The organism is Sulfuricurvum sp. (genome assembly GCF_028688295.1).
GTDB lineage: Bacteria > Campylobacterota > Campylobacteria > Campylobacterales > Sulfurimonadaceae > Sulfuricurvum.
The window spans coordinates 54566-110444 of record NZ_JAQTYM010000001.1; the positions used below are offsets into that span (position 1 = coordinate 54566).

General features: G+C 41.5%; 63 protein-coding genes and 1 tRNA gene (2 of these 64 cut by a window edge). 42 read left to right on the forward strand and 22 right to left on the reverse strand.

Annotation, left to right across the window (positions count from 1 at the left end):
- From PHR02_RS00325 to PHR02_RS00340, 4 genes are all read left to right on the forward strand, one after another.
- Nucleotides 1–140, forward strand: partial view of a methyl-accepting chemotaxis protein gene (locus tag PHR02_RS00325; RefSeq protein ID WP_299987320.1) — the 3' portion only. Its footprint begins 1183 nt before the window's first position; 140 of the gene's 1323 nt are visible here — the last part of the coding sequence; the start codon falls outside the window, past its left edge; its stop codon occupies nucleotides 138–140.
- Nucleotides 140–505, forward strand: coding sequence for a response regulator (locus PHR02_RS00330; protein ID WP_299987323.1), 366 nt, complete (start codon nucleotides 140–142; stop codon nucleotides 503–505). The genes PHR02_RS00325 and PHR02_RS00330 overlap by 1 nt, the downstream gene beginning before the upstream one ends.
- A gap of 125 nt (nucleotides 506–630) precedes the next feature.
- On the forward strand, nucleotides 631–1074 hold the full coding sequence (locus PHR02_RS00335; RefSeq protein WP_299987326.1) for a DUF4395 domain-containing protein: 444 nt from the start codon (nucleotides 631–633) through the stop codon (nucleotides 1072–1074).
- Entirely contained in the window at nucleotides 1074–1478 is a 405-nt protein-coding gene (locus PHR02_RS00340; protein WP_299987329.1) for an Rrf2 family transcriptional regulator, read from the forward strand. Before PHR02_RS00335 ends, PHR02_RS00340 begins: the two co-directional genes overlap by 1 nt.
- 5 nt (nucleotides 1479–1483) lie before the next feature.
- Here PHR02_RS00340 and PHR02_RS00345 read toward each other — a convergent pair whose 3' ends face one another.
- The 3 genes from PHR02_RS00345 to recO all read right to left on the reverse strand — a co-directional run bounded on the left by PHR02_RS00345 (nucleotide 1484) and on the right by recO (nucleotide 3916).
- A complete protein-coding gene (locus PHR02_RS00345) occupies nucleotides 1484–2938 on the reverse strand; it encodes a helicase HerA-like domain-containing protein (protein ID WP_299987332.1) in 1455 nt (484 codons plus the stop codon).
- A 9-nt stretch (nucleotides 2939–2947) separates the two neighbouring features.
- Nucleotides 2948–3202, reverse strand: a complete 255-nt coding sequence (locus PHR02_RS00350) for a hypothetical protein (RefSeq protein ID WP_299987335.1) — start codon at nucleotides 3200–3202, stop codon at nucleotides 2948–2950.
- Between the two features lie 96 nt (nucleotides 3203–3298).
- Nucleotides 3299–3916, reverse strand: a complete 618-nt coding sequence (gene recO / locus PHR02_RS00355; RefSeq protein ID WP_299987338.1) for a recombination protein RecO — start codon at nucleotides 3914–3916, stop codon at nucleotides 3299–3301.
- Nucleotides 3917–4099: 183 nt separating this feature from the next.
- Between recO and gltB the strand changes: the two genes are divergently transcribed.
- The 8 genes from gltB to dusB all read left to right on the forward strand — a co-directional run bounded on the left by gltB (nucleotide 4100) and on the right by dusB (nucleotide 14593).
- Nucleotides 4100–8533 (forward strand): glutamate synthase large subunit, encoded by a 4434-nt coding sequence (gene gltB / locus PHR02_RS00360; RefSeq protein WP_299987341.1) that lies wholly within the window; start codon nucleotides 4100–4102, stop codon nucleotides 8531–8533.
- Nucleotides 8534–8537: 4 nt separating this feature from the next.
- The gene (locus PHR02_RS00365) at nucleotides 8538–9920 is read left to right on the forward strand and encodes a glutamate synthase subunit beta (RefSeq protein WP_299987344.1); all 1383 of its coding nucleotides are present in this window, start codon (nucleotides 8538–8540) and stop codon (nucleotides 9918–9920) included.
- A gap of 382 nt (nucleotides 9921–10302) precedes the next feature.
- On the forward strand, nucleotides 10303–11145 hold the full coding sequence (gene accD / locus PHR02_RS00370; protein WP_299987347.1) for an acetyl-CoA carboxylase, carboxyltransferase subunit beta: 843 nt from the start codon (nucleotides 10303–10305) through the stop codon (nucleotides 11143–11145).
- 2 nt (nucleotides 11146–11147) lie between these two features.
- Complete coding sequence (locus tag PHR02_RS00375) at nucleotides 11148–11705, forward strand: thiamine phosphate synthase (protein WP_299987348.1); 558 nt, start codon at nucleotides 11148–11150, stop codon at nucleotides 11703–11705.
- A complete protein-coding gene (locus PHR02_RS00380; protein ID WP_299987349.1) occupies nucleotides 11702–12160 on the forward strand; it encodes a 23S rRNA (pseudouridine(1915)-N(3))-methyltransferase RlmH in 459 nt (152 codons plus the stop codon). The genes PHR02_RS00375 and PHR02_RS00380 overlap by 4 nt, the downstream gene beginning before the upstream one ends.
- A 9-nt stretch (nucleotides 12161–12169) precedes the next feature.
- On the forward strand, nucleotides 12170–12523 hold the full coding sequence (dksA, locus tag PHR02_RS00385) for an RNA polymerase-binding protein DksA (protein WP_299987351.1): 354 nt from the start codon (nucleotides 12170–12172) through the stop codon (nucleotides 12521–12523).
- Between the two features lie 12 nt (nucleotides 12524–12535).
- Nucleotides 12536–13558 (forward strand): hypothetical protein, encoded by a 1023-nt coding sequence (locus tag PHR02_RS00390; RefSeq protein WP_299987353.1) that lies wholly within the window; start codon nucleotides 12536–12538, stop codon nucleotides 13556–13558.
- A gap of 45 nt (nucleotides 13559–13603) precedes the next feature.
- Entirely contained in the window at nucleotides 13604–14593 is a 990-nt protein-coding gene (dusB, locus tag PHR02_RS00395) for a tRNA dihydrouridine synthase DusB (protein ID WP_299987355.1), read from the forward strand.
- Nucleotides 14594–14650: 57 nt separating this feature from the next.
- Here the strand turns inward: dusB and PHR02_RS00400 are convergent, their stop codons facing one another.
- Entirely contained in the window at nucleotides 14651–15070 is a 420-nt protein-coding gene (locus tag PHR02_RS00400; RefSeq protein ID WP_299987357.1) for a hypothetical protein, read from the reverse strand.
- A 67-nt stretch (nucleotides 15071–15137) separates the two neighbouring features.
- Between PHR02_RS00400 and nifN the strand changes: the two genes are divergently transcribed.
- The 9 genes from nifN (at nucleotide 15138) to rpoN (ending at nucleotide 21194) form a co-directional block, all read left to right on the forward strand.
- Nucleotides 15138–16436: a nitrogenase iron-molybdenum cofactor biosynthesis protein NifN gene (gene nifN / locus PHR02_RS00405; RefSeq protein WP_299987359.1), complete on the forward strand. Its 1299-nt coding sequence runs from the start codon at nucleotides 15138–15140 to the stop codon at nucleotides 16434–16436.
- Entirely contained in the window at nucleotides 16426–16878 is a 453-nt protein-coding gene (gene nifX, locus PHR02_RS00410; protein ID WP_299987360.1) for a nitrogen fixation protein NifX, read from the forward strand. Before nifN ends, nifX begins: the two co-directional genes overlap by 11 nt.
- Before the next feature lie 82 nt (nucleotides 16879–16960).
- Entirely contained in the window at nucleotides 16961–17395 is a 435-nt protein-coding gene (locus PHR02_RS00415; protein WP_299987361.1) for a NifX-associated nitrogen fixation protein, read from the forward strand.
- An 11-nt stretch (nucleotides 17396–17406) separates the two neighbouring features.
- On the forward strand, nucleotides 17407–17922 hold the full coding sequence (locus PHR02_RS00420) for a flavodoxin (RefSeq protein ID WP_299987363.1): 516 nt from the start codon (nucleotides 17407–17409) through the stop codon (nucleotides 17920–17922).
- 147 nt (nucleotides 17923–18069) lie between these two features.
- Nucleotides 18070–18444 (forward strand): nitrogenase-stabilizing/protective protein NifW, encoded by a 375-nt coding sequence (locus tag PHR02_RS00425; RefSeq protein ID WP_299987365.1) that lies wholly within the window; start codon nucleotides 18070–18072, stop codon nucleotides 18442–18444.
- Nucleotides 18401–18907, forward strand: a complete 507-nt coding sequence (locus PHR02_RS00430; protein WP_299987367.1) for a nitrogen fixation protein NifZ — start codon at nucleotides 18401–18403, stop codon at nucleotides 18905–18907. The genes PHR02_RS00425 and PHR02_RS00430 overlap by 44 nt, the downstream gene beginning before the upstream one ends.
- Nucleotides 18908–18986: 79 nt before the next feature.
- Entirely contained in the window at nucleotides 18987–19370 is a 384-nt protein-coding gene (locus PHR02_RS00435; RefSeq protein WP_299987368.1) for a 2Fe-2S iron-sulfur cluster binding domain-containing protein, read from the forward strand.
- Between the two features lie 76 nt (nucleotides 19371–19446).
- Nucleotides 19447–19737, forward strand: coding sequence for a 2Fe-2S iron-sulfur cluster binding domain-containing protein (locus PHR02_RS00440; RefSeq protein ID WP_299987370.1), 291 nt, complete (start codon nucleotides 19447–19449; stop codon nucleotides 19735–19737).
- 191 nt (nucleotides 19738–19928) lie between these two features.
- Entirely contained in the window at nucleotides 19929–21194 is a 1266-nt protein-coding gene (gene rpoN, locus PHR02_RS00445) for an RNA polymerase factor sigma-54 (protein ID WP_299987372.1), read from the forward strand.
- A 1-nt stretch (nucleotide 21195) separates the two neighbouring features.
- Here rpoN and PHR02_RS00450 read toward each other — a convergent pair whose 3' ends face one another.
- From PHR02_RS00450 to PHR02_RS00475, 6 genes are all read right to left on the reverse strand, one after another.
- Nucleotides 21196–21510: a type II toxin-antitoxin system RelE/ParE family toxin gene (locus tag PHR02_RS00450; RefSeq protein ID WP_299987374.1), complete on the reverse strand. Its 315-nt coding sequence runs from the start codon at nucleotides 21508–21510 to the stop codon at nucleotides 21196–21198.
- Nucleotides 21500–21733 carry a hypothetical protein gene (locus tag PHR02_RS00455; protein ID WP_299987376.1) on the reverse strand — a complete coding sequence of 78 codons (234 nt, stop codon included), beginning with the start codon at nucleotides 21731–21733 and terminating at the stop codon, nucleotides 21500–21502. Before PHR02_RS00455 ends, PHR02_RS00450 begins: the two co-directional genes overlap by 11 nt.
- A gap of 176 nt (nucleotides 21734–21909) precedes the next feature.
- Complete coding sequence (locus PHR02_RS00460; RefSeq protein ID WP_299987378.1) at nucleotides 21910–22347, reverse strand: hypothetical protein; 438 nt, start codon at nucleotides 22345–22347, stop codon at nucleotides 21910–21912.
- On the reverse strand, nucleotides 22344–23000 hold the full coding sequence (locus tag PHR02_RS00465) for a serine protease (protein ID WP_299987380.1): 657 nt from the start codon (nucleotides 22998–23000) through the stop codon (nucleotides 22344–22346). The genes PHR02_RS00460 and PHR02_RS00465 overlap by 4 nt, the downstream gene beginning before the upstream one ends.
- Before the next feature lie 56 nt (nucleotides 23001–23056).
- Complete coding sequence (locus tag PHR02_RS00470; protein WP_299987382.1) at nucleotides 23057–23983, reverse strand: 5'-nucleotidase; 927 nt, start codon at nucleotides 23981–23983, stop codon at nucleotides 23057–23059.
- Nucleotides 23984–24076: 93 nt separating this feature from the next.
- Nucleotides 24077–24472, reverse strand: a complete 396-nt coding sequence (locus PHR02_RS00475; RefSeq protein ID WP_299987384.1) for a P-II family nitrogen regulator — start codon at nucleotides 24470–24472, stop codon at nucleotides 24077–24079.
- A gap of 207 nt (nucleotides 24473–24679) precedes the next feature.
- On the opposite strand from PHR02_RS00475, the gene PHR02_RS00480 reads away from it, so the two are divergent.
- From PHR02_RS00480 to nifT, 4 genes are read left to right on the forward strand one after another with little or no spacing between them, the layout of a single operon-like run.
- Nucleotides 24680–25657, forward strand: coding sequence for an iron-sulfur cluster assembly scaffold protein (locus PHR02_RS00480; RefSeq protein ID WP_299987386.1), 978 nt, complete (start codon nucleotides 24680–24682; stop codon nucleotides 25655–25657).
- Nucleotides 25657–26778, forward strand: coding sequence for an aldo/keto reductase (locus tag PHR02_RS00485; RefSeq protein ID WP_299987387.1), 1122 nt, complete (start codon nucleotides 25657–25659; stop codon nucleotides 26776–26778). The genes PHR02_RS00480 and PHR02_RS00485 overlap by 1 nt, the downstream gene beginning before the upstream one ends.
- Nucleotides 26768–28426 carry an FAD-dependent oxidoreductase gene (locus tag PHR02_RS00490; RefSeq protein WP_299987389.1) on the forward strand — a complete coding sequence of 553 codons (1659 nt, stop codon included), beginning with the start codon at nucleotides 26768–26770 and terminating at the stop codon, nucleotides 28424–28426. The genes PHR02_RS00485 and PHR02_RS00490 overlap by 11 nt, the downstream gene beginning before the upstream one ends.
- Before the next feature lie 45 nt (nucleotides 28427–28471).
- Entirely contained in the window at nucleotides 28472–28684 is a 213-nt protein-coding gene (gene nifT / locus PHR02_RS00495; protein ID WP_299987392.1) for a putative nitrogen fixation protein NifT, read from the forward strand.
- 8 nt (nucleotides 28685–28692) lie between these two features.
- Here nifT and nifA read toward each other — a convergent pair whose 3' ends face one another.
- Nucleotides 28693–30321 (reverse strand): nif-specific transcriptional activator NifA, encoded by a 1629-nt coding sequence (gene nifA, locus PHR02_RS00500; RefSeq protein ID WP_299987394.1) that lies wholly within the window; start codon nucleotides 30319–30321, stop codon nucleotides 28693–28695.
- A gap of 142 nt (nucleotides 30322–30463) precedes the next feature.
- On the opposite strand from nifA, the gene PHR02_RS00505 reads away from it, so the two are divergent.
- The 13 genes from PHR02_RS00505 to PHR02_RS00565 all read left to right on the forward strand — a co-directional run bounded on the left by PHR02_RS00505 (nucleotide 30464) and on the right by PHR02_RS00565 (nucleotide 39318).
- Complete coding sequence (locus PHR02_RS00505; RefSeq protein ID WP_299987397.1) at nucleotides 30464–31012, forward strand: redoxin family protein; 549 nt, start codon at nucleotides 30464–30466, stop codon at nucleotides 31010–31012.
- Between the two features lie 22 nt (nucleotides 31013–31034).
- Nucleotides 31035–31469 carry an ankyrin repeat domain-containing protein gene (locus PHR02_RS00510; RefSeq protein ID WP_299987400.1) on the forward strand — a complete coding sequence of 145 codons (435 nt, stop codon included), beginning with the start codon at nucleotides 31035–31037 and terminating at the stop codon, nucleotides 31467–31469.
- Complete coding sequence (locus PHR02_RS00515) at nucleotides 31462–32688, forward strand: hypothetical protein (RefSeq protein ID WP_299987403.1); 1227 nt, start codon at nucleotides 31462–31464, stop codon at nucleotides 32686–32688. Before PHR02_RS00510 ends, PHR02_RS00515 begins: the two co-directional genes overlap by 8 nt.
- Nucleotides 32660–33757, forward strand: a complete 1098-nt coding sequence (ald, locus tag PHR02_RS00520; protein ID WP_299987406.1) for an alanine dehydrogenase — start codon at nucleotides 32660–32662, stop codon at nucleotides 33755–33757. The genes PHR02_RS00515 and ald overlap by 29 nt, the downstream gene beginning before the upstream one ends.
- Nucleotides 33754–34071 carry a hypothetical protein gene (locus tag PHR02_RS00525; RefSeq protein ID WP_299987409.1) on the forward strand — a complete coding sequence of 106 codons (318 nt, stop codon included), beginning with the start codon at nucleotides 33754–33756 and terminating at the stop codon, nucleotides 34069–34071. Before ald ends, PHR02_RS00525 begins: the two co-directional genes overlap by 4 nt.
- Before the next feature lie 47 nt (nucleotides 34072–34118).
- On the forward strand, nucleotides 34119–34367 hold the full coding sequence (locus PHR02_RS00530) for an AbrB/MazE/SpoVT family DNA-binding domain-containing protein (RefSeq protein WP_299987412.1): 249 nt from the start codon (nucleotides 34119–34121) through the stop codon (nucleotides 34365–34367).
- Nucleotides 34361–34696, forward strand: coding sequence for a type II toxin-antitoxin system PemK/MazF family toxin (locus PHR02_RS00535; RefSeq protein ID WP_299987415.1), 336 nt, complete (start codon nucleotides 34361–34363; stop codon nucleotides 34694–34696). Before PHR02_RS00530 ends, PHR02_RS00535 begins: the two co-directional genes overlap by 7 nt.
- A 113-nt stretch (nucleotides 34697–34809) precedes the next feature.
- Nucleotides 34810–35151, forward strand: a complete 342-nt coding sequence (locus tag PHR02_RS00540) for a cupin (protein ID WP_299987418.1) — start codon at nucleotides 34810–34812, stop codon at nucleotides 35149–35151.
- Between the two features lie 7 nt (nucleotides 35152–35158).
- Nucleotides 35159–35776: a type III pantothenate kinase gene (locus PHR02_RS00545; RefSeq protein WP_299987420.1), complete on the forward strand. Its 618-nt coding sequence runs from the start codon at nucleotides 35159–35161 to the stop codon at nucleotides 35774–35776.
- On the forward strand, nucleotides 35770–36390 hold the full coding sequence (gene hisG, locus PHR02_RS00550) for an ATP phosphoribosyltransferase (protein ID WP_299987422.1): 621 nt from the start codon (nucleotides 35770–35772) through the stop codon (nucleotides 36388–36390). The genes PHR02_RS00545 and hisG overlap by 7 nt, the downstream gene beginning before the upstream one ends.
- Before the next feature lie 68 nt (nucleotides 36391–36458).
- Nucleotides 36459–36974, forward strand: a complete 516-nt coding sequence (locus PHR02_RS00555) for a glycine zipper 2TM domain-containing protein (RefSeq protein ID WP_299987425.1) — start codon at nucleotides 36459–36461, stop codon at nucleotides 36972–36974.
- 107 nt (nucleotides 36975–37081) lie between these two features.
- A complete protein-coding gene (gene gap / locus PHR02_RS00560) occupies nucleotides 37082–38077 on the forward strand; it encodes a type I glyceraldehyde-3-phosphate dehydrogenase (protein WP_299987428.1) in 996 nt (331 codons plus the stop codon).
- On the forward strand, nucleotides 38077–39318 hold the full coding sequence (locus PHR02_RS00565) for a glucose-6-phosphate isomerase (RefSeq protein WP_299987434.1): 1242 nt from the start codon (nucleotides 38077–38079) through the stop codon (nucleotides 39316–39318). The genes gap and PHR02_RS00565 overlap by 1 nt, the downstream gene beginning before the upstream one ends.
- Nucleotides 39319–39333: 15 nt before the next feature.
- Here the strand turns inward: PHR02_RS00565 and PHR02_RS00570 are convergent, their stop codons facing one another.
- The 6 genes from PHR02_RS00570 to flgL all read right to left on the reverse strand — a co-directional run bounded on the left by PHR02_RS00570 (nucleotide 39334) and on the right by flgL (nucleotide 49865).
- Entirely contained in the window at nucleotides 39334–40785 is a 1452-nt protein-coding gene (locus tag PHR02_RS00570) for a methyl-accepting chemotaxis protein (protein WP_299987437.1), read from the reverse strand.
- Nucleotides 40760–41248, reverse strand: a complete 489-nt coding sequence (locus PHR02_RS00575; protein ID WP_299987440.1) for a PAS domain-containing protein — start codon at nucleotides 41246–41248, stop codon at nucleotides 40760–40762. The genes PHR02_RS00570 and PHR02_RS00575 overlap by 26 nt, the downstream gene beginning before the upstream one ends.
- A gap of 43 nt (nucleotides 41249–41291) precedes the next feature.
- On the reverse strand, nucleotides 41292–42644 hold the full coding sequence (gene dbpA, locus PHR02_RS00580) for an ATP-dependent RNA helicase DbpA (RefSeq protein WP_299987443.1): 1353 nt from the start codon (nucleotides 42642–42644) through the stop codon (nucleotides 41292–41294).
- Nucleotides 42645–42724: 80 nt separating this feature from the next.
- Complete coding sequence (gene acnB, locus PHR02_RS00585; RefSeq protein WP_299987447.1) at nucleotides 42725–45334, reverse strand: bifunctional aconitate hydratase 2/2-methylisocitrate dehydratase; 2610 nt, start codon at nucleotides 45332–45334, stop codon at nucleotides 42725–42727.
- Nucleotides 45335–45562: 228 nt separating this feature from the next.
- Entirely contained in the window at nucleotides 45563–47806 is a 2244-nt protein-coding gene (locus tag PHR02_RS00590; RefSeq protein WP_299987613.1) for a DNA translocase FtsK, read from the reverse strand.
- Between the two features lie 79 nt (nucleotides 47807–47885).
- Nucleotides 47886–49865, reverse strand: a complete 1980-nt coding sequence (gene flgL / locus PHR02_RS00595) for a flagellar hook-associated protein FlgL (protein ID WP_299987450.1) — start codon at nucleotides 49863–49865, stop codon at nucleotides 47886–47888.
- 148 nt (nucleotides 49866–50013) lie between these two features.
- On the opposite strand from flgL, the gene PHR02_RS00600 reads away from it, so the two are divergent.
- The 3 genes from PHR02_RS00600 to PHR02_RS00610 all read left to right on the forward strand — a co-directional run bounded on the left by PHR02_RS00600 (nucleotide 50014) and on the right by PHR02_RS00610 (nucleotide 51883).
- Nucleotides 50014–50097, forward strand: a tRNA-Leu gene (locus PHR02_RS00600).
- 260 nt (nucleotides 50098–50357) lie between these two features.
- Complete coding sequence (locus tag PHR02_RS00605; protein WP_299987453.1) at nucleotides 50358–50996, forward strand: hypothetical protein; 639 nt, start codon at nucleotides 50358–50360, stop codon at nucleotides 50994–50996.
- Nucleotides 50993–51883: a nucleotidyl transferase AbiEii/AbiGii toxin family protein gene (locus PHR02_RS00610; protein WP_299987456.1), complete on the forward strand. Its 891-nt coding sequence runs from the start codon at nucleotides 50993–50995 to the stop codon at nucleotides 51881–51883. Before PHR02_RS00605 ends, PHR02_RS00610 begins: the two co-directional genes overlap by 4 nt.
- A 92-nt stretch (nucleotides 51884–51975) precedes the next feature.
- Here the strand turns inward: PHR02_RS00610 and PHR02_RS00615 are convergent, their stop codons facing one another.
- The 5 genes from PHR02_RS00615 to PHR02_RS00635 form a co-directional block, all read right to left on the reverse strand.
- Entirely contained in the window at nucleotides 51976–53274 is a 1299-nt protein-coding gene (locus PHR02_RS00615) for a HipA domain-containing protein (RefSeq protein WP_299987459.1), read from the reverse strand.
- Nucleotides 53271–53528, reverse strand: a complete 258-nt coding sequence (locus PHR02_RS00620; protein WP_299987462.1) for a helix-turn-helix transcriptional regulator — start codon at nucleotides 53526–53528, stop codon at nucleotides 53271–53273. Before PHR02_RS00620 ends, PHR02_RS00615 begins: the two co-directional genes overlap by 4 nt.
- A gap of 213 nt (nucleotides 53529–53741) precedes the next feature.
- Entirely contained in the window at nucleotides 53742–54578 is an 837-nt protein-coding gene (locus tag PHR02_RS00625) for a M90 family metallopeptidase (protein ID WP_299987465.1), read from the reverse strand.
- Nucleotides 54579–54733: 155 nt separating this feature from the next.
- Nucleotides 54734–55150: an NUDIX hydrolase gene (locus PHR02_RS00630; RefSeq protein ID WP_299987468.1), complete on the reverse strand. Its 417-nt coding sequence runs from the start codon at nucleotides 55148–55150 to the stop codon at nucleotides 54734–54736.
- Between the two features lie 193 nt (nucleotides 55151–55343).
- Nucleotides 55344–55670, reverse strand: a complete 327-nt coding sequence (locus PHR02_RS00635; RefSeq protein ID WP_299987471.1) for a hypothetical protein — start codon at nucleotides 55668–55670, stop codon at nucleotides 55344–55346.
- 113 nt (nucleotides 55671–55783) lie between these two features.
- On the opposite strand from PHR02_RS00635, the gene PHR02_RS00640 reads away from it, so the two are divergent.
- Nucleotides 55784–55879 carry the 5' portion of a hypothetical protein gene (locus PHR02_RS00640; RefSeq protein WP_299987474.1) on the forward strand. It continues 219 nt past the right edge of the window, so the window shows 96 of its 315 coding nt (coding positions 1–96); the start codon lies at nucleotides 55784–55786; its stop codon lies beyond the right edge, outside the window.

A 55879-nucleotide genomic window follows, 5' to 3' on the forward strand; every position in this document is an offset into this window, starting at 1 on the left:
GTACTCAAATTGAGCAACGTATTCGAACGATTGAAGAGGCAAGTAAAACGGTATTTGAAGTACTAGATTTACTGGTCAGTGAAAAAAATGACAATATGATGGGCACAGCTATTAAAGACTTATTCAAAGGAGAGAAATAATGCATTTAATGATTGTTGATGATGAGATCCAAATCGGGACAATGTTGGAGAAAGTACTAACGCGATCAGGAGATATCAAAGTAACTTATTTTGATAATCCAATCAATGCTCTTTCTCGCTTTAGAAAAGGTGAATACGATGGTGTTTTACTCGATATTATGATGCCTCAAAAAGATGGTCTGAGTGTTCTAGAAGAGATCAAAAGTAAAGATCCCGAATGTATTGTTATAATGATGACAGCGTATTCTACACTGGATAAAGTGCTCCAAAGTCATAAAATCGGTGCCGATCATTATGTTCTAAAACCGTTTGATTCACTTGCAAATGTTGAGAAAAAAGTACGCGAATTGGTTAAAAAGCGATAAGAAGAGTAGGAGGTTTTATGACCTCCTATTTTTTTGGCTAAAATTCAATACCTTAGTAATACAGTATGGATAGTTGACAATAAGAAAATCCTATATTAAAATGGTGAAAAATTTAGGAGAAAACGATGGCTCAACAATGCCCTTTAATTTTTCGTCAAGTAGATGCAACGGTTACAAGAATCAATACTTTATTTGTAATACTAGGCATAATCACATTTTTAGTTACACAATCTATGATGATCTTGATGATCTTGATTGTTGATTTTATGCTTCGACTAACAGGGAAAAAATATTTAAGTCCTGTCAATATCAGTTCATTGTGGATACAGAAAAAATTTGCATTAGCGGTAAAAATGGAAGATGCCGGTGCTAAACGTTTAGCTGCTATTTTCGGAATAGGATTTACCATTGCACTTTTGATATTTTCTTTAATCGGAGCTGATACCGTTGTAGCGGTTATAGCAGGAATATTTCTTTTTTGTGCGGCTTTGGAACTTTTGTTTGGATATTGTATTGCGTGTAAAATCTATTATATTGCTAAAAATCTTTATCCGAAAGGATTTGAGTAATGGCAGCACTCTCATCAAAAGCGATTTATGGACTTGCGGCAATGCATGTCCTATCTCATGCACCACATGCACGAGCAATGCAAGTACGTGAGATTGCAGCGATGACACAGATCTCACATGGTTATCTTGAACAGCTTCTCTCTATTTTACGCCGCAATAATCTAGTTAGCAGTTTTCGTGGAGCTTCAGGAGGGTATAAACTCTCACGACACAGTCACGAGATCGAAGTAATAGAGATTATTGAAGCATTGGAAGGGCCGTTTTATAAGATCGATGGGAATACAGGATCGAGTTTGATATTAGAGTATTTTTGGGGCGACATCGAAGAGAAGATGAGAGCTATTTTTGGGATGAAACTCTCCGAATTGGATCAGGCATATCAACCTCATTATTATGAGATTTGATATGTTTATTTTTTAAAAATACTCCCTAAAATTCCTCGAATAATTGCACGTCCTAGTTGAGAACCGATAGCGCGTGCGGCTGATTTCGCTAGTGCTTCTGTAGCACTTTCACGGCCTCTTCCCGCACTTTTCTCCTCTTTTCCTTGTGCTTTTAACTCTTCTTCCTCAGCTTTTTGAGATGCTTGTTCTTGAAGTCTTTGGGTAAGTTTTTCATACGCCGATTCGGCATCTACACTCGTATCGTACGTATTGCCAACGATAGAGTTAGCCATCAGCTCTTTTCGACGCGCTGGAGTGATCGGCCCGATGTGTGATAATGGTGGAACGATAAGGGCACGTTGAGTGATCTGCGGGGTCCCTTTTTCATCTAAGAAGGAGACGAGGGCCTCACCGACTCCGAGTTCCATTAATGCAGTTTTTTCATCCAAGTTTTCATTATCGCGCATCGTCTCAGCCGCTGCGCGGAGTGCTTGTTGGTCTTTTGGCGTGAAAGCACGCAATGCGTGGGCGATTCGATTCCCTAACTGGGCCGCTATTTTTTCAGGAATATCGTTAGGATGTTGGGTGATAAAATAGATCCCCACCCCTTTTGAGCGGATGAGACGAACCACTTGTTCGATCTTATCGATGAGAACATCCGGAGCATCATTGAATAATAAATGGGCTTCATCGAAAAAGAAAAGAAGTTTAGGTTTTTTATTATCACCCGCTTCGGGGAGGAGCTCAAAAAGTTCTGAGAGGATCCAGAGCAACAGTGAAGCATAAAGTTTTGGAGTATTCATAAGCTTCGTTGCATCGAGGAGGTTGACAACCCCTTTGTCATTCACCGTTTGGATGAGATCGTGGATATTGAGCATCGGTTCGCCAAAGAGCCTATCAGCTCCTTGAGATTCTAAAGAGAGGAGGGCACGTTGTATTGCACCGATAGAAGCAGTGGAAACATTACCGTAATTTAAACTCAACTCTTTAGCGCGTTCACCTACATTTTGAACCATAGCACGAAGATCTTTTAGATCCAGGAGTGCTAATCCTTCATCATCAGCAACTTTAAATACAAGATTTAAAACCCCGCTTTGGGTTTCATTCAGTGTCATTAAGCGTGAGAGAAGCAAGGGACCCATATCACTAATTGTCGTACGGATCGGATGGCCATTTTCTCCCCAGACATCCCAAAAAGTGACGGGACACTCGGTGTAGACTTCTTCCAACCCTAAAAGTTTGAATCTTTCACTTACTCTTTCATTATTACCGCCGACATTTGCGATACCGCTAAGATCCCCTTTGATATCACTGACGACACAGGGGACGCCGATGGCTGAGAAACTCTCTATCACTTTTTGGAGAGTAATCGTTTTCCCTGTTCCTGTGGCTCCGGTGATAAGGCCATGACGGTTAGCCATAGAGGGCAATAAACTGAGAAACTGATCGTCTGACTTGGCAATAAAATCAAAATTAGACATGCCGTTCCTTTATTTTTTTGTCTTACGCTGTGCTTCGATCAATCGACGGTTTTGATTCATCATGGACTCTATTTCTGTTGCATTTTTACCGGTATAGACATGTTCAATTTGTAAAGCACTTCGAGCTTTCACTTCTCTATAAAACTCTTCGAGCGTAGAACCTTTGGCTTTTGGTTTATAAGAGCCGAAAGAGGAAATTCTTTTGCTACTGGGTTCTTGAATGTACTTTGCTAAAATTGCTTCACTCGCTTTATTAATTCGCATAATGGACTCATTTGTATTGATTTTTAACTGATGTTATCTACTTTTTCAATGTTAAGCGGGTAAACTCACTCATGAAAATATAAGCAAAAGATGTACCTAAAACCCTTCGAGAAGAACATACCATAACCTTTCCACTTCTTTATCGTCTAAGAAGAGGGTAGAAGCGTGATTGTAAAGCCATTCGAGACCTTTTGAATTGATAGAGAGGGTATGCGAACACTCTTGGTGAGCAGGGATAAATGCTCGTATCAATGCAATATTATCATCGATAGGGAGATCACAAAAAAAGCAGTTGAGCTCTCGATGGAGCCTTCCCTCATGATCGAGAAGACGAACATAGGCTTCGATAGCAACGCGCTTTGGATTTTGATCTCTCCAACGTAATGCCGAATCGTTCAAAAGTAAAAAATAAAAATCTCCAATGGATTCAGAGTCTTTGAGATGGGGATGAAATAAGACGATAAACTGCTGCCAAAGGCGAAGCCGTTCGTATTGACCCATCCACGAAAATCCTAAATGAACGACATCCTTGAGTCTTGGAATTGACGATTTCAGCGAACTGTCTGTTTCAAAATCGATTTTAAAGCCCATATTGATAGGACTGTGCCGAGCACCGTAAAAGCGATAAACGGTCTGTAAGCTTTCCTCCGATATGATAGTAACGATCATATCTTCTTCGCGTACTCGTGAGAGTTTGATAATAAATCCCTGCATACTTTCGGCTCTATTCTACACATTTTCTATAATTGATCAAAAATTATCCATTATTTTAACCTTTTTTAACCTTGTAGACGTTAAAATAAGAAAATTTCATCTCCTCTTTAAACTACTTATGTTTAAAAAGAGATTAAAAAATAACAATTTGCCGAAATTTTCTGGTGAAAGGTGACGATTAGAGTGGAATACCAAGACCTATTACGATCATTTAAAGATAACTGCGGATTTGGTTTGATAGCAAACATCAAAAACCGTCCTTCGCATGAAAATTTGGAAAACGCGATTACTGCGCTTGAGAGAATGATGCACCGTGGAGCGGTTGCGGCTGATGGTAAAACCGGAGATGGAAGCGGATTGCTTTTATCTCTTCCGCATGAGTTTATGCGTGCCACTGCGGCTGAGCTTGGAGTAGAACTTCCAAAACACTATGCGGTTGCGGTTGTTTTTACCCGTAACGCTTCGAATTTAGAACATTTTGAAAAAATTTGTCACGAGAATGACCTCAAAGTTGTATTAGATCGTGTTGTTCCGGTCGATACTAATGCTCTCGGTGAGCAGGCACTTGCCAGTTTGCCGGAAATCCATCATATTTTTATTACCCCTAATTCATTAATGGCATCTCAGCGTTTTGATGCGTTGCTTTATCTTAGCCGTAAAGAGATCGAGCACGCTCTCGTAGAAGATGAGGATTTTTACATCGCCTCTATGTCTGCTCGTGTTGTTTCGTATAAAGGTTTGATTATGCCGACGCATATCAAAGAATTTTATACCGATTTACAAGCCGAAAATTTTAAAATCTCTTTTGCCCTTTTCCACCAACGTTTCTCAACCAATACTCTTCCTAAATGGCGTTTGGCTCAACCGTTCCGCGCCGTTGCTCACAACGGTGAGATTAACTCGGTCGAAGCAAACCGTTTTAATGTTGCAGTTAAATCTGAATCGATCAAAAGTGAAGTATTTACCGACGAAGAGATTGCACGCTTACTCCCGATTCTCCAACCGGGTGGATCGGACAGTGCAAGTGCCGATAACTTTTTCGAGTTTTTGATCATCAACGGTATGGATTTTTTCAAAGCAGTGCGTGCGGTTATCCCTGCACCGTGGCAAAATGCACCTCATATGGATCCTGAATTACGTGCTTTTTACGAATACCACTCTACCGTATTTGAAGCATGGGATGGACCGGCGGCTTTCTCCGTAACGGACGGTCGCTACATCGGATGTGTACTCGATCGTAACGGTCTTCGCCCTTCTAAATACATCATTACTCATGATGATACCCTCTTAATTGCGAGTGAATACGGGGTTATCGATATCCCAGAAGAGCAAATCAAAGAACGTGGACGTTTGCAGTCAGGTCAAATGATCGGTTTGGATTTGAAATTCGGTAAAGTGCTCAAAGACAATAAAATCAATAAGTATCTAAAAAGCTCCAACCCTTATATGAAGTGGTTGAATGACCACATGATCTATCTTCAAGAGCATGTAGAACAACAATATATTACCCGTTGTGAGTATGAAGCTAGTAATTTGGTAGAACGCCAACGCTATTTTAATATTACTCAAGAGGTAGTAGAACAAGTGATTGAGCCGATGATGCGCGATGGAAAAGAAGCGGTCGGATCTATGGGCGATGATACTCCTCTAGCGGCATTTAGTAATGTACAACGCCACTTTAGCGATTATTTCAAACAACGTTTTGCCCAAGTTACTAATCCTCCAATCGACCCGATCCGCGAAAAAGTGGTGATGAGTTTGAACACAGGATTTGGCGAAACCCATAATATTTTGGATGAGATCCCCTCCCATGCGAACCGACTCAAAGCGATTTCTCCGATTATTATTCGTGAAAAGCTAGAAGTACTTAAATCATTCGGGGATAAAAAATCACCGCGTTATCAGTCATTTTATAGCAATCAGGAGTTTTCAACTGCCTATAACGGCGGATTGAAACAGGCTCTTGAAACATTGGTTGAACAAGTGATTAAAGCCGTACGTGAAGAGGGTATTCGTATTGTTATTCTTGATGACAGCGGATTTGATAAAGATCACAAAGTGATCCCTATGGCAATGGCCGTTGGACGTATCAGCCGTGCGTTATTGGATGCAAAAATCCGTCATTTAGCTTCGATTGTAGCATGTACTTCAGAGGTTGTCGATTCTCACGGTGCAGCGACGTTGATCGCGTACGGAGCGAGTGCGGTTTATCCGGCCCTTTTGTTCGCTACCGTAGCTGCTCGTGCTGAACGCAGTGTTACTGACGTTAATTGCTCAGAAGCTTTTAAAGCGGTTCATCATGCATTGAATGCGGGACTATTAAAAATTATGTCAAAAATGGGGATTGCAACGATCGCGTCATACCGCAACTCGGGGCTTTTTGACGTTATCGGCTTGAGCAAAGAGATTGTTCATGAATGTTTTGGAGAATCGCATGTGATGATACCGGGACTTACTTATGACGACATTGACGAGCGTTTGGATCGTAACCATAAAGATGCGTTTGAAGTGGGCGGCTTTAATCGAATTTTCCCACTAAAAATCGGTGGATATTATAAATTCTACAACGGACAAGAACATCATGATTTTAACCCTGATGTAATTCATGCTATTCATAAAGTCTCTAAAACCGGTAAACGGGAAGATTTTGACAAATTGAGTGCATTAGTCAATAGTCGCGGGCAAAAATTTATCCGTGATTTCTTTGAGTTTAAATCAGACCGTTCTCCTATTGATATCTCTGAAGTAGAATCTAAAGAAAAAATCTTTAAACGTTTTGCGTCGGCAGCAATGTCATTGGGATCTATCTCACCGGAAGCGCATGAGTGTATTGCGGTGGCGATGAATACTATCGGTGCACAAAGTAATTCAGGTGAGGGTGGAGAAGATGCGGCACGCTTCGGCACGCTTAAAAATTCTAAAATCAAACAGGTAGCATCAGGACGTTTCGGAGTAACTCCGGCGTACCTCCGCTCAGCTGAAGAGATTCAGATCAAAGTAGCCCAAGGGGCGAAACCGGGTGAGGGTGGACAGCTTCCGGGTCATAAAGTGAGCGGGCTTATCGCACGTCTTCGCTATACGATGCCGGGTGTAACACTCATCTCACCTCCGCCACACCATGATATCTACTCGATCGAGGATTTGGCACAGCTTATTTTCGATATGAAACAGGTCAATCCAAACGCGAAAGTAGCCGTTAAACTCGTCTCTTCTGCGGGTGTAGGGACGATTGCTGCGGGTGTTGCGAAAGCATACGCCGATAAAATTATCATCTCCGGTGGGGATGGCGGTACCGGTGCGGCTCCGCTCACGTCGATCAAATTTGCAGGGAATCCGTGGGAACTTGGGCTCTCTGAAGCGCATAATGCTCTTAAAGTGAACAATCTTCGCGGTCTTGTTCATGTCCAAACTGATGGTGGACTTAAAACGGGTCAAGATATCGTAAAAGCAGCATTGTTAGGTGCTGAGAGTTATGCATTCGGTACGGGTGCCTTGACGATTATCGGATGTAAAATGCTCCGTATTTGTCATGTAAATAAATGTTCAGTCGGGGTTGCAACGCAAAATGAGAAGCTTCGAAGAGACTATTTTACGGGTACCGTTGATCAATTAATCAATTATTTTACCTACTTAGCCGAAGATGTACGTCGTATCATGGCGCAACTTGGGTATAAAACGATGGAAGAGTTAGTTGGACGCAGCGATATGCTTCGTGTTATCGATACCGAATTTGCGAAAAAATTCGATTTCAGCTCTGTTTTGCACCGTGAAGAGGGGGTAAACACTTGTCAATCTCCAAGCAACGAGCCGTTTGATCTGAACGAATTTGAGCAAGAGGTTTTGGCTGAAGCGATGGATGCGATTAAAAATCCTGAACGTCCGATCAAAATTCTCCGTGATATTTGTAATCTGAATCGTAGTTTTGGTGCCCGTATTAGTGGTGAAATTGCTCAATATTATGGAGACTCAGGTCTTAAAGAGAATACCATTAAAATCAATCTTAAAGGGATTGCCGGTCAAGCTCTCGGAGCCTTTTTGATAAACGGTGTCTCAATTCGTTTAGAGGGTGTCGCAAACGATTACATCGGTAAAGGGATGCATGGCGGTAAAATCGTTATTCGCTCACGTAACCAAGGTGAAGCATTTGCTGCAGGGGGAAATACCTGTTTGTACGGTGCAACGGGAGGTAAACTCTTTATTTCCGGTTCGGTTGGCGAGCGTTTTGCCGTCCGTAACTCTGGTGCTATGGCGGTTGTTGAAGGTACAGGCGATAATGCGTGTGAATACATGACGGGCGGTGTAGTTGTTATCCTCGGTAAAACCGGTATAAACTTTGGTGCGGGTATGACCGGTGGATTTGCATTCGTATACGATCAAGATCATAGTTTTGTTGAAAATGTAAACCGTGAGTTGATTGATGCACTACGAATCGATACCGATGATGGAGACGAAGCACGACATTACCTTAAACGTCTTCTCAAAGAGTATGTTGCTGAAACTGAGAGTGAAATGGCGCAAGAGCTCCTTAAAAATTTCCGTGTTGAAATCCGAAATTTCTGGCTTGTTCGCCCGAAAAACCTAACTAAATTGCCACTCAATCCGGATAAAGGGGACTAGAAGTATGAGAGAATTTTTAACGATTGAGCGTCTCGACCCCACGAAACGTCTTGTATTGCAACGCCTAAAAGATTTTAGTGAAATTTACGAACCGGTAAGTGCGGGTGATGCCTCCTCACAAAGTGATCGATGTATCCAGTGCGGTGATCCGTTTTGTTTAAATAAATGCCCACTTCATAACTATATTCCTCAATGGCTCAAAGCGGTTGCGGAAAAGGATTTGAAATTTGCCTTTAATCTCTCGAATGAGCCATCACCGTTTCCTGAAGTAATGGGTCGCGTATGTCCTCATGATCGTCTTTGTGAAGGGGATTGTACCCTTAATGACGGACACGGAGCCATCACGATCGGGAGTGTTGAAACGTTTATTAATGAAGAGGGATTTCGTCAAGGATTAAAGCCATATTTTCCAGGAATTACGACGGATAAAAAAGTAGCGATTATCGGTTCAGGACCTGCTGGGCTCTCTGCTGCAACCTATTTGCTTCGCTCGGGGATTGCGGTAACGATGTATGAGCGTTCCGATCGTGCGGGTGGATTGCTCACCTACGGTATTCCGAACTTTAAACTTGATAAAAAAATCGTTGAACGTCGTGTTAATTTACTTCTTGAAGCAGGTTTAGAATTGATTCTTAACTGCGAAGTAGGGAAAGATATCGAATTTGATGCTATTGCTGATAAACATGATGCTGTATTTATCGGTATCGGTGCAACGAAAAGCAAAGGTGCTAAGATCTCCGGTGAAAATGCTTCCAACGTTTATCCCGCCATGGAGTATTTAACCGCGATTCAACGTAAAAACTTTGCTTCTACATACGACAAAAAATTTGATTTCAAAGATCTTGAAGTTGTCGTTATCGGAGGTGGCGATACCGCGATGGACTGTGTACGTACCGCTAAACGTGAAGGGGCTAAAAATGTAACTTGTCTCTACCGACGTGACGCACATAATATGCCTGGTTCTGTAAAAGAGTACAAAAATGCGATCGAAGAGGGGATAGAATTTGTTTTTCATGCTTCTCCAAAAGAGGTCATATTAGGTGAAAATGGGAAAGCGGTCGGAATCCATATGGCTAAAACTGTCCTTGGCGCTAAAGATGAATCCGGTCGTCAAAAAATGGAAGAGGTTAAGGGGGGTGATTTTAACGTTAATGCTGATGTTATTATTATGGCCCTTGGTTTTGATCCGTGTGTACCTCCATTCCTTGCTGAAAATGGTATTGAGGTAAATGGTTGGGGCGGTATTATCATTAATGATAAAAACGAAACGACTACATCGGGAATTTATGCAGGAGGGGACTGTTATCGCGGTGCTGATTTGGTGGTGACTGCAGCGTATGATGGCCGTGAAGCAGCCCGTTCTATTGTTAAATCACTTCTTCGTTAATGAACGACTTTATCCTAGCTTTTATCTCGTGACAAGCACAGATAGAAGCTAGGATTGAAGAGGGAAACTCTTCTTTATTTAACACCCATTATATCTGCTAAAGTCGGTCTTTTTGAAAAAGGACCCGAGTCCCCTGAAGTAATTAAAAAATTGATGGAAAAAATTTGGAATTCTCCGTTCCCGGCGCATTAGCACTCTAGCTAGCGTATGCCCCTTATGTGAAATATATGCTATTTTTAGGTACAATGCGACCTTACAATATCCAAGCCGGATTATTCTTGAGTAAACACCTTCATGTGTTTAGTGATGATAGATATATCCTCATGTGTTCGGATAAAGAGCTTTTTGAGCAGATACGTTTGATTGTAGAAAAGGAGTATTTTTGAGTCTATTTAACCTGTTCGGGGACTCCGAAAAGAAAAAACAACCCACCAAAAGCGAGGCTCCATCTCACTGGGTAAAATGCCCTTCGTGCCAGTCACTAATGTATTATAAAGAGATTGAAAAACAAAACCATGTATGTCCTAAATGTGGGTTTCACCTCCGTATCGGGGTAAAAGAGCGTCTTGCACTGATCACAGATGAGGGGAGCTTTGTCGAATTTGATGCAAATCTTCGTCCGGTTGATCCGATCAACTTTGTTGATAAAAAAAGCTATGCCGCACGTGTCGAAGAGGGATTTGCTAAAAACGGTACTTACTCATCGGTGGTAAGCGGTGAATGTACGATTAATGAGGTTCCTGCACAACTGGTTGTTTTCGATTTTAACTTTATGGGTGGATCACTCGGTTCGGTTGAGGGTGAAAAAATCGTCCGTGCGGTGAATCGTGCATTAGAGAAACGTCAAGGTCTTATTATCGTCAGTGCCAGCGGTGGAGCACGTATGCAAGAGAGTACTTTTTCTCTGATGCAGATGTCGAAAACATCGGCTGCTTTGGCGAAATTGGCGGATGCAAAGCTTCCTTATATTTCACTCCTTACTGACCCTACTATGGGAGGTGTTAGTGCCTCTTTCGCAACACTCGGAGATATTATTATCGCTGAGCCAGGTGCTTTGGTCGGTTTTGCAGGTCAACGTGTTATCAAACAAACGATTGGAAGTGACCTCCCTGAAGGGTTCCAACGAGCCGAATTTCTCCTCGAAAAAGGTTCTATCGATATGATCGTAGAACGCAGTGAACTCAAAGAGACATTGAGCGACATGCTCAAACTTCTTCTTCCGTAACGATGCATCTTTACGCCTTATGTGATGCAGATATGCTCCGAGAGCGGGGCATTGATCTCCTCTCCTTTGCTGAGCGTGCAAAAGCTTTAGGTGCTGAAATTCTCCAGTACCGTAATAAACATGCCGACATCGCTACCGTAAAAACCGATTTGATAGCATTGCGTAGAGTTTGGGAAAGTTTTTTAGTGATTAACGATCATTATGAGCTTTCCACTTTTTGTGACGGTGTTCATATCGGGCAAGAAGATTTGGTTGCGATCGACACTGATCCGATACGTGCCATCAAAATTTTAAAAATGGCAATCGGTGAGGATAAAATCATTGGTCTTTCCACCCATAATAGTGATGAGATTGAGATTGCAAATGATCTTGATCTTAATTACATCGGATTAGGGGCCTATCGTAGTACATCGACCAAATCAGATGCCAAAGTACTAGGGGATAAACTTGATGAGATCGCGGCACGCTCTAAACACCCGGTAGCCGCCATCGGGGGTGTTAGGCTCGATGATAGTTTTAATCACGTTACCTACAAAGTAATCGGGAGTGGACTGTTATGAACATTTCGATCATAACCATTGCGAAAAAAGAGCGCTCCTTGTACGATCCACTCTACCAAGAACAGATGAAAATGATTTCACGTTTTGCCAAAGTGGAAGACATCGAACTTTTCCCTAAAGAGGTTGTAAAAGCACACACAATTTCTCCTGAAGCATCTCAAATAGCATATTCGAAATTATTATCACCTATGCTGGGTAAAAATTACTCGATTGCGTTGCATCCTGAGGGGAAAAAATTGGACAGTTTTGCATTTAGTAAGCTTATAAGTGATAAAATTTCGTTGCAATTTTTTATCGGCGGAGCTTACGGCTTTGAAAAAAGCTTTGTAGAACAATGTGATGTGGCAATCAGTCTCTCTGAAATGACGATGAGCCACAAAATCGCTAAAGCGGTACTGCTAGAGCAGATATACCGTGCCTATTCACTGTTAGCAAACCATCCGTACCACAAATGAGGAGCATTGATGAGAGACCATGAGTTGCAGTATTTCGAGGAGATATTGCTGACGCGTAAAGCCCAGATTATCAAAAATCTTACCGGCGTCGAAAGTGAAATGAATCAGTTGCGTGAGATGGAACTCAACGACGAAGGTGACTATGCGTCTGCCAGCAATGACAACATGGTTGAAAATGCTATTGGTTCTCAACAAATGCATGAGCTTGAAGAGATTGAAGCCGCTTTGTATAAAATCAAGTCTAAACAATACGGTGTTTGTGAAATGTGTGAAGATGATATCGGTTTTCAGCGTTTAAAAGTAAAACCACACGCTAAGTATTGTATTGTGTGCCGTCCGATCGTAGAAAAAAATAAACACTAACAGGGAGAAAAAATGCAACTGAAACGGTATAGCATTGCATCCTTTATCTTGATGATTTTGGTCGCTGCTGCGGTCTATTCAATCGATAACGGATCATTATCATTTGATTTGTTGGGGATGCATTTTCCGAATCTTCCGGTTGCATTTTGGGTCGTTGTCCCTTTAATCATCATGTACCTTGCCAGTTTGCTCCATATGGGTGTTTATGCATTGGTGGGTAATTATAAGCTACGTCGTTTGAGCAAAGATCATGAAAAGATGGTCGACGCGCTTCGTGACTCATTACTCGGAGTCAATGATCGTAACTATGTGTACAAAAGTGATGCTTACAAACTGATGGGAAAATTGATTGATAATGCTTTGATCCTCCCTTATGAAACACTTCGTATCGTTGGTAATGAGAAAATCGATGAAGCCCTCGAATTAATGCGTGATGTGAAAGAGAAGAAAAAAGTTGATATCAAAAAGTTCCATTTGCCTTCAACAACATCAATAGCGATTCAAAATAATTTGAACCGATTTGAACGCGGTGAAATGGATGCTGATAGTATTCTTTCACGACCTGATAGCTATGGTGAAATTGTCTGTGCAAAAGCGTATGAATCGTATGTTAAAACCGCTTCAGTCGGTTCGGTAATTAAGTTCAAACATCTCTTTACAAAATCTTCTTTGATTGATTTCGTTCAACGCATTAATGCGAGTGAAAACGGGATTCAAATCAGTAATGAAGAGTTGGCTACTATTTTCAGTTCACTGAAACTAAGTGGCAATGACTGGATCGATCTCTCTGAAGCGATGTCTAAAAACATGGTTCCAGAGCAACGTATTCGCTTGTTTGAAATGTTAAGTGAACACAATGATGATGCTATGGAAGGGTATTTGTATACACTGTATGATTTACAAATGATTGATACAGCAAACGAAATTCTGAACACTACATCGAGTAATGATTATTTGATTTTTAAAGCGTATCGTGATCTTAAACGTGCTAACAAGCACTACGATATCGCGATTTTTTTACGCAGAAATTGCTAAAAAAGGGGCGAAACAGCGCTCCTTCTTTCCTCAAGGTTAATACAGATGACTCCCAAACTTGACTTTTCTAATCCCCTCTATGCCCTTGCCCCGTTGGCCGGATACACCGATTTACCGTTTCGTAACGTTGTTAAAAAATTTGGTGCCGACTTAACGGTAAGTGAAATGCTTAGTTCTAATGCTCTCGCACACGGTTCTGTAAAAACCCTTAAAATGTTAGAACGGAGTCCGAATGAAGATCCGTATTCGGTTCAAATTGCCGGTTCTGAAGAAGAGATTGTACGCCGCGCGGTTGAAATTCTAAACACTGTTGAGGATATTGATATCATTGATCTTAACTGTGGATGTCCGGTTCCTAAAATCGTTTCACACGGCTCAGGAAGCTCCTTGCTAGCAGATTTACCCCGTATGGCACAGATCATCGAAACGATTAAAAAAACCTCCAATAAATCAACACTGAGTGTCAAAATTCGTCTGGGATTTGAATCGAAAAATCATATTGAGATTGCTAAATTGGTGCAAGAGTGCGGTGCTGATTTTCTGGCCGTTCACGGACGTACTCGTGCTGGGAAATTTAAAGCTCCGGTTGACTACGATGCCATTGCTGAGATTAAAGCCGCTGTTAGTATCCCCGTCATTGCGAATGGGGATATTGACTCTTTTGAAAAAGCGCAATGGGTGTTAGAACATACCAAAGCTGATGGAGTGATGATCGGTCGCGGGGCGGTCGGCGCACCCTGGATTTTTCATCAGCTAAAAACCGGAAGTGCGACCGTTGATCCGATGATCAAACACGCGATCATTATGGAACATTTGGACGGTATGGTGCGCTTTTACGGTCCTCGGGGTGTTGTAACGTTTCGTAAACACGTCCATACCTATTCAAAAGGGTACGAAGGGGCATCTGCATTGCGTGATCTCGTAAACCGTATTGACGATCCTGCACATTTTCGTGCTGTAGTTGATGAGTTTTTTCTCACTCATCGGCAGATTGCCGAAGGGTTTAAAGCCTCTGATATGAAATGCGAGTGTTGAATCTGATTTAATATAAGCTACGATAGGGATATTTAACCCCTATCAGAAGTATATGATTCAAAAATAATCGATCGTGCTGTTATCGTAAGCTTCGATCTCAAAGCAGTTATCTCGATAAGGGCGTTTTCCCTGCATCCACGCGACAAGAGTTGCAAGAGCATAAAGAGGGAGAAAAAAGAGACCATATCTCTCATACTGTTTTACATGTACACGCTCATGTTCTCGTGTACGCTCTAAAATTTCTAAACTTTGCCCCAACACCACATGACCGAGTGTCAAAGCTAAAGCATCTGATTTTAATGGAATACAGCGCTTGAGTAACAGTGAGATAAATGCTCCATGAACCTCCAGCACGCCAGAAACAATACGCTCTTCTCCTCCGCTTATTTTATTTATCAGAGTGATAATAAGACCGATAAATGTATTGGGAAAAGCCCAACAGTAGAAAAAAATTCTTAGAATAGTATTTTTCCTCATTATTTTTTAAACGATTATAGCTTTCTCGCACACTTCTTGCAATAGCAATGGCAATTAAGGAGTTGTCATGGAATTTTCCCTCACTCATAAAGAACATAAACCGCTTCAAGTCAACCCGATCAAACACTCCCAGCCCATGGGGGCAACCCTCGCGTATTTAGGGGTAAAAGATTGTATGCCTCTCATGCACTCCGCGCAAGGGTGTGCTTCGTATACGAAAGTCTTTTTTACCCGCCATTTCAACGAGCCTATCGCGATTAACAACACCTCCGTTAGCGATATTACTGCTGTACTCGATGGCGGAGATTACTCGATTTTAATGGCGATAGAAAACATCCAAAACAAAGAGAAAAACCTCAAACCCAGCATGATCGGTCTGCATACGACAGGTTTGACAGAGACAAAAGGGGATGATGTTCGCGGTGTGGGGATGCATATTGAGATTCCTTATGTGTTTGTAAACACTCCCGATTATGAGGGAGGGATGGAGAGTGGATGGTCACTCACCGTCACCGCGATGATCGAACAGCTCACTGAGGCAGCTACCGAGGTGAAAACCAATAAACTCGTCTTTTTACCTCATTTGAGTATGCAGCCGATCGAGGTGGAGAAAATCAAATGTTTATGTGAGGATTTCGGGTTTGAGACCTATGCTCTCCCTGATCTCTCTACCTCTTTGGATGGATATTGGGAAGCGGGGCAGGGGAAACTCGCTAATGGGGGGATAACGGTAGATCAGATTCGTGATTTAGCCACTTCTAGTGTCGTCATCAGTATTGGAACTTCGATGAAAAAATCGGCTCTTGCACTTCAGAAAAAGAACCCTCTTGTCGAGCATCTCCATTTTGATCATTTGATGGGATTGGATGGATGTGACAATTTTGTCGCAGCGCTTATGAAAATACGACACACCGATCCTAAACCTCTGATGAAGCGATGGCGGTCACGTTTGCAAGATGCAATGCTCGATGCTCATTTCCTGATCGGGAGCTCTCATTTTGTCGTTACGGGTGAGCCGGATATGCTAGTGGGGATTTGTGCATTGCTTCGAAGCGTAGGAGGAACCATTGATGCGGCGGTATCTACGACGTTTAGTGACTCTCTCCATCTGATCGAAGCAGAGAAAGTATTTGTAGGAGATTTAGAAGATGCGCGGCAGTTTTTCGAGGGTGCAGATATGGTTATCAGCAATTTTCATGCAGAACGAATCTTGCACTCTTATCACAATACGGCACTCGTGATCCGAGGTTTCCCTAATTATGAAGAGTTAGGTAACCAGCTCAAGAACGATCAGTTGTATGAGGGAAGCACTTATTTTTTATTTGAGATTGCAAATTCGTTGAGAAAGGTTAAACATGAACACTAAAATCACAGTAGAGGGGAATGGGACAATGAATAGCGCATTACGTGTTGCATTTGCAACTAAAGATATGGAAGAGGTGAATGCTCATTTCGGCGGAGCCAAAGAATTTGTAGTCTACAACGTTTCCAAAGATGGCTACGAAGTTTCTGAAGTGATTAAAACGGATACTGCTGAACTTGAAGATGATGACAAGACTGATTTTCGTGTTCGCGCACTTAAAGGGGTTAACATCATGTATTGTGAGAGCATCGGCGGAACGGCTGCTGCAAAAGTGATCCGTTCAGGGATTCATCCTATGAAAGTGAATGAACCGACCTTGATCGAAGACTTACTTAAAAGTTTGGTGGCGATGATCAACGGTAATCCACCACCGTGGGTTAAAAACATCATACAAATGAAAACTGAACATGATGTTCGACAGGATCGATGGGCTGAGGGCGAGTAGGTAAAAGTACAGTAACACGGTTGAGCTACTGTATGGAGTGAACATAGTGTTTAAAAGATATTAAAATGAAAGCAGAAAAACAATGAATGAATTTGGAACAGAACTAATACGTCAAATCCGAGCACTTGATCAGTTTGGGAATTGGTCACGAATCAGTGATGATGAGTTGTTAATTAAAAAGTACGTTAAAACCAAAGAAGATTTAAAAACAATCCCTTTGATAGCAGACATTGATGAGATGTTAACTAATGATATCAAAATGATCTATAAAGCGCTTGCTTTGGCTTTTGAGCGTAAAACCGGCGTAGTGTGCAACGTTATTATGGAAATGAGTCATGAGGGTTTCGGTCGTTGTGCGGTTATCGCGGATCGTATCTGTATCGTCGACAAATATTTTAAAGACGCGCACCGTTTTGGTTTTCGTACACTCGAAGCGTTATTTGAAGACGGTGATAAACACTTAGCCAATGCTATTGCTGTTTATGAACAATATCAACCATGTAAAAATCAAGGATAAGGGGTCTAAATATGTCAAAAGTCGGTATTTTTTTCGGTAGCAGCAGCGGTGTCACACGAGGTGCGGCAGAACTTCTGAGTGATGAGTTCAAAGGTGCTGAACTTATCGATATGGAAGAAGATTTTGATGGGATTGAACAGTTTGAAGATTTCGACGTATTAATTCTCGGTTCTTCAACATGGGGACAAGGTGATCCTCAACGTGATTGGGTTGACCCATTGTACGATTTGAGTAATGACCGTCCTGATTTGGATGGCAAAAAAGTAGCCTTTTTCGGTGCCGGTGATCAAAAAACACACGGTGAGCATTTTTTAAGTGCTTTGGGGAAAATGCATGATCTTTTTACCTCTTTAGGGGCGAGCGCATACGGATTTACCTCAACAGAGGGGTATGAGTATAAGTTTTCTCTTGCTGAGCGTGAGGGTAAATTTTGCGGTTTAGGGATCGATGATGTTAATCAAGAAGATTTGACAGAAGATCGTGTTAAAGAGTGGGCAAGTCAGCTAAAAAGTGAAATGGGGCTGTAGAGTCAAAATTGCATATGGATAACAGAATTATTCTTTCGCAATTTATGCGAAAAGCTTTAGGGGATTGCAAAGGACAAAATTGTCCTTGCCAACTAAATGGGCTTTGCTCATTAGGTTGCATCATATTTTAGATACAGGGAGCATACGATGGGAACATTAGCCGAATTTAAAACCATAACCGATACTGAAGATTTCTTTGAATTTTTTGATTTGGAATACGATGAACGTCTTGTGAATTCAAAGCGATTTCATATCATGAAAAAATTTGGTGAACTCGTCGAAAAAGCTACAGGTCATGACATGGGGAGTGAAACAAAACTTCTTGAATATTATCGTTTTGCTCTATTGACCGTTTATAAAAATTTTGAAAACGGCTACAGCCCATCAGCCGCCGATGTGTGGGCAATGTTTGATAATCCAAGTGCTTGCGGGACGTGTTCAACGTCAGGAAGCTGTAGTGATGTAGAGGAGGTCAGTAATGGAAACCACGCCTGTACCAGCACAGCCACACTCTCTTTCTAATTTTCTAGAAGAGAGAGCAGATTCTGCCCAAGCTGGGTTGGAGTCGTGTGAGCGTGATAGCGAAACCATGCCTATCAATAATGAGGCACGTAAAACCAATCTTTATAAAATGTCGACCAAGGATGAGATTCTTTCTGTTTTTAGAGTCGGTCAACGCGTTCGACTCGTAAAAGCGATTCGTAATGATGGAACCTATCCTCATGCACGCGTCGGAGATGTACTTGTTGACGCTGGTTCGGAAGGGTATGTACGAAAAATAGGTGATTTTTTGCAGACCATTCGAGTGTATGAAGTAAACTTTATCGAAGAGGGGATGACGTTTGGCTGTCGTGAAGCGGAGCTTGAAAATGCACTCGAAGAAGATGGATACGATGAAGTTGCTGAAGAGTTAAAATGGCTCAAAGAACATCGAGCCGCGCGTGCTGCAATGCAAGCGGCGCAATCTCAAGAAGAGGGAGAGTAATCAACACTTTTTGGGATTAGTATATGCCTTATTAGATACTTGATATAAGTCTCTTTTAGGAAAATTGGAGGAGGTTAAGATGGTAAGTGTCATTTTTTGTGGATTTGGTGAAAAACAAGACAAACGTGTTTTCGCTAAGACCGGTGATGTTTTATTACGTGTAGCTCAGAGTAACGGCATCTCTATTCCGTCAGATTGTAAAGACGGTATGTGTGCTAGCTGTGCAGTTCGCGTAGAAGAGATATCTCATGATGAAGCAATAGCTTCAACAACGGAAGATTATTCATCTAAAGGACAAGCTGTTTACATGGATGATAAAGAGCTTGAAACATTGATGCAAATGGGTGCCATCTCTAAAAAAGAGGCAGAAATTGCTCAACAGTATAACCGTCCGACTCCGGTACGTTTAGCCTGTCAATGTGCGATCAAAAACACCTCTATTTTAGTTAAACCATTTAACTAAAGCGGCTGCCTTCGGGCTAACCTCTAGACGAATACCGTTCGTTTAGTGCAAAATCATAATCATTAAAGGAGTTGGGATGACAACACGCGTAGAAATTATGAATGACTTTTTGGCGATCAACGTCCAACCGGGCAAAACGATCCAAGATATCGTAGAAGCTTCAGGAAGTGCACTTCCATTCGGATGTCGTGATGGTGAATGCGGCACATGTGTCGTAATGATTGAATCAGGTATGGAATACATGAGTGAAATCAACGAAAAAGAAAAAGCGGTACTTAAAACACTTAATGAGAGTAACCCTAAAGCTCGTCTTGCTTGTCAAATGAAAGTCGTCGCACCAAACGGATTGGTACGCATTAAATACTAATCCCACGTCGTCATTCCCAACTAGATTGGGAATCCAGATACTTTTAACTATGGATCCCCGATCAAGTCGGGGATGACAACATTCTGCCTATTTTTTAATCACCTAATTGCCTAAAATAATCCTATAATTTTCATAAGAACAAAATATGCATTTGATCTTATAAAAAGTGTATATTTTTTAGGTGGCTTATTATGCAAACAACATTATCTTACAAGCAAAAGCAACTCCCGCGTCTCTCGATGCAGACGTGGTTACCGCTACTACAATGCTCCCTGAATGATCTCGAAAAACATCTGCAAGTTATTACAAACGAAAACCCTTGTCTAGAGGTAAAATCGGGCTTTGAAGAGTCCAACACAGGGGCGGGCGGTAGTGCTGCGTATGGTGCTTTTCAAAACTATGTCTCTAATGCATCTAGTGAACAAATTGAATGGCTTAGCATCTCATCGACTTCGCTGTACGAGAAACTTGATGAGCAGATTGTAGCTCCTCTTTTTCCGACACCGATATCCCAAAAAATTGCCCGTCAGATTATCTACTACATCAATGATGAAGGGTATTTTGAAGGCTCAGTCGAAGAGGTTGCACAGCAGTGTGATACAGATGTTCATACGGTAGAGCGTGTACGCCAACGGTTCGCCCATTTAGAACCATCCGGTGTCGGGGCGATGGATTACAAAGAGTCCTTTTTATTTCAGCTCAGTGATCATGATCTCGATGATGAACTCTCTATTTTACTCGGTGCAATGATTTTGCAGTTTGATAAAATGGAAAAATTTATCAAGCATCCGAGATTGCATGATGCCAAACACGTATTGCAGCATCTCAAAAATCCACCGGCATTGGAATACATGGAACCTGAGACGCAGATCACCCCTGATTTGTTTGTCGAATTCTCAGGTGCAGAACTCAATATTCGAATCAATCACGCCTTTTATCCCGATTTACAGGTCAACTTGATCGATAAATACGACAATTTTGCAAAGCAAAAGTTCAAAGAGGCGCGAGAACTCGTCAAGCTCCTCGATTTACGAAAAGCGACACTCTATAACGTTGCATTGGTATTGCTCGAAAAACAATACTCCTTTTTCATGGGGGGAGAGCTCAAACCGCTCCGCCTCCAAGACGTCGCAGATGAGCTAGGATTTAACGAATCGACGATCTCTCGCGCTATCGCCGACAAATACATCCAAACAGAGCGTGGGTTGTATGCGTTTAAAGATTTTTTCTCTAACTCGATTGGAGAAGTTTCCACCTCTGAGATTAAACATTTTCTTAAACGTTTGGTAGGAAGTGAAAACAAAGATGATCCGTTTAGTGATAAAAGTTTACACGAGATGATTGAAGAGCGCTTCGGGGTAAAAATGGTTCGCCGTGTTATCGCGAAATACCGACAAGAACTCGACATTCCATCCTACAAAGAACGGTTGTTTTTGTATAAGTTGGAATTGCTATAAACTACAAATTCTCTACAATAGAGTCAATCACACTGCTGCTGATCGATTCGCGATCACTTTTAGAATAGATTGTGAGGAGAAAGAGTATCTCTTCGGATAAATAATAGGTGATAACCCGAAAGCCACCACTTTTACCTGTTGGAATCGATGAGTTCGGGATGCGAATTTTAAAGATATTATTTCCGAGAGGTGTCCCTGATAAGGGGTTTTCTAAAAGTGTTTTTTGGAGAAATTCTAAATCGTCGGAAAGTTTTTTGTATTTTTTAGCGAGAGTCTTTGCGTCTTTAATGAACCGTGGCGATGGCTCAATTCGCATGTTTTAACTCATCAATGAGATTTTGCAAACTCCCTTGACTCGGTAATTGCCCCTCTTGGATGAGTTTGACTTCTTGGAGCGCTTCTTTGATGTGATCTATAATCTCTTCTTTTGTCGGCTCGGTATAGTCACGCTTGACGATCTCAACGTCGCCTTTGAGATTATTCAGAAAATACAGTACTTTATCGTAGGCACTTTCGCGAATATCGATAGTTAAAAGCATATCCCACCTCCGTTTTAATTCCTTAATTATATCTCAAACTGCGTTTATATTCGCAATATTCGATTAGTGCTCTCGATGATATTGCGGCTTCATGTTTTAGCGTAAAAAGTGCTGAAAGTAGGGTTGGTGATCACTCCACAGGTACATCTGGCAGTGTAAATCGGGTTGATATAAAATTATTCTGATCGCGAAAGCTCTTGCTGTATTGAGCTATAGCTTTCACATCCAAACTTTTTGATGAGAGGCAGTAATAAAACAATAACTGGAAAAATTGTAGCTTGACTAATCGTCAAAATTGTAGCTAATTTAGCTGTAATGCCAATAGTAATTAATTTTTGTGTTTTGGAGTCGTAAATTTTTTGTCTTTCATCAGCATATTTTTCTCCACATAGTAGATCAAAAAATTCTTTTTTAATTACCTGTATAGTTATCGTTGAAATTGTATTTCCACCACCAAAAGATTGTATAGATTGTTGATTTGGAACTTCTAAAAAGCTTTGCATGATAGTATCATCATCTAATCCGTTTTGACGCATTTCATTGATTATAGATAATTGATACTGTTCTAAATAGTCTTCAATTTTAAAATCTTCAAAAACTTCTTTTATATTCATAACATTTCCTTGATATATTCAGATGATATTGCATAGGTAGTTTGATTCAGTGATGATGGGTCAATGCCATTTATTGTAGCTCCATTTTGATATTTAAATCCACCGATAATCATGGCAATCACATTGTAGTCTTTGTCAAAAACAGGACTGCCTGATTGTCCAGGTCGAGATTGGATATTTAAGATGTAGTTTTTATTTTTCACTTTTCCAATTTCTGAATCAAGTAAAATTTTTGCACCAATTTTTGTTTCTTGGAAAGTAAGAATATTTCTTCCATTTGTATCTTCAGCTGAATGAGGATAACCAACAATAATTGATTTATCGAGAATATTTGACGTCGAGAAATTAAAGATTTCATCTCCTTTATCTTCTCCCATGACTATTAGAAGTGCAATGTCCCGATGTGGGTTGATTTTGTATATTTCAAGTTTCGTTATATTGCATGATTTGTCAGAATAATCTTGAAAATCATTAATCGACTTGATCTTAGGCATGATAATTCCAAGATTATCTAGTCCAGCAACATTGTGGTATGCTGTACATAAAACCTTATGTGCGACTATAAAACAACTACCTAATATGCTGATACCTGTTTCTGTAATCTGTCCAATAGGAAGAACAAGTTGATTTAATTGATATTTCGAGTGAATCATTTAATAATCCTTGTTAATAACGGAAATTCATTATAGAGATTATACCTTATTACTAATCAGCTTTGATTCTCTGAAAGCGGCGAAGAAGAGAAATAGGGGACTTTTGCGCTGGGGGTCTCTTTGGAGGTTTTTTCGAGATGAACGTCTTGATCGTCGAAGAAGATGTCCGCTTGAAACGCTTTTACGATTTCGTATTTATCGACACCCCCTAGAAAAAAGGCCTCATCGATACGGACTCCCCATTCATTTAACGTCCGTATAACCCTCTCATGGGCGGGTGAGTTGCGGGCGGTGATGAGGGCGGTTCGGATCGGGGCAGAGGTATCATCGGGGAAATTGGTTTGGATTTTGGAGATAACCCGTAGTAATTTGGCGAACGGGCCATCGGGGAGTGATTTGCTGACGTTCTCTTTTTCGTGGGCGATGAAGGCATCTAGCCCTTGGAGTTTGTAGATTTGTTCCGATTCGTCTGAAAATAAAACTGCGTCGCCGTCAAACGCGATGCGCACTTGATGAGAAAGGGGTGTTTGTCGATCCCCCTCAAACGGTAAAATCCTCGCGGCGGCAATTCCGACATCGATCGCATCACGCACATCGTCTTCGTAGGCGGATAAAAAGAGATCGACTTTGAAAGGTAATAGATATTTGGAGATTCTTTCTCCACCCGTCCAAGCTGAGCGGACGATATCGAGATTATAAGCTTCGATCGATTTGGTGATCCGTAAGCTGGTGGCAGCATTGTTGCGTGAGATGATAATGACTTCGATGTGTTTTCCATCATCAAACAGGGTATTGATCGCCAAAAAGTTGTTGACGAGATCGAAGGCGGTACCGGGTTGCAGGATATCATGCTCTTTTTCGAGCTGATGTTGGTAGTACTCTTTTAGCCCTTGTTTCTCAAAAATTCTATTTTCTTCTTCTAAAGAGAACAATGCCCTCGATGAGATGGCAATAACAAGTTTGTTTTCTAAATCATACCCCATTCGCTAACCCTTATTGTTTTATGATGAAGTCATGAGTGCAGGTGAGAAGTTCATGCTCCGCAACGGAAATTAATTGCGGATATTATAGCACTATTAGCTAGATGGGGTATCGACTGCGGTGAAGAAAGTATTGCTTTTAACGGTTGCGCGCGGGATCGGTTGAGTGAGTGCTGACTCGTCTTTTTCCCCTGTACGGATACGCTCAACTTCGAGAACCGGAGTCACCCACATTTTCCCTGCACCGTGACCTAAATCTTGTGTATGAGCGCGGATCGCTTCCATAGTTGTCTCTTTTGTTTTATCGCTTGATACAACGACAATAATCATCACTTTTGGGTATAAATCGGGGGCATTATTTTTTTCGGCGATTCCGAGAGAACCTTTTCCGATGACATCTGTAACGGTGACACCTTCGATCTCATTATCGAATAATTCACGAAGAACATCATTAAGACAGTGTTTGTTAAATACAGCAGTAATCTGGACCATTTTGGACCCCTTTAAGTGGTTTGTTGATGTGTCATTATAGGTTGAAAATGAGTGAGTATTCACTTTTTTACTGCTTATAAATTAATCAACTTTTGAAAATAGAATGCATAGAGTGTTCTCAAAAAATTATGCTACAAAATTGTCATGGCCGAATAAGAACAGCACTTGCAATGGTTTAGAAATATAATCCATTTACAGGAGCACATTATGGCTAGAGATACATTGATCGGCGGAGCATTATGGGAAGAGTATTCAACTGAAGTACAACGACGGATGAATGATCCGATCAACATGGGTGAGATTACTCAAGAAGAGGCAGATGCTGCGGATAAGAAGCTGATTATTGCTGATTTCGGTGCTGAGAGCTGTGGAGATGCGGTACGTTTGTACTGGATGATCGATCCTAAAAATGATGTAATCGTTAAAAGCCGATTTAAAAGCTTCGGGTGTGGTACAGCGATCGCAAGTTCTGACATGATGGCAGAACTCTGTATGGAAAAAACGGTTGATGAGGCACTCAAAATCACCAACATCGATGTCGAAAAAGCGCTCCGTGATGAGGAAGATATTCCGGCAGTTCCTGGGCAAAAAATGCACTGTTCGGTTATGGCGTATGATGTTATTAAAAAAGCGGCATCAATCTATAAAGGTGTCGATATGTCCGAATTCGAGACCGAATTTATCGTGTGTGAATGTGCACGTGTGAGTCTCGATACCCTCAAAGAGGTGATTCGCCTAAACAAACTTGAAACAATCGAGCAAATCACCGACTACACCAAAGCAGGCGGATTCTGTAAATCATGTATCAAACCGGGCGGACATGAGAAAAAAGATGTTTACCTCGTCGATATGTTGGCTGAAATCAGCGCTGAGCTACAAAAAGAGGCGATCAGTAAAAAAATCAAAGAGGCAAAAGGGGACGGTAACTTTAATGCGATGAGTTTGGTACAAAAACTCCGCAGTATCGAATCGATCCTCGAAGAGTATATTCGTCCTACTCTCAAAGCTGACCATGGGGATGTTGAAGTGATCGATCTCAAAGAAACAGATGGAGAACACGAACTCTACATCCAGTACAAAGGGGAGTGTATGAGCTGTTCGATGAACACCACAACAACACTTGCCGGTATGCAAGATATGCTAAACTTTAAACTCAAAACAAACTTACGAGTAATGGTGGTCTAATGTCACGAGCAACGAAAGAAGGTACATTTGGGTATCTCAAAAAATTTGGTAACTATTCAAAAGATTTTTACCGTTTTAACGGAGAACTCTTTTTCCCTTCACTCGGGATCGGAACCTACAAACCGGAGCCGTATAAAGAAGATAATTATATTATCAACTTCGGCTCAGCGATCAAAATGGCTCTTCGGCATGGGATTAACCTGATCGATACGGCGATCAACTACCGATACCAAATCTCTGAGCGCGAGATAGCTGAAGCATTGAATGATATGTTCGCAGAGGGAGAGATTACACGTCAAGAGGTGATTATCGCTTCAAAAGCAGGGTTTATCCCCCTCGATTTTCCGTTTCCAGATAATCCTTACGGATGGATACAAGAGAATATTATTAAGAGCGGATTAGCAACAAAAGAGGAGATCGTAATCGATCAGCACTGTATGGCACCTGCATATCTGCGCTGGAGCTGTGAGCAGTCGTTACGCAATATGGAGCTGGAGTGCATCGATATTTTGTATCTCCATAATCCCGAAACACAGCTCGGTTACGTCGATCATGAGACTTTTTACGCTCGAATCGAAGCGGCATTTAGAGAATTTGAACTCTTAAGAGCTGAGGGGAAAATCGTCTCTTACGGGATAGCGGCATGGAACGGATTTTTATATGAAGCGGATCATACCGAATATATATCACTCTCAAAAGTAGTCGAGATCGCTCGTCGCGCTGGTGGAGAAGATCACGGCTTTAAATATATCCAAAGTCCGTTCAATCTTGCGAAACCTCATGCGTATGGCTATGCCAACCAGCAGTGTGATGATGGAATGTTTTATCCGATGATGCATGCGTGTGCACGCTATGGCTTAACTTTTATCGGTTCCTCCGCACTCTTGCAGAAAAATCTGTTTAAACGCCCTTTTGCGGCAAATGTTGGAGAACTCCTGAATACGGGTGAGTTGAATGATGTGGCGAGTGCGTTGCAGTTTGCCCGCTCAGCCGGTGGGATCAGTGCTATCTTCGGTGCGGTTGATCCTGCTCATGTGATGGATAACGCTGTTTTGGGATATTTGCCGAGTGCATCTGTCGATGCGGTTAACACACTTATGAGGGGTGCGTATGCTGTATGACGTCATCGTAGTCGGGAGTGGAATATCGGGTCTCTATGCAGCTCTTTATGCACGGCGAGCCGGTTTGAATGTTGCCCTTATCTCTAAGAGCAATTCACTGCGCTCCAACTCAGCTGTAGCCTCAGGGGGTATCAATGCGGTGTTGAAAACGACTCGCCATGATTCCTGTCGTGATCATATCGCCGATACTATCAAAGGGGCTGATAAGCTGGCTCGTTTGAGTGCGGTGAGTGCGATGGTTACGGGTGCTGAGGAGATTATTCGTGAACTTCAGGAGATGGGGGTTGCATTTGATACCGATGAAGAGGGAAATGTCGCTCAACGCCCCTTTGGGGGGACGAAGGCAAAACGTACCTGCTATATCGCGGATAAAACCGGTGCATCGATCACCCAGACCTTACTCGTTAAATGCCGTAAAGAGGGGGTGAAAATATTACCCAATTATGTGATGCTCTCTATCGCTACCTATAAAGAGCAGCTCTCAGGTATTACTCTATTACGTCGTCGTGATTCACAGGTTATAGCCTTAGCCTGTAAATCACTGATTTTAGCGGGTGGAGGGTTTGCGGGGATCTATCGCGGACACTCTACGAATTCCCAAGAATCTAGTGGTGATTTGATAGCGATTGCACTACGAGCCAAAATGCGTTTGAGCAACATGGAGTTTGTTCAGTTTCATCCGACGACGCTCTTAAACAGTGGTACACTTATCAGCGAAGCGGCGCGGGGTGAGGGTGCTTATATTGTCGATGAGAACGGTGAGCGTTTTACGGATGAACTCCAAACACGTGATAAACTCTCCCGTGATATCGTCAAACATCAATTAGCGGGACATACGGTCTATCTTGATTTCCGTCATTTGGGCGAAGCGTTGATCGATAAAAAACTCCCATCAGCTCGCAAACATGCTCTTATGGGAGCAGGTATAGATATTCTAACAGAACTATTGCCAATTACGCCATCCGCGCATTACACAATGGGTGGAATATGGGTACGTGATAATACATCTACCGATATTCCTAATGTTTTTGCTTGCGGTGAATGTGCTCATAGTGGTGTGCATGGTGCGAACCGTCTTGGTGGCAATAGTTTACTCGAAGCGGCCTATTTTGGGAGAATCGCCGGAATAGAAGCATCACGTGTGGCAAAAAAAGGTGATTTTCATCCGATAAATTACGCGCTTGTTGATAAAGAAGCACGCTATGTCGAGGCAATTTTAGAAGGCGAAAGTCGTTTTAACATTAACACGATGCGCCGTAATCTCGGAAATAACCTTTATAAGAATGCAGGTGTTTTCCGAACACACGATACCCTTGCTAATGCTCTTGAATATGTTCATTATCTGATGAAAATGACATCAGGTCTGTGCTGCGTCAACAAAGAGAGAAATGATAATGTTGAATTGATGTCAATTATAGAGTTCCGTAATGCACTCACTGTAGCTGAGTCGATGGTAATGTCTGCATTAGCGCGTGAAGAGAGTAGAGGGGTTCATTACCGCGATGATTTTCCGCAAAGTGATGATCAAAATTTTGAGGTCAATACGATTATCCGTCGCCTCGCAGCCACCTTTTTACGGATTACGTTCGAAGGGCATCTCTCATCGGATTGGTGGCACCGGATACGGCAGTTTTTTCATGCACAGTAAGTAGTGTAGTGAATTTAGTTTATTTACAATTTTAAGGAGTCTATTATGGCAAAAGTTATGTTACGTTATGACAGTAAGGGAGCAATCTCTTTTTATGTTGCAAAAAAAGACATGGAGGAGACTATCCTCAAAAGTGAATTCGACACCGATGAAAAATGGGGTGGAGAAGTAGAACTCTCTAATGGTGAGACATGGTTTATCGAACCAAGTGCTAAAAAGTTTCCTGCGGAAGTAATGGCAGTTAGACGAGGGGAATAATTCCCTCCTTAAATATCAATACCGTATTGTTTGATTTTATATCCTATTTGTCGTGCACTCATCCCCAGTATTCGTGCCGCTTTGGTTTGAATACCGTGTGAATCGATCAATGCTTGAATAATTGACTCCTTCTCTATCTCTTGGAGGCTTTTACGTGTTACCGGTCCTGATGGCGGTGGTGCCGATGTTACAACCGGTGTGATGGATGGGGTTGGTTGAGCTTGAACGGAGGGTTCGGGCTGCATGTAGAGCTTTTGGTAATTAAACGGCAATACATGGCTCAACATCTCCGGTTGGATTTCACCATCAGGACAAATTAATACAATACGCTCCATCGTATTTTGAAGTTCACGGATATTCCCTGGCCATGGATAATCGAGTAACAGCTCCATCGCCGGTTTAGCGATGTGCATATTTTTGCGGTGCTCTTTCATAAAACGGTTAAGATAGTGCTCAATGAGGAGTTTGACATCTTCATAACGCTCTCGAAGTGGTGGAAGATTGATTGGAATGACGTTCAAACGGTAAAATAAATCTTCCCGGAACTCCCCCTTACGCACCATCTCCTCTAAATTACGATTCGTAGCGGCTACGAGTCGGACATTCGTTTTAATCGTTTTGTTCCCCCCGACACGTTCAAACTCTTGCTCTTGTAAAATACGCAGTAGTTTTACTTGGAGTGATGGGGTAATATCTCCGATCTCATCGAGAAACAGTGTTCCCCCATCGGCGAGTTCAAAACGCCCTTTACGCATCTCTCTCGCATCGGTAAAGGCCCCTTTTTCATGTCCGAAGAGTTCGGATTCGAGGAGAGTTTCACTGATAGCGGCACAGTTTAGTTTGATAAACGGGCCGTTTTGACGACGGCTGAGATTATGAACAGCTGTTGCGATCAGCTCTTTACCGGTTCCCGTCTCACCACGGATCAGAATCGTTGCATCCGTTGGCGCTACGGTATTTATCATCCCGAATACTTGTTGCATACGAGTTGAGCGTCCAACAATATTTTCAAATTTGTAATCTTTTTGCATCTCTTCTTTGTAGTAGGTTTTTAGTTCGGTGAGAGACTCTTTTTCTTCGGTTAATTTTTGCTGTACTTTGAGTGACCCGACAAAAAGCGATCCGACGATGGTGAGCATTCGGACAATTTCGTCGAAGTTTAGAGGACTCCCTTTTCCTATATTGGCAGAAATGACTCCGATTACCTCTTCATCTTGGAGGAGCGGTACGGCAACATAAGAGACCATCTGTGTTGAGATGTTCCCCATTTTGTTGAGATAGTTGATATTGTTATGGATATTTTCGATGACAATCGGTTCACGACTTTTTGCGGCCAACCCTGTTGCCCCTTCACCAAAACGGTACGTTGCCACTTTTTTTTGATAGGGTTCTAAATCGATAGATGCTAAAAGTTCTAGCTCATTAGCATCCTCTTTTTTACGAAAGAGGGCACAGCGCTCCAAATAACCATGTTGTTTGAGGCGGCGCATCGCTTTTTCAATGCTTGTGGTGATTTCAGTTGTGCTGGTGAGCATAACTGCGACTTCATAAAGGAGGTTGATCTCTTTGTACGCAAACGTCAGTGCACAGGTTTGGCACTCTTCACGATTAGGGATATTAGCTTCATAGGTCATCATTGCATTGTCTTTACTATTAAATTAGGTAGTAATTGTAGTACAAAATGCGACAATGAACCAACATTCATGTGGATAAAAAATAGGCAGTTTGTAGAACTGATTTTGCACTATATTCTCAAAATGATCCAAATAAGGAGAAACTATGCAAATTACCGTTCATGGAACACCGACCCCTCTTGAGGGAAAAGAGATGACTATATGGCGTGAAGCACCTGCTGCACGTGTTACTAACCTCGATGGGAGTCAAAACGTTATCGGGATGATTGCCCCTACGGCGCAACTGCTCATTGCAATCCCTTCGCTCAAAACCGAAGTGTGTTCATTGGGTGCAAAAAAGTTTAATGATCTCATTAAGCAATTTAAAAAGCTAAAAACGGTCATGATAACGACCGATGATGCTGAATTTGTGAACGATTTTGTCGCACGAGAAGGGATTGATGCTGCTGATGTCGTGATCGATACCAACCGTGATTTTGCCAAAAAATTTGGATTGTTGATTACAGAGGGAAAACTCAAAGATCGTTTAGCACGTGCCGTATTCGTCATCGACCAAGAGGGGATGATCAGTTACGTAGAAGTTGTCCCTGAAATTACCGATGAAGTCGATTATGATAAATGTATTGAAGCGGTCGATAAAGCGGCCAATTTCAAGAAAAAAGGGCACGACCACGAAAATTGGATGGGTGTGTAATATTCTATACGAGGAGTACATTATGGTAGAGCAATACATTACATGGTTGAACGAGCGGGGATTTCACCCTGATGACCTCGAATATCGTGGCTTTAATGGCAATACTCCCTTAATGCTTGCCGCATTAGAAGGTAATGCTATGATGGTATCACGCCTTATCGAAGCGGGTGCAGATTTATACGCGATTAACAATGATTATAACGGTGTTTTGTTCAATGCATGTTATTCAGCCTCACCTGAAGTGATCCGCTTACTCGTCGAAGCAGGAGCCGATATCAATGATACTAATGAAGAGGGGACAACGGCGCTGATGTATGCAGCCTCGGCATCGCGTGTGGAGTGTATTAAGATGCTTCTCTCCCTCGGTGCAGATACTACGCTTCAAAATGAAGACGGTTTCAGTGCAATCGAACTCGCTACAAACCGCGACGTATTTTTACAGTTACGCAGTGCGTGAACAAACTCTCCTAACCCGTGAGTGGGTTGCCGCTAAACAAACCTTTTTGGATTGGGATTCGCAACCCTCGTTATTTAAACACTACCCCCATTTTTGCTATCGCGTGAGACTCAGCGATCATCCATCCCTTGCTTGGCTGAGAGAAACGCGATGTATTACGGATGAGCATACCGTTGCACTAAAGCCCTATCGTCGTCTCAATGTCCCCTCCGCAGGTAATCTCCATCCTCTCGAAATCTATGTACAGGTCCGTAATATCACAGGGTTGCTCAGCGGGATTTATCATCTTGATGTATTACATGATGAGTTGGTCATGATTCAAGAGATCGCAGGAGAGGGGGTAGAACCTTACGTCGGGATGGAGAAACGCTTTAGCGGGGTAATCGTGATGATCTCATTGGTTCCGTTTCGATCCTCTTGGAAATATGGTTTACGTGCATGGCGGTATCTCTATCTCGATCTAGGGCATCAAATCGATGCGTTGTATGCATCGATACGACATTTTGGGCTAAGTTGTACAAAATTGTCGGTAAACGAAAAACTCAATGCGATCATGGGACTAGGCGCGGATGAGGTGATCGGGGCTGTTTATGGTGTGGGTGAGTTGGGGGAACGAAGCGTGAAGCCTTTGAGCCTTCCTCTAATGCACGTACAACCAACCGATTACACACAGACCTTGGAGCCTCTAGCGGTGAGTTTAGCGGAAGCTGGCATTTATACGGAGATGGCAACGCCCATTGTGTATGAGGATTTTTTGAAAATCAATCACACCCGTCGCAGTGCACGAGAGTTTAATCCAGAGGGGATGAGTGATACGGTTATTCAAGAGCTTATGTCGATACCTGCAGCTGTTTCTTTAGAGATTGCACCCTTTGTTTTTCAGGCACACTCTATGCATTTAGGGTTATATCGTAACGGGAAATGTGCCGTGAGTGGAAATTTTAATTCTGAAATAGTCCATCTCCTTTTGGATCAGCGTTTTATTTCAGGATCAAATATGGTAGTATTAATTTTTGCAGAAAATTTTTGTGCGCAGACCCATATCGAAGCGGGAATCTATGCCCAAGAACTGTATACGTCGTGTGAACATCACAATGTAGGATGCAGTGGAATCGGAGCTTTTTATGATAATGAAGCCCTCCGCTGGTCGACAAGAGCGCTGCTCTATGCGGTAGCAATAGGGGGAAAGAATGATTATCGGAGTACCAAAAGAGATTAAAACGGATGAATTTCGTGTCGGTATGACTCCATCAGGGGTGATGGAGTGTATCAAGGCCGGTCATAGCGTTCTGGTGGAACGGGGTGCAGGATTAGGGAGCGGTTTTGAAGATACGCACTATCTGATCAGCGGTGCAGTTATTCTCGAAAATGCAGACGATGTCTATGCAGGTTCTGATATGATCGTCAAGGTCAAAGAACCGATAGAGATAGAATACAACCGTTTAAAAGAGGGACAAATCCTTTTTACGTATCTTCATCTCGCAGCCGATAAAAGACTCACCGAAGTGTTATGCGAGAAAAAAATTACGGCTTTGGCGTATGAGACGTTTCGACTCAATCGACGGTTACCGTTACTGGAACCGATGAGCGAGATTGCAGGGCGTATGGCAACACTGTTCGGTGCAGTTCATCTAGGACGTTACAACGGCGGAAGCGGACGGCTTCTCGGCGGTGCGGTAGGTGTAGAACGTAACCGTGTTTTAGTATTGGGAGCAGGGGTAGCCGGTAAAGCAGCAGCCGATGCAGCGGCAGGTTTGGGTGCTGAGGTGGTGATGATGGATATCAACACGGAACGGCTCACCTATCTACGCGATACAATGGCACCCAATGTAACGATGCTCTACTCGACACACGATGCGATAGTCGAGCAGATTAAAACCGCCGATTTGATTATCGGTACGGTGCTCCTTCCGGGGGCAAAAGCACCGAAACTCATCACCTGTGATATGCTCTCTCTCATGAAAAAAGGGACGGTTTTAGTCGATGTCTCCATCGATCAGGGGGGATGTTTTGAGACCTCTCACGCAACAACTCATTCGCATCCGACATTTGAGATAGAGGGAATTGTCCACTATTGTGTCGCCAATATGCCGGGGATGTATCCGCGTACCTCGACGGTTGCTCTAACCAATGCGACACTGCCATATGCGATTAAAATCGCTTCAACACCGCTTCCTGCTCTCTTAAAAGATGAGTTGTATGTGTGTGCGTTAAATACCTATGACGGTGATGTAACCAACGAGGCGGTAGCAACGGCTCATGCAATGGCGTACAAAGGAATACTATGAGTGAAATAGATAAAGCGCAAGAGATATTAGGGATCTACCGATTTTATAAAATGGATGGTAAACTCTACCACTACGATGAAGATGACCGTCTCGATGAGCTGTTTGATGCAGTGGTATACGCGATAAACGATTGCGGTATGCTCAAACCCCTCCTACCACGTGAAGAGTTTGTGGTTCCGTGTCGCGGTATTCTGAATCAAGAACGTGCATGGTTACAGCGGTTCGAGCATCAAGATACCCGCGCTTTTTTCCTGAGTGATATTTATGATTTTTTGAAGCTCTTTACGGGACGGACGAAGTTACGGGTGAATTAAAGCTATTTGAAATATGATATACTTCGGATATACATATTTGGAGGCTGATGATGACGGCTATGATTTCAAAATGGGGAAATTCCCAAGGATTGAGAGTATCCAAAGAGATTATGGAGAGTCTCCATTTATCGGTCGGCGATAAAGTGGATGTCCATGTTGAAGATGAAAAAATCATTATCAAGCCGATCCGAGATGCCAAAATCAAATACGATTTGAGTGCATTGGTAAACCTAATACCGCAAAACTATACGAGCCAAGAAGAGTTCTCTACATCGATGGGTCGTGAAGAATGGTAGAGAAATACATTCCTCAAAAAGGGGATTTAGTAATCCTCACCTTCGACCCACAAGCCGGACATGAACAGCAAGGTCGCAGACCTGCACTCATTATCAGCAATGATCTTTTTAATGAACGCGTTGGATTAGCTATTGCCTGTCCTATCACGAATACGGATCGAAAGTTTCCGTTTCATGTCGCGGTGAACAGTGAACATTTCAGCGGTTTTATTATGAGTGAGCAGGTTAAATCGATCGATTATAATGCTCGAAAAGTGAAATTCGTTGCCAAAGTCGATGATGAGGTATTAAATCATGTATTAGGTTTGGTTGAGAGTATTATTTTGTGAGTATGAATTTTTAATTTATGGGACGAAACTGCGGGTGAATTAAAAACTTGATATGTATCAAGAGTATATTGCATCGATGAGGTTATTATCCTCCTTAAAAAAAGGATTTACCTATGACTTATGCTTCATTTACATCGGAGATCGTCTACGGAGAAACACAACCTCTCATCACTCCACTGATTACTAACGAGTTTACCAAAGAGATTCGGATCGTATTTCGATCAGGGCAATCGATGAAAGCCCATAAAACCTCTTTTCCAATCACAGTAATGATTGTACAAGGTTGTATTGATTTCGGGGTAGGTGAAGATCGTTATATTTTGAATTCAGGTGATGTTGTCGCATTGGAGGGTAATGTTGTTCATGATCTTAATGCTCTTGAGGATTCTATTGTTCGTTTGAGTCTCCACAAAAGTGACAGTGTCGCTCGGGTAAACGGGGTACTTAAGTTATAATGGCAGTATGATTTTATGTGACATTGGCAATACCTCGGTTGATTTGTTCATGGATGGCAAACGCTCCAAGCTCAGTGCCGTTGATTTTGACCCATCGATAGTGCAAGGTGATGTCTATTATATCAGCGTCAATACCTTACTAAATGAACGTGTTCAAAAGCTCACCAATTGGTATGATCTTAGAGTATTTATCGATTGGGATAAATATTACCCAACGATGGGGATTGATCGGATTATGGTGTGCGAAGCGGTTGAAGATGGGATCATTGTTGATGCAGGGAGTGCCATTACCGTCGATATGATGCAAGGCGGTATTTACCAGGGGGGATTCATCTCTTTGGGAGTTCGTGCAATGGAGGATGCCTATGCAAGACTCTCTCCTGCTCTAGATATGTCATTTAACTTTGAGGTAGATTTGGCTAAAATGGCAAAAAATACCCCTGATGCCCTCACGGTTGGTTTTTTGGCCCCTTTGATCTGTAAGATCGAGAGTTTGGAAAAACCCGTCTATTTGACCGGAGGAGATGGACGATTACTGTCTCGTTTTATACCCGAAGCAGTCGTTGTCGAAGATTTGATCTTTCAAGGGATGAAAAAGTTGATTGAAAAAGGTGTTAAATGCTAAGTGTCGCACTCCCAAAAGGGCGAATTGCCGAAGATACGTTGGAGATATTCGAAACCATCTTCGGAAGCAGTTTTAAATTTGATGATCGCAAATTGATTTTGCAAACCGAAAATTTCAAATTTTTATTGGTACGAAACCAAGACGTTGCGACGTATGTTTATCACCAAGCCGCAGACATCGGCGTAGTAGGGCTTGATACTCTCGAAGAGCAAGGATTGGATGTTATCCGTCTTTTAGACTTACAAAAAGGAAAATGCCGTGTCGCTATCGGGATGCGCGCGGGAGAAAAGCCGGACTTTACGAAAAGTGAGATCAAAGTAGCGACAAAAATGGTCAATATTACTAAACGCTATTTTGCCGAGCGTGCAGTGGCTGCCGATATCATCAAACTCTACGGTTCCATCGAACTCGCCCCCCTCGTAGGGCTTGCCGATATGATTGTAGATGTTGTTGAAACGGGGAGTACGATGAAGCAAAACGGACTCGAAGTAGTAGAGACGATCATGGAATCAACCACACACTTGATTGCTAATAAAAACAGCTTTTTTGAAAAGAAAAGTGAAATTTTAGACATTTATGAGAAAATCAATACTCTCCTGTACGGAAAAAAATAACCAATTCACTATTGATTAACATTCACTATCTACAATCACATTTTATATAAATGAGTTTAAGGATAGTTATGTCAAACACTTACCCATCGCGTTTAGCGTTTTTATTATTGCTGAGTTCTTCAGCTTTGTTTGCCGATCAGTTTTCCACAACAGAGTATGTTTCTGTTAGTAAATCACTTCCCAATTATTCTACCATTCAAGAAGCTGTTCCGAGTGAGCGATGCTATGATGTGAAAGAACAAGTGAGCGGAGGGGGAGGTAGTAATGATATTATCGGTGCCGTTGCCGGAGGGGCTTTGGGTGGTGTACTCGGCCATCAAATCGGTGGAGGAAGCGGTAAAACAGTTGCAACGGTCGGCGGTGCGGTTTTAGGTACTCTTGCCGGTCAGAGAGTGGGAAGTACCTATGGAAACACAGCTCCGACTTACCAAATGGTACGAAGATGCGAAACGGTAAATAGCTATAAAACGCGACAAGTTGTTGATGGATACATCAATTATGCTAAGTTTAAAGGACGAGAAATCAGCGTTGAGAGTTCTACTGCATTAAAACAAATTCCTATTACCGTCACTTACAGCTACTAATTTCTTCTAAGCCTTATAAAAAGGCTTGGCTTTTCTCTTTGTAACCATTTTTTTAAAGTTTTTTTGTTAAAATCAATACATAGTATTTTATTATTTCAGGAGTTTTTATGGCACTCAAAGTAGCGATCAACGGCACAGGAAGAATTGGACTTATCGTAGCGAAAATTATCGCAGCACGTGATGATATTGAATTGGTTGCACTCAATACCACGGCAAAACCTGATATGTTGGAATACCTTTTGAAATATGATAGTGTTCATCGCGGTGTAGATGCAAAAGTGATCGATGATAATACCATTTCGATTGCCGGGAAAAACGTCCGGATGTTTAGAGAACGTGATATCGATAAAGTTGATTTCGGAAGCTGCGGTGCTGAAGTAGTTATCGAGTGCACAGGTGTGTTTTTAGATCAAGAGAGCTGTACGAAACATCTTAAAAACGGAATTAAAAAAGTGATTATGTCGGCACCCGCAAAAGATGATTCTCCGACTTATGTTTATGGGGTAAACTCAGATGCGTATCAAGGAGAAGCAATTATCTCCAATGCGAGTTGTACTACCAACTGTTTAGGACCGATTTGTAAAGTTTTGGATGATGCATTCGGCATCGAAAACGGATTGATGACGACGATCCACTCTTATACGAATGACCAAAATATTTTAGATGTAAAACATTCTAAAGATCCTCGACGTGCACGTGCTGCGGCACTTAATATGATCCCAACGTCTACTGGAGCTGCAAAAGCGATCGGTAAGGTAATGCCTCAGTTACTCGGTAAACTCAACGGCTATGCGATGCGTGTTCCTACTCCGGATGTTTCGGTTGTCGATTTAACCGTAAACCTCAAAAAAGAGGTAACCAAGGATGAAATTCATGCTGCCTTTAATACTGCGTCAGCAGGTGCATTTAAAGGTTTGATTGAAGTAGATAACGACAAACGCGTATCGTGTGATTTCATCGGTTCAACCTACAGTTCGACGTATGTTCCTGATATGACCAGTGTTGTAGATGGTAAAACAGTTAAGATTCTGGCATGGTATGACAACGAATGGGGATACAGCAGCCGATTGGTTGATATGACTGTTCTAATCGGTACACACTAATGCTTACTTACTCTAATCATTTCGACACGCAAACACTTGAAGCTGAAATTCTTGAAAAAGGGTTTGCAGCTGTTAAGCGTGAAGCAGATTCAGGAGAGATCGGGTACTACCATCTTCCCCTCTCTTCGCAGCCGCTTGTTGAGGAATTGAAAACTCTCTATTATGATATTGATCGTCGCTTTAATACGATAGCAATCATTGGAATAGGGGGGTCATCCCTTGGGATAAAAGCGATTGAACGACTTCTTCGTCCGAATACTCCAAATGCTAAAAAGCTCATTTATCTTGAAAATTCCGACCCGATCAGTATTATGAGCGAGATGAAGCAGATTGATAAATTTCGGACGCTTTTTGTCGTTATCTCTAAATCCGGTGGGACAGTAGAAACCCTCTCTATTTTTAAACGTCTTATTGTTAGTTTTGAACTCCCTTTAGAAAATTCTGATCAGATTTTTGTTGTAAGCGATGAGGATTCGATACTTTCTCGTTTTGCGGATGAACATAAATTACGCCGTTTTGTCATTCCGGCAAATGTGGGTGGACGTTTCTCTGTCCTCAGTGCCGTAGGGATGGTTCCATTGACGTTGGCAGGGTTTGATACTGCATCTATTTTGAGCGGAGCACAAACTTTTTTAAATCAGTTTTGGAATCGCCAAGAAGATCACATGCTTCAAAAAGCAGCATTTTATGTCACCCACAGTGAAGCGTATCCGATGAATGTATTGTTCGCTTACTCAGACACGTTTGAAGAGTTTGGGAAATGGGTTGTACAGATATGGGGCGAATCATTAGGTAAACGCAATGCTCAAGGCTCACGGGTAGGTTTAACACCAATATCGCTTATAGGATCAGTTGATCAACACTCTTTCTTGCAGCTGATTATTGAGGGACCGTTGAATAAAACCGTTACTTTTATGCATATTGAACATTCAGAAGAACATTTAATGATCCCTGAACTCTCTCTCAAACATTTGGAAAAAAGTGATTTCGTAAACGGTAAAAGTTTTAATGACCTTATTAATGCTCAGTGTCACGCAACAATGCAAAGTGTTTTACAAAGCGGTGTTAGTGTAGATGAGATCGCATGGAAACAAATCGATGAAGCCTCGGTAGGAGAGTTGATTTTGTATTATGAACTATTGACATCATTAAGCGGGGCATTGTTCGAGATCAATACCTATGATCAACCGGGTGTTGAGATTGGAAAGCAAATATTAGCAGGATATTTTCAAAAGGGTTGATCCCTTTTGAAAATATTATTTTAAGGATTTACTCAATTCTTGTTCGGATTCAGATATGAGACTGTCCATTAAGCCGAAGAGTTTCAAGCTTGCATCCTCCATGGATTGGAAGTTTTGGATAATCTCTTCTTTATGCTCTATTGAATGGTCTCCATTTTCTATGTAGACCATATTCTTATGAACTTCATTGTGGACGATTTCGTGAGGTTTTTGAATCTCTTTATAGCTTGATAAGTGTGCAAAACGCTCTTTCCCAGGTCCGCTGTCATACCATTTACCCAGACGACACTCATGGTGAGTTCCGAATTTAATTTCTGTTTTTCCATTAACCATACTTTTATAAGCGTTTGATTTGTACATAATATGATCAATTTTAGCAAGGGTGATAAACGTTGTATTTTCAATAGCTGTAGCTTGAATCGCAGTGCTTTGTGCATCTTTATTGAAGGTATAGAGTGTTTGACGGAAAGACTCTATGGATTGACTTGACTCACTCGCAATTTCATTCATATCTTCAGAATTACCATGGATTTCGGTTGTCTCTTGTTGAAGTGTTTGAACAGCGATCGCAATCTCTCCGGTAGCTTTTTGGGTTCGTTCTGCTAGCTTTCGTACTTCATCAGCGACAACGGCAAAACCACGCCCATGCTCACCTGCTCGAGCAGCTTCGATTGCAGCATTGAGTGCTAAAAGATTGGTTTGATCTGCGATATCTTTAATTAAATTGACAACAGAGGTAATTTCAGAGGTTTTTTCATTCAATGAATTGATAGCATCTGCAGAAGTTTGCACTAACTCGATCAGGCGACTAAGTTTTAAAATAATATTTTCAAGTTCACTAACGGTTTCGGAAGAATTTTTTGACGTAGTTTGGCTGATTTTTGTAATCTTATCCAATCGTAAGATGCTATTTAGAAGATCTTTTTGAATCACTTCAAGGCCACCGCCTACACCAGTTCCAATAGTTCCTAAGGTACTGTTTAGTATAGATTTTTGGATATGTAAGTAGGTTAAATGCATTGCTTCAATCGCTTTGTTGACAAAGGCACTCGCTTCTTTAAATTCACCTTGGAGCCCTACTATATTAATGCGGCGATAATATTCATCTCGGCTTGAAGCCTCAACACTCGCCCGTATTTCACGAATAAAAACTTCAGTTTGATCGAGCATGTTATTAGTGTTCCAACACAAATCATTGAGCTCACCGTAATCTTTAATATTCGTAATACGATTTTCTAAAGCCCCTTTTTCAGCCCCTTTGATAACATTTGCTACTTCACTGATAGTCTCTTGGGTTTTACGTATATTAAGAAACATAAACCAGGCGAGAGCAAAGTTGAAAAAGTTTACTAAACGAATCCAACTCCATCCATCAACTAAAGTTTCTACTATTAGTGCAATGACAAAGAGGGCTATTGATGCGATATTGGCATATTGAATTTTAGAGAGAGAGGATAAATTCGTCATAGCTGAGCCCTTTTTCTTTTAGTAGTTCATTGAGCATTGCTTCGGATGCGTTTATGCCACCATTACGTTCTTTTTGTAGAAGCGTAGAGTAAAGAGATTTAATAGTATTTAGCGCTTTATCTGTGGGCTTGCGACGAACTGAATGGTAGTTGCTGATTGAGCGATTAGCATCAAATGATGGGGTTACATGGGCAAATACCCAATAATAATCGCCATTTTTGGTTTTGTTTTTAACATACGCAAATATCTCTTTACCCGCTTTTATATTGCTCCAAAGTAGTTTAAATACAACGGCGGGCATATCTTCATGACGAAGTATATTATGCGGTTTATTAAGTAATTCAAGTTCACTGTAGCCTGACATTTTAATAAATAGAGCATTTCCATACGTGATTTTACCTTGCAAGTCGGTTTTGGAAACGATGAATTCTTCATTTCCGAATGTTAATTCTTGATTTGCCATTGAAATCCTCATAGGTATAATTAAATAATATAAACAGTTTATGTTAGTCTAACAGCCATTTCCTGAATTTTTTCCCTTTAATGGGCTGATTCACTAATTTTTGATAAATATTCTCTGCTTTGTTGCGGGGAACAGCCACGTAGCTTAGATGATCAAGTTGATCTATTTTCCCAATTTCATCTTTTAGCAGTCCACATTCATGAATGAGTGCACCGACAATATCCCCAGCGCGAAGCTTTTCCTTCTTTCCTGCATCGATGCAAATGGTACGCATAAGTGTTTTGAGGGTAGATGCATCTTTGATACTTGGGAGCTCTATGGGGGTGATAGAACGCTTTAACTCGATAAAACGATCATATTGGTGATGATTCACCAAGGTAATAGCTATACCATTTTTACCAGCACGTCCCGTACGTCCAATACGGTGGGTATAGCGTTCGTTTTGGATTGGTACTTCATAATTGATAATGGCATCTAATCCTTCGATATCTATTCCACGTCCGGCGACATCGGTAGCCACAAGAATGGGGGCGCTGAGATTACGAAATTGGATGATTGCTTCATTGCGGTCGAATTGTTCCATGTCACCATGCAATGTTAGGGCATGAACCCCGATACGATTGAGATCATCACACAGGGCATTGGCATCAACTTTTGTGTTGCAAAAGATGATGGTATTGGTAATGCCGTGTAGATGAAGCACTTGCTCAATAGCGGGGAGTTTGTTATTACAGATGTAAGCAATCTCTTCGATCTTCGGCTTGCTGATGGCATGTTCCGCCTGAACCATTACCGGATCTTTCATAAACTCGGAGGTGATGGTTTGGATAGAATCGGGAAAAGTAGCGGAGAATAGGAGGCTCTGGCGTGATGGTGGAGTGAATCCTAAAATGGTTGTGATATCTTCGATAAATCCCATATCAATCATTTGGTCGGCTTCGTCCAATACAACGCTTAAAATTGCAGAGGGATCAAAGGCTTCCATCTGGAGGAGTTTCAAAACACGCCCCGGTGTACCGACGATGATATGAGCACCGTGTTTGAGTGAATGGATCTGTCCTCTCATCGGAACCCCTCCGCATAGGGTGAGGACTTTGATATTCCCCATTTCGGAGGCGAGTGAACGGATTACTTTGGCTACTTGCTCCGCAAGTTCACGGGTAGGGCAGAGGATAAGCGATTGGGTACCAAACATTTTGGGATTGATACGCTCCAATATTCCAAGACCGAATGCCAATGTTTTTCCACTTCCCGTGGCCGCTTGGGCGATACAATCTTTTTTTTGTAAGATGATAGGGAGTGCAGTGGATTGGATAGAGGTCATTTGAGTGAATTCTAATCGTTTTAGAGCCTCTTTTAAGGGAGTGCGTAATGCTAAGGTGTCGAAGGTGGACATTAGGTCGCTTTATAGTTAGATAAGCAGATTATAGCATAGTTGAAGAATTCCCCTGAAAAGGGGAGTTTTAGAGGGGTTGATTATACCGCTTTAATGGTGACGCCGTATTTATCTTCAGCGACATTACGTGCTTGAAGTGCATACGATGAAATCTCGTTAAAGTTGAGATATTTATAGACTTGATCCGCTTTTCCTGCCAATTTCTCAGGAACGATGCTCATGTACTCAGAGACAGTAGGAATGCGTCCAAGTTTTGCACACACGGATGCGAGTTCCGCAGAACCGAGGTACACTTGTGTCCCTTTACCTAAACGGTTGTCGAAGTTACGAGTTGATGTAGAGAATACAGTTGAACCCTCACGTGAGCTCGCTTGGTTCCCCATACAGAGTGAACATCCCGGAACTTCCGTTGTAGCGGCAATCGCTTTATAGACGTCGTAGTACCCCTCATTGATGAGTTGTTGCTCATCCATACGAGTTGGTGGTACGATCCAGAATTTCTCAACCGCAATTTTACCTTCGCCGCGCATTACTTCACCCGCCGCGCGATAGTGACCGATGTTGGTCATACAGCTTCCGAGGAATACTTCGTTGATTTCAGTTCCCGCAACGTCGCTTAGCAATTTAACATTATCAGGATCGTTTGGACATGCTAAAATCGGCTCTTTAACGTCGTTAAGGTCGATTTCGATGATCGCTGCGTATTCTGCATCGGCATCCGGTTCCATCAACGTCGGAGCGGCTAACCACTCTTTCATTTTATCGGCACGACGTTGCAATGTACGAGCATCTTCATACCCATCAGCAACCATCGCTTCGATCAACGTAACGTTTGATTTTAGGTATTCGATTACCGGTTCTTTGTTCAAACGAACCGTACACGCCGCTGCTGAACGCTCTGCCGATGCATCGGAAAGTTCGAACGCTTGTTCCACTTTCATATTTGGAAGACCTTCGATCTCCAAAACACGTCCATTGAAAATATTCTTTTTCCCTTTTTTCTCAACCGTGAGCAAACCTTGTTTGATTGCATAATACGGGATAGCGTTTACCAAATCACGTAATGTGATACCCGGTTGCATTTCACCTTTAAATCGAACCAAAACCGATTCCGGCATTTCAAGAGGCATAGAACCCGTAACACCTGCGAACGCTACCAAACCTGAACCCGCAGGGAAACTCACACCGATTGGGAAACGAGTATGGCTATCGCCACCAGTTCCGACGGTATCCGGAAGAACCATACGGTTCAACCATGAGTGGATAACACCATCCGCAGGTCGAAGGGCAACACCGCTGCGTGAGCTGATGAATGCCGGCAATGTTGCGTGCAATTTAACATCGGAAGGTTTTGGGTATGCCGCTGTATGGCAGAACGACTGAAGAACGAAATCCGCTGAGAATCCAAGAGCAGAAAGTTCTTTGATCTCATCACGTGTCATCGGTCCAGTGGTATCTTGGCTTCCTACAGTGCTTGTGATCGGCTCACAGTACATACCTGGGCGAACACCCTCCATGCCACATGCTTTACCTACCATTTTTTGTGCAAGGGTATACCCTTTGCCGGTGTCGGCAGGTTGGATAGGGGTTGCGAAAATGGTAGCAGGAGCGAGTCCAAGTGACGTGCGTGCTTTAGCCGTCAATCCGCGACCAATGATAAGAGGGATACGTCCACCTGCACGAACTTCGTCTTCGATCGTATTTGGGCGAAGGCTAAAGTTAGCGATGACTGCACCGCCTTTTGTGATGGTACCCGCTTTGGTATCGATATCGAGTACATCGCCTGTTTCCATTTGAGATACATCGGCTTCGATAGGGAGTGCGCCTGAGTCTTCACATGTTGCGAAGAAGATCGGAGCGATGATGCTACCGATAACAACCCCACCCGTACGTTTGTTCGGGATCCCTGGGATATCGTCACCCATGTGCCATTGGACTGAGTTCGCCGCTGATTTACGACTAGAACCGGTTCCGACAACGTCGCCGACGTAAGCGATTTGCATCCCTTTTTCTTTCAACTCAGCGATTTTAGCAATACCTTCTGGCATTTTTGCACTAAGCATCGTTGTAGCATGAAGAGGGATATCAGAGCGGGTAAACGCCGCGCTCGCAGGGGAGAGATCATCGGTGTTTGTTTCACCCGGGAATTTGAATACAACAACGCTGAATTTTTCAGCCAGAGTTGTTTTACTCGTAAACCACTCTGCATCTGCCCATGATTGGAGAACATCCATAGCGTAGCTGTTGGTTTTTGAAAGATCAACGATATCGTTAAATGCATCGTATACCAAAAGGGTATGTTTGAGTTCATGTGCCGCTTCGTTAGCGATAGCATCATTGCTGAGTGCATCGATAAGAGGTTTAACATTGTACCCGCCGACCATTTTCCCGAGAATTTTGATCGCTGATTTTTTGTGATCGTCACTGTTAATATCACTATTGTCCGCCAAGAAAGCTTTTACTTCACCTTGGACGACTTGGTGCAAAAATGCCGCTTTAACATAAGCGCCATCATCAACACCCGGATTGACACGTTCAGCTAGCATTTCAACCAACTCACTATCTTTAGAACTTGTTGCACTAATAAGAGCTACCAACTCGGTAACTTGTTCTTTTGTAAGAGGGAAAGGGGGGATTCCCTGTGCTGCGCGTTCCGCTACATGTGCTTTGTATTCGTCCATAAAAGCCATAGTGACTCCTGTGCCAGTTAATTTTGAATGATTATATCAGAAGTAAAAAACAGATTCATTTTAGTGTTACAAAAATACCCATATATTCTATAGAAATTTATTGATATTGTGTAGTAAAGTAACATTGTTACTATTTTTAGTATTTTTGATCATAATTATGTCTTGAAAGAAGAGAATGAAAATGTTACAAAAAGAAGAGCAGGGATGATATTCCCCGAGAGTGGAGAACTAAAAAGGATCGTTTGCAATGATGTCGCGGTTGCCTTTGGCATTGGGGGCAGAGAGAATACCATTGTTCTCGAGTTGTTCGATAAGGGTAGCTGAGCGGTTGTAACCGATTTGAAGCCGACGTTGGAGATAGCTGATAGATGTTTTTTGCTCACTAAGGATAATGTTTTTAGCTTCTTCATAAAGTTCATCAAGTGGTTTAGTGCTATCGACAGGATCACTACTTGTTTTAGCACTGTTTCCATTATCGGCTAAGAAACGGCGATCGTAATCAGGTTCGCGTTGTGCTTTGAGAAAATCAACCACTTTTTCAATTTCATTTTCAGTACTCCAAGGGGCATGAAGTCGTACTAATCCACTCATACCTGGAGGGGTGAAGAGCATATCTCCACGTCCTAAAAGTGATTCGGCTCCCATCCCGTCAAGAATAATTTTACTATCAATCTTTTGCCCCACTTTATAGCTAATGCGTGATGGTAGGTTGGCTTTGATAAGACCGGTAACAACATCAACACTCGGGCGCTGTGTCGCTACAATGAGATGGATTCCACTTGCACGTGCCATTTGCGCTAAACGGGCAATGGAGTATTCAACATCTTTCCCGCTGGTCATCATTAAATCAGCAAGCTCATCAATAATGACAACGATATAAGGGAGAGGATCCCGTTTTTCAGTTTTTGCTTTTTCATTGAAATTTTCGATATTTTTAGTACGTGTTTCACTCATGAGCTGATAGCGTCGTTCCATTTCACTGACCATATTGTTAAGGGCTGAAATGGCCTCTTTTGGTTTGGTTATTACGGGGGTGAGAAGATGCGGAATATCATTATAAACGGAAAATTCAAGCATTTTTGGATCAATCATCAAAAGACGGAGTTGATCGGGTGAATTTTTATAGAGCAAACTTAAAATCATGGAGTTGATACCGACACTCTTACCGCTACCGGTTGTTCCCGCGATCAGTAGATGTGGAAGTTTTTTTAAATCGGTAATAAATGGATTTCCGACGATATCTTTACCTAAAATGAGGGTGAGAGGTGATGCCGCTTCTTGGAAAAGTTTGCTTTCAAGCATTTCACGCAGGAAAATAGTTTCTACGGTTTTGTTCGGGATCTCAATTCCAACAACGTCTTTCCCTGGGATAGGAGCTTGAATACGAATCGTTTGCGCACGTAACGCCATTGCCAAATCATCTTGTAAGCCTAAAATTTTAGAGACTTTGATATTGGCTGCCGGTTTGAATTCAAAAGTTGAAACAACAGGTCCCGCATAGGTACGGACAACATCGCCATCAATATTAAAATGGGCAAGTTTTTCGATTAAGTCGCGGATTTTATCATCGAGTTCGCTTTCGTCAACGGTGTTTTGTTTTTTCGGTGCGTTTTGGAAAAAATCTACGGGTGGAAGTTTGAAATTTTTTGGTTTTTCACTGATGCCGCGATCGATTTGATCCAATAATATTTTATTCTCTTCCAACTCTTCAACGACAAGTGCATGTTGTTTCGAATCTTTGACTTTTTTGGCCATTGAGAGTATGGTTGATTCTTTTGGGGTAGTTTCTTGTTCTGTTGTCTTTTCCGGGGTAATTTCAACTTCTTTTAGTGTTGGAGTTATGATGGACACCGGTTTGACAATCGCTATTTCTACTTCATTTTCCATAATGATTCGCTCGGGAGAAAATGGTAGTTCTACACTCGAATAGGTTTCATCGGCAGGTGCTAGAATTGGTTCAACTTTAGGGGAACTAGAAGGGGGTGTAACCGGTGTACTTTTAGGTGAGGTGAGTGGCTTATCCATGTATTCTTGAAGAGGTTTCGCTAATTCAGAGAGACTTTGCTCCATCACAAGTACCACCGATACAGCAACCATCATGAGCCACAGAATCCATAATCCAAATGTTCCGATAAATACTGATAAAAAATCGACGATAGCTGCTCCAAAAGCCCCTCGATACTCTCCTTCAACGACGATTGCTTGGAAAAAGAGGAGAGCAAAAAATAAAAGAGCAAACACACCGGCCATTTCTAGCCGTTTGTATAACTCGCCATCAAATTTATACCAGTAAAAAAGGGGAACAATCAAGAGAAGCAAATAGATAAAAGCAACGTAACCAAAAATATGGATATTCGTCTGAGCAAAAGAGGCTCCATACGCACCGATGATCGATGCATCCCCAATAATGGTAGCAATGCCAAGATAAAATAAAATACCGAAGCCGGCTATGAACAGAGTATCGCGTAAAATAGGAGATCCTTGAAATAGGTATGAAAAGTAGTTAGATTATAGCAAAAAAGGGAAAAAAACTCCCTTTTATTGCAAATTGCTATAAATAGTTGACGAGAGAAAGTTTGGAAACTTTGGAGATATTAGACAATAGGGCTTGGTAATTTAAGCTCAGTTGTTGCATTCGAAGAGTAGCTTCGGCAATATCGGTATCAATGACATCTGATTGAAGTGTTTTTGTGCTGATAATGAGCATGTCTGTTCGATCAGATGATGCTTGCAGTACTTGTGAATAGGATCCTGTTTCAGTTTGCAAACGGCTCACATGATCGCTAAGATCGTCCATCATTTGAATGGCATTTTGAATACCGAGATTACGAGGATCATTGTTGTCTGTTCCATCGGAGCGCTTTTTTCCTTGTTCTACTGCTTGAATCATCTCTTCAATTTCAGTGAAAAAGTCGGTTTTTGGATCACGGATGGTAAGGGCATTGTTAGCATTAAATGTAAGAGCAGATCCATTGGTGAGAGTATAGTTAGAAGATGATGCATCATATATCGCAAGAGCTGCATTCGTTGCAGGATTATCTTTATCTTCAAAAATTATTTTACCATCATACGTCAGTGAGGTTTTACCGTGTAAGTAAGAGTCTTCTATGGTAGGTTCTCCCGTGACAATCATATTGATTGCATCCATCAATTGTTGATAAGTAGCATCATTTATAGCTGTTGGATTACCATTTTCATCCAATAAATCAGATGCGAGATCGATATCGGTTGAAAAAGGGGCCCCATTGATGGTTGTCCCTTCAAGGTGAATAATTGTATTAGTTGAAAATGATCCTACATCCACAATTTTTGTCGAAGGTGTTGCGTACGTATTATCACTTTTGACAATTTGTGACATATTTGAAAAAAGAGTGGACCCTTTTTTCTCGAAAAAAGTTTGATCGTAATTCACCCCTTCAATGGTATTTAAAGGATCCGAAGGATCAAATCCACTTTTTGTAAATTCTTTGACATAAAGGGAGTTGCTTCCATCAATAATATTTTCAAAATCTGTTGATCCAGCTCTTAGTGTATTGATGTCATTTACTGCATCTGCGGCAGCTGTTCCACCACTAAAATCAACAGCTCCAACCATATGAAAATCGAGTTTGCTTGAGCCCGTTTTTTTATCAATAATTTCGATTTGACCATGTGTGTTGAGAGAAACTTCGACTTGATTGTTTCCATATAAATCACTAATTTCTTGTAATAAATCATCCATACTGGAATTCATTGTTAATGAATTAATATGTGATTTAAATGTTGTACCGTCGCTTTTGGTTCCTTGAATGTAAAAATGAGGTGTTTGATCATTAGTAGTATCTACATCGGTATCACCCATAAGATCACGAAGGGTGCTTGAACCTGTTATATAGGTCTCTTTAGCATCACTTCTAGGGATTTCAGTGTCTTTCATAATGTCTGGATAAAGGTCGGTTAAACTTTTTTGAGCAACATTGGCACTAATGGTACGGTTGGTTTTGGTTTCATCACCCAAAAAGAGTTGAGATCCGCTAATGTTATATTTTTGTTTTATACCCGAACCCAAAAACGCTTCTAAATTTTCACTATTTCCTTGATAGGTTCCATCATTTCCAATCGGTTTTACTGAAGTGGCAGTACCGGAAAAGAGATATTGTCCGCCGATAGAGGTATTTGCTAATGTTAAAAGATGATTTTGAAGCCCACGTAACTCTTTTGCTATCGCTTGAATACTAGTATCTGAATGGGCATCATTTGCGGCATTGACCATTTTTACTTTCATGGATTCAAGAGTTTTAACGATCTCACCGATAGTAGTATCGGTCTGTGTTGACATTTTATAGGCACTCTGTGCACTACTTTTGACTTGATTAAGAGTAGTTAATTCATCATCTAAGCGAAGTGTATCAATAAAAACACCAGGATCTTCGTGAGCATATTGAATTTTTAATCCTGATGAAATTTGTTTATTGACATCAAATAGTTGTTTGTTGAGTCTATTGTTTTCGCCATATATATTATTGTAGTACGATCCAGATGTAATTCTCACGTCAAATCCTTTTGTGCAAGCTTATTTACAATTAAGCAATAAAAGTTCCATACCTTATATATCGGCAAAATAGGTAAATCGATTAGAAAATCTACTTTTACGTCTTTTTAAGTAAAGCCTCTCTATAATTTCACCTCTTCAAACACATGCCAGTGTGGTGAAATGGTAGACACGCCGGATTCAAAATCCGGTGGCGCGAGTCGTGGCGGTTCGAGTCCGCCCACTGGTACCACCCATCTTTATAAATCCCTTTAAAACATCGTAAAATAGGCACTTAGATAGACGCTTTAAGAATTCAAAAAATCAATTATTTGCAACCTATTTGCAACCTTGCAATTTTTTTTTACACTAATTTTATTTTTACACTAATTTCATATCTCGCTAAAAGAAAACATGTTTATAGTGTAAAAATAATACATTATTAAATATGCTTAGTAGTAATAAATTGGATTATCTGTATATAATAATTGATTTAATTGGTATAATCTTCTTATGAAAACAATTGAATTAAGAAATGCATTGCCGTCATCTGTATTTTCACATGAGATGATTAATGCATTACTGGAAAAATCGATCACTAATGTTAATGACAAAATCTCGAATCTGGTAAAAAGCGGTGAACTTATACGATTGAAAAAAGGTTTTTATACTTTTTCTAAACCTTACCTCACAAAACCAATTGATTTAATGAGTGTGGCTAATACATTATACGCACCATCATATCTATCGTTTGATTATGCACTGAGCTATTACGGAATGATTCCTGAACGAGTCAACGAGATTACATCCGCGACCAGTAAAAACGAAAAATTATTTGATACACCGATCGGACGGTTCAGTTACAAAAAAATTCCTATGAGGGCATACTCTATCGGTGTAGATTGGATCTATGATGATGTTGAAGGAGGGCGCTTTATAGCGACACCTGAAAAAGCCTTGTGCGACAAAATAAGGTATGACCGTGGAATCGGCACATTGACACAAAACGCTATGATTGAGTACTTAACTTACGACCTTCGTTTGGATATGACCAAGGCATTGAATCCGGATCTCATCGAGACAATTGCCACTGCCTACAAATCCAAAAACCTAAAAACACTCTCATCTGTAGTGCGAAAGGAGAAACTTTGACTCATCCCGCACTCATAAAAATGCTTGAAAAGTATGATCTGTCTAATTCCAATAGCAGTTATGACGCATTAAGAGAAATCCTTCAGGAGATAGTGCTGCTTGGGCTTTATGATGCCGGGTTTTTTAAACATGCTGCTTTTTATGGCGGAACGGCTCTGAGAATCCTCCATAATCTTCCGAGGTTTTCAGAAGATTTAGATTTTTCACTCCTTGAATCTAATCTAACGTTCAATCTCAAACCTTATGAAGAAGCGATTATCCAAACGTTGCAATCGTTCGGGTTTGATGTGACAATCGAGATTAAAGAAAAAAATACGAATAGCGCTATCGCATCGGCATTTATCAAAGGTAATACGATAGAGCATTTGATCAATATCAATGCCCCAAAAGATATAACCAAAGCGATTCATAAAGATCAAGCCGTCAAGATAAAACTGGAAGTCGATACCAATTCGCCGCTTGATTTTGAGACATCAAGCGTTATACTCTTAACTCCCAGAGCTTTTTCAATCAATGCCATGACTTTATCGTCGCTATATGCCGGAAAGATGCATGCTATACTTTGTCGTGCTTGGAGTACAAGACCAAAAGGACGTGATTGGTACGATTTAGTGTGGTATGTTGCTAATAACGTCGAGCTTGATGTGGTACATCTCAAATCAAGACTCTCTCAAAGCTGTAAATATCTTGAAGAAAATGGTATTACGATACCGGATGAGTTGACACAGCAAAACCTCAAAGAGCTGCTTTTGCAAAGGGTTGAAACACTTGATGTTGCCAAGGCAAAAAATGATGTACAGCCGTTTATCAAAGATATTCGAGAAATTGAATTATGGTCGAAAGATTTTTTTACTGCCATTATTGAAAATATTAAAATCAAAAAGTGATAATGGTGATTAAGTGTCAATGGACTATCTAAGAGTACACTTTTAGTGTACTGTTATTGCGATTTTGATTTTTAGAGGCGAGTATCAACCATTCAGGAAAAATGGTTTTGATACACCTCGCTCAGATCATCGATGATGCGCTCGACTCTTTTGAGTGACGTTAACACTGATTCGGTATATGCAAAAACGAAAGATTTTTCCTCTTCATTGATCGATAGTGAAGGGAAGGTATCGGACGAGAGAGTAGAACTTAGTGCTTTAGCAATTTTACGGAACTCCTGAACGAGCAGCTTGGGTTTGATCGTACACACATAACAAAACTCTGCAAGATCGTAAGTGGTGAGATTGTCCGGTTCGAATGTATCCCCAAACGCCATCGAGTAGTCCTGCGCAAATTGCGGGTAGAGTGAAACGTTAAGCAAATCATAAAACGGTGCGAGATCAATCTTGGACTTTGTAATGAAAAAGGAGATGTTTTTGGCATGAGCATCGTAGTTGCCGATGAGCAGATTAAAAAGAGTCCATCGAATCATCTGTTGCATTGCTAGTGCAGGGATAGAACATTTATTGGCCAGTGCAAAAAGGTTTTTAAAATTGGCTTCCGAACGATAATGTTGAACGTCTCTTTGAGAACCGTAAGGGCGCTCATATTTTTCACTAGGGGAGAGATCGAGCATTTGACACCCATCAACGATATGTAGGCGTTCGACCAACGTCTCGGAGACATAGCGGCGGTCGAACCGTTTAACAGACAGTACTGCTTCGTCATTGAACCGGAGGAGTTCTACTTCGGCAGTCTGTATTCCTGATGTTTTTGCCAGATGCATCGACAGGTATTCATTTAAAACACTATGGTGTTCGTTTTGGGTATCGAATTTTAAAATATGGGTCGAGCACAGATCCCCTTCGCCAAACCCAAATTGACCCGCATGAAATAAAATAGGGAGTTTGTCTTGTATTCCTGCCAAACTCAGGCGTGGTCTGCCATCCCATACGGTGATACTTTGCGTTCGGCGTTGAATAATTCTCTCTTGCAATTCCTCTAGCGAAATTGGTCGTAGCTTAGTCTGCTGATCAATCTGATCGTTCGTACTAAAAAAAAGAGCTCCTGCCGTATCGAATGAGAGTTTTTCAATCAATCCGAAGATATTGGATTTGGAGATCTGAAAATAGCGGCTGAGATCTTCCAGACCTCTCCCCTCCGGCAAAAGATTAGCAAAGAATTTTTTGAGCGTAGAAGATGAGGGTAGGGTATCGAAACGGATATGAGGCGATAGCATGAACCCGTTTTGTTGCCATGGTTCCGCATAGCTAAATACAAACGTCTCATCGCTTGGATTGTACGAGAGTTCGCCGACTTTGGTATGGGCACAGAAAATATTGAGCTTCATGACTCATCTCCCATTTGCACATACAGCTTGATCCCAAGCTTGTCACACACTTCCAGTATTTTATCGAACATCACACCGTCGTTACCAGTCTCTATTTTTGACATAGTCGAGAGACTGACATTGCACAGCAGTGCTGCCTCATGGATGGTCATCCCAAGATTGGTCCGTTTGGATCTTACAAACTGAGCCAAGAGTTTGGAATCTATCGGACCGTTATGTGAGGGTAGAGGGGTAGGGACGATACGTTTTGCCATAGGTGCCTCAATAATAGTGCATTTGCATGATTATACACTATTATAATCAAATTTAGACAAAAATATTGCAAATACATAATTTATATTGTGAATTCATCGATATATCAATAAATTATGCGTATCCATAATTTTAATAAAAATTTATAAGTTTAAACTTCTAATGGCATCACTTCCAGAATCAATTGTAAAAATTGGAATTAAATTAAGAAACTTTTATCCAAATATCTTTACGGTATCAATCTGATAAAAATCCATAAACTCATCATACAGTTCGGGAAAATGTTTTTTTAACGATAGCGGAGACTCAAAAAAACGCTCCGTAACAACGGCAAAAAATTCTGCTTCATTTGTTGCGGCATAAGAGCCTAGGAGTTTGTATTTTCCCCAGTCACGGTTTTTATTTGAAATTTTGCTGAGGGCATTAAACTCTTTGCTGAGCGTATGTACCCACGCGTCATATTTTGATTTTTCGATGGGCGGAACTCCATCGATTTCACCATCCATAAAATCAATTTCATGGGCGAATTCATGGATCATAACATTGGTATGGCGCATATGATACGCTTCACCTTTGGCCTGATGCCAAGTGATGACCACGGTATCATTAGACGATTGCCCTGCGAGTATAAACTGCTCTTTGGAGTAAATGCCACCATAAGATTTGACCTCTTTAGTGATAACGGGATGTGGATAGATGATAATGGTTTTAAGATTGTCATAGCAACTATGTGGCCCTTTATGCACCAATAAAAGAGAGGCATAGAAGGCGATAACCAATTTCATCTCTTCCGTCACTTCCATGTAGACACCTATAAACTCTTTTGTGTAGATAAAACGTAAAACGGTGCGCTGAATTTGATGTTGATCGGTGGGAGAGAGTTTTTGATAATGGGGTATTCTTTTTAAAATCGCTTCGTACTGCTCCGAAAAAGGGAGCGTTTCGATCTCATGTAAAAACCTTTTTTTTCGTAATTCAAAAAATAAAATAAAGACAAAATAGATTGCCCCCAAACCTCCGAAGAGAAGGAGAAGTGCGATGTGATAGTTCAAATAGCCTCTAAATGCGAATGATCTTTGTGTGAACTCATAATTGATTCCAGAGGTATTAGATTTGTCTTTTCAAGACATCGTAATCATTATATCAACTTATAGACACATTGACCCAAGATAACGATACCGACATTCTGAGCATTGGAGCATAGGTATTAATTCTGTTTTGCAGTGCAATAGTCTTTGATAATCTGAGCATGGTCAAATACGAGCTTTTCATACGGGATAGTATCAAGAGTATAGATAAATGCTTCTTTCGCATCATCAGCCCCTAGCGGTGTTCCGTGAGCTTTACAAACATAGACAATCGAAACACAGTGAAACCGTGAATCCCGAGAGGGGTCGGAATAGACTCCGTGTAACGATTCTATCATCACATCAAGAGAGAGTTCTTCTTTCATCTCACGTACAACGGCCGTTTCGACTGTTTCACCGATATCGACGAATCCGCCGGGCAAAGCAAGCCCTTTGGGTGTGTTCAACCGTTCTATGAGGACAATCCCTTCAAATAGACCAGTATCATTATAAATCTCAACAATACCATCAACAGCTAAGAAGGGGGTTTGAATCATGAATAGCCTTGAAAGATAAATTATGACTTCTGACATTATAAACCAATCTCTGTCAATATTCATGACGTGATCGAAGTCGCAGCGTTTCGGATCAAAAGATAAAAGTACGATTATTATAAATACTGGATTCCCAATCGAGTTGGGAATGACGGAGTGTGTTTCGTTATATGGGTAAGCAAGTGTATTAAATCCCCTAAATCCTAGCCAACATGACAATCACAAACGGTACGGGGCTTTTGGGTGCTCCGGCTACCTCAAATATCCCCATAAAAGAGGTGGCGATCGCTTTTATCTGAGGAGCGGTGTATTCATGCTCATAGGAATCATCGAGAACTTCCATAATTTTATCGACAGCGAGATCCAACCGTTCATCGTCAAGCTCAGCAAATCCCAATCCTTTGTCCCATGAGCAACAATGGGGGAACGTATGAAACGTCTCCGTGATCGCTTTATCATCTAAATCCTCAAGCAGTTTGTATTCGCGGACAAAATCGACTATTTGTTTCAGTTTGCAGACCATAGTATCTCCCTAATAATGATTTTTTCAAACTGCATAAATCATGCGTAAGGCTCTGTTTTTATGAGAATACTTTATGTATATTGTTTTAAAGAATCGCTCTCAAGGGGAATTTTTTGGATCAGTGTTTGGTAAGTATATGTGAGAGATTTGAAGAAATTACCGATTTTCTCGAACACAAGTCACAAGAACAAGAGGATATCGTGATACAA

What these genes read in the sequence shown, in the direction of transcription:
- PHR02_RS00415 (WP_299987361.1), top strand. Translation starts at nt 16,961, where the DNA reads ATGAATGAATTTGGAACAGAACTAATACGTCAAATCCGAGCACTTGAT.
- PHR02_RS00470 (WP_299987382.1), bottom strand. Translation starts at nt 23,983, where the DNA reads ATGGGGTATGATTTAGAAAACAAACTTGTTATTGCCATCTCATCGAGG.
- PHR02_RS00635 (WP_299987471.1), bottom strand. Translation starts at nt 55,670, where the DNA reads ATGGTCTGCAAACTGAAACAAATAGTCGATTTTGTCCGCGAATACAAA.
- PHR02_RS00465 (WP_299987380.1), bottom strand. Translation starts at nt 23,000, where the DNA reads ATGATTCACTCGAAATATCAATTAAATCAACTTGTTCTTCCTATTGGA.
- PHR02_RS00400 (WP_299987357.1), bottom strand. Translation starts at nt 15,070, where the DNA reads ATGAGGAAAAATACTATTCTAAGAATTTTTTTCTACTGTTGGGCTTTT.
- dusB (WP_299987355.1), top strand. Translation starts at nt 13,604, where the DNA reads ATGACTCCCAAACTTGACTTTTCTAATCCCCTCTATGCCCTTGCCCCG.
- PHR02_RS00435 (WP_299987368.1), top strand. Translation starts at nt 18,987, where the DNA reads ATGGTAAGTGTCATTTTTTGTGGATTTGGTGAAAAACAAGACAAACGT.
- nifA (WP_299987394.1), bottom strand. Translation starts at nt 30,321, where the DNA reads ATGATGACCTATGAAGCTAATATCCCTAATCGTGAAGAGTGCCAAACC.
- PHR02_RS00555 (WP_299987425.1), top strand. Translation starts at nt 36,459, where the DNA reads ATGTCAAACACTTACCCATCGCGTTTAGCGTTTTTATTATTGCTGAGT.
- PHR02_RS00510 (WP_299987400.1), top strand. Translation starts at nt 31,035, where the DNA reads ATGGTAGAGCAATACATTACATGGTTGAACGAGCGGGGATTTCACCCT.
- PHR02_RS00430 (WP_299987367.1), top strand. Translation starts at nt 18,401, where the DNA reads ATGGAAACCACGCCTGTACCAGCACAGCCACACTCTCTTTCTAATTTT.
- PHR02_RS00345 (WP_299987332.1), bottom strand. Translation starts at nt 2,938, where the DNA reads ATGTCTAATTTTGATTTTATTGCCAAGTCAGACGATCAGTTTCTCAGT.
- nifN (WP_299987359.1), top strand. Translation starts at nt 15,138, where the DNA reads ATGGAATTTTCCCTCACTCATAAAGAACATAAACCGCTTCAAGTCAAC.
- PHR02_RS00545 (WP_299987420.1), top strand. Translation starts at nt 35,159, where the DNA reads ATGATTTTATGTGACATTGGCAATACCTCGGTTGATTTGTTCATGGAT.
- PHR02_RS00565 (WP_299987434.1), top strand. Translation starts at nt 38,077, where the DNA reads ATGCTTACTTACTCTAATCATTTCGACACGCAAACACTTGAAGCTGAA.
- PHR02_RS00440 (WP_299987370.1), top strand. Translation starts at nt 19,447, where the DNA reads ATGACAACACGCGTAGAAATTATGAATGACTTTTTGGCGATCAACGTC.
- PHR02_RS00335 (WP_299987326.1), top strand. Translation starts at nt 631, where the DNA reads ATGGCTCAACAATGCCCTTTAATTTTTCGTCAAGTAGATGCAACGGTT.
- PHR02_RS00455 (WP_299987376.1), bottom strand. Translation starts at nt 21,733, where the DNA reads ATGCTTTTAACTATCGATATTCGCGAAAGTGCCTACGATAAAGTACTG.
- nifX (WP_299987360.1), top strand. Translation starts at nt 16,426, where the DNA reads ATGAACACTAAAATCACAGTAGAGGGGAATGGGACAATGAATAGCGCA.
- PHR02_RS00475 (WP_299987384.1), bottom strand. Translation starts at nt 24,472, where the DNA reads ATGGTCCAGATTACTGCTGTATTTAACAAACACTGTCTTAATGATGTT.
- nifT (WP_299987392.1), top strand. Translation starts at nt 28,472, where the DNA reads ATGGCAAAAGTTATGTTACGTTATGACAGTAAGGGAGCAATCTCTTTT.
- PHR02_RS00615 (WP_299987459.1), bottom strand. Translation starts at nt 53,274, where the DNA reads ATGAAGCTCAATATTTTCTGTGCCCATACCAAAGTCGGCGAACTCTCG.
- PHR02_RS00420 (WP_299987363.1), top strand. Translation starts at nt 17,407, where the DNA reads ATGTCAAAAGTCGGTATTTTTTTCGGTAGCAGCAGCGGTGTCACACGA.
- PHR02_RS00390 (WP_299987353.1), top strand. Translation starts at nt 12,536, where the DNA reads ATGCAACTGAAACGGTATAGCATTGCATCCTTTATCTTGATGATTTTG.
- PHR02_RS00330 (WP_299987323.1), top strand. Translation starts at nt 140, where the DNA reads ATGCATTTAATGATTGTTGATGATGAGATCCAAATCGGGACAATGTTG.
- PHR02_RS00540 (WP_299987418.1), top strand. Translation starts at nt 34,810, where the DNA reads ATGACTTATGCTTCATTTACATCGGAGATCGTCTACGGAGAAACACAA.
- PHR02_RS00365 (WP_299987344.1), top strand. Translation starts at nt 8,538, where the DNA reads ATGAGAGAATTTTTAACGATTGAGCGTCTCGACCCCACGAAACGTCTT.
- gap (WP_299987428.1), top strand. Translation starts at nt 37,082, where the DNA reads ATGGCACTCAAAGTAGCGATCAACGGCACAGGAAGAATTGGACTTATC.
- PHR02_RS00425 (WP_299987365.1), top strand. Translation starts at nt 18,070, where the DNA reads ATGGGAACATTAGCCGAATTTAAAACCATAACCGATACTGAAGATTTC.
- ald (WP_299987406.1), top strand. Translation starts at nt 32,660, where the DNA reads ATGATTATCGGAGTACCAAAAGAGATTAAAACGGATGAATTTCGTGTC.
- PHR02_RS00505 (WP_299987397.1), top strand. Translation starts at nt 30,464, where the DNA reads ATGCAAATTACCGTTCATGGAACACCGACCCCTCTTGAGGGAAAAGAG.
- PHR02_RS00630 (WP_299987468.1), bottom strand. Translation starts at nt 55,150, where the DNA reads ATGATTCAAACCCCCTTCTTAGCTGTTGATGGTATTGTTGAGATTTAT.
- PHR02_RS00535 (WP_299987415.1), top strand. Translation starts at nt 34,361, where the DNA reads ATGGTAGAGAAATACATTCCTCAAAAAGGGGATTTAGTAATCCTCACC.
- PHR02_RS00570 (WP_299987437.1), bottom strand. Translation starts at nt 40,785, where the DNA reads ATGACGAATTTATCCTCTCTCTCTAAAATTCAATATGCCAATATCGCA.
- rpoN (WP_299987372.1), top strand. Translation starts at nt 19,929, where the DNA reads ATGCAAACAACATTATCTTACAAGCAAAAGCAACTCCCGCGTCTCTCG.
- PHR02_RS00380 (WP_299987349.1), top strand. Translation starts at nt 11,702, where the DNA reads ATGAACATTTCGATCATAACCATTGCGAAAAAAGAGCGCTCCTTGTAC.
- PHR02_RS00525 (WP_299987409.1), top strand. Translation starts at nt 33,754, where the DNA reads ATGAGTGAAATAGATAAAGCGCAAGAGATATTAGGGATCTACCGATTT.
- PHR02_RS00530 (WP_299987412.1), top strand. Translation starts at nt 34,119, where the DNA reads ATGATGACGGCTATGATTTCAAAATGGGGAAATTCCCAAGGATTGAGA.
- PHR02_RS00340 (WP_299987329.1), top strand. Translation starts at nt 1,074, where the DNA reads ATGGCAGCACTCTCATCAAAAGCGATTTATGGACTTGCGGCAATGCAT.
- PHR02_RS00450 (WP_299987374.1), bottom strand. Translation starts at nt 21,510, where the DNA reads ATGCGAATTGAGCCATCGCCACGGTTCATTAAAGACGCAAAGACTCTC.
- PHR02_RS00375 (WP_299987348.1), top strand. Translation starts at nt 11,148, where the DNA reads ATGCATCTTTACGCCTTATGTGATGCAGATATGCTCCGAGAGCGGGGC.
- PHR02_RS00460 (WP_299987378.1), bottom strand. Translation starts at nt 22,347, where the DNA reads ATGAATATAAAAGAAGTTTTTGAAGATTTTAAAATTGAAGACTATTTA.
- PHR02_RS00620 (WP_299987462.1), bottom strand. Translation starts at nt 53,528, where the DNA reads ATGGCAAAACGTATCGTCCCTACCCCTCTACCCTCACATAACGGTCCG.
- PHR02_RS00575 (WP_299987440.1), bottom strand. Translation starts at nt 41,248, where the DNA reads ATGGCAAATCAAGAATTAACATTCGGAAATGAAGAATTCATCGTTTCC.
- recO (WP_299987338.1), bottom strand. Translation starts at nt 3,916, where the DNA reads ATGCAGGGATTTATTATCAAACTCTCACGAGTACGCGAAGAAGATATG.
- PHR02_RS00605 (WP_299987453.1), top strand. Translation starts at nt 50,358, where the DNA reads ATGAAAACAATTGAATTAAGAAATGCATTGCCGTCATCTGTATTTTCA.
- PHR02_RS00490 (WP_299987389.1), top strand. Translation starts at nt 26,768, where the DNA reads ATGCTGTATGACGTCATCGTAGTCGGGAGTGGAATATCGGGTCTCTAT.
- PHR02_RS00480 (WP_299987386.1), top strand. Translation starts at nt 24,680, where the DNA reads ATGGCTAGAGATACATTGATCGGCGGAGCATTATGGGAAGAGTATTCA.
- PHR02_RS00485 (WP_299987387.1), top strand. Translation starts at nt 25,657, where the DNA reads ATGTCACGAGCAACGAAAGAAGGTACATTTGGGTATCTCAAAAAATTT.
- PHR02_RS00350 (WP_299987335.1), bottom strand. Translation starts at nt 3,202, where the DNA reads ATGCGAATTAATAAAGCGAGTGAAGCAATTTTAGCAAAGTACATTCAA.
- dksA (WP_299987351.1), top strand. Translation starts at nt 12,170, where the DNA reads ATGAGAGACCATGAGTTGCAGTATTTCGAGGAGATATTGCTGACGCGT.
- hisG (WP_299987422.1), top strand. Translation starts at nt 35,770, where the DNA reads ATGCTAAGTGTCGCACTCCCAAAAGGGCGAATTGCCGAAGATACGTTG.
- dbpA (WP_299987443.1), bottom strand. Translation starts at nt 42,644, where the DNA reads ATGTCCACCTTCGACACCTTAGCATTACGCACTCCCTTAAAAGAGGCT.
- acnB (WP_299987447.1), bottom strand. Translation starts at nt 45,334, where the DNA reads ATGGCTTTTATGGACGAATACAAAGCACATGTAGCGGAACGCGCAGCA.